Below are 51395 nucleotides of genomic sequence, written 5' to 3'. Positions count from 1 at the left end.
TGGACGGAATCCAGCAGGCCGACCACCGAAAAGGCAACCAGGATGACGGCCGAACACATGGCGGGCGTGTCGCGGGCCACCCGCGCCCAGGTGGCGCGCAGATTGGGACTGCGGCGCACGTGCCAGACGTAGGCCAGCGCGCCCGCCACCATCAGCCACAGCGCGATATCGGTCCAGAGAAAGACGAACTTGGGCATGGCGGCTACTCGAAACGCACGCGGGGATCGGCCAGCGTGTAGGAAATGTCGGCCAGGATCAGCCCCACGATGTAAAGCGCGGCGCCCAGGAACACCATGGCGCGCACGATGGAAAAGTCCTGGGCATTGATGGCGTCGATGGTGTAGCTGCCCAGCCCCGGAATGCCGAAGAACGATTCGGCGATCAGGCTGCCCATGAAGAGCAGCGGCAACGCGGCGACCGTGCTGGTCAGGATGGGCAGCATGGCGTTGCGCAGCACATGGCGGAACAGCACGACGCGTTCGGCCAGGCCCTTGGAGCGCGCGGTGCGCACGTAATCCTTGCCGATCTCTTCAAGAAACAGGGTGCGGTAGAAGCGCGCCTCGGGCCCCAGCCGCGACACGATCGCGACCAGCACCGGCAGCGCCAGGAACTTGATCACGTCCAGTCCGCCCGAATAGCCCGAGAACGGCACCAGCCGCAGCAGCTTCGCAAACAGCCACTGCCCAGCAATGATGTAGAACAGGCTGGATATCGACAGCAGCATCACGCACAGCACGACGCCCCAGAAGTCCAGCCGCGTGGCCCGGAAATACACCAGCGTCAGCGAGAACACGATGCTGGCGAACAACCCCAGAAAGAACGTGGGCACCGCCAGCGCCAGGCTGGGCCCCATGCGCGTCTTGATCTCGCGGCCAATGTCGCGGCCGCCATCCGACGCGCCAAAATCCATCACCAGCAGCGGCACCGAACGCCGGTAGAACACCGTGTCCGTGAGCTGCGCCGTGCCCTGGGCCGCGGCATTGAAAAACAGCGGCTTGTCGTAGCCGCGCTCGGCCTTCCATTTCTCGACCGCGTCCTGGCTGACGCGCTGGCCGCCGATGGCCAGCCGAGCCATGTCGTCGGGCGTGTTCACCGCGAAGAACAGGATGAAGGTAAAGAGATTGACGCCGATCAGAATCAGCACGCCATACAACAGCCGGCGGATGACATAGCCGATCATGATTGATGCTCCTTGCGTTCGGGCGGCACAAACGCCGTCTGGCGTTCACGCCGCTTGAGCGCCACGTACGAAGGCCAGATCGCCAGCGCCAGCAGCAGGATGAAGACGCCGACGGGCCACCAGATGGGCGAGTTCCATTCGTCGATCTTCTGCTGCCGCAGCGCCGGGTCGATCTTCATGTACTGCAGCGTGTTGCGCACCATCTGCGTGGGCTTGGCGTTGCCGACCCACTGCTGATAGGCCCCGCCCGACATCGGGAAGTAGCCGAACATCCACGGTGCGTCGCGCTGGACGACGGCGATCATGTCGGCGATCAGCGCGGCCTTCTCCGGGCCGTCGTCCAGGAATTTCATCTGTTCGAACAGCTTGTCGAACTCGGGGCTGGCATAGTTGGCCGCGTTCTCGCCGCCGCCCTTGGCCTTGGCGTTGGGGCCATACAAGAGGAAGAGGAAGTTCTCGGCGTCGGGGTAATCGGCATTCCAGCCCCACAGGAAGATCTGCGCGGCGCCGCGCAGCATCTTGTCCTGGAAGCGGTTGTAGTCGGTGGCCCGCACGTCCAGTTGCACGCCGATCTTGGCCAACTGACGCCGCATCCAGTCGGACTGCGGGTTGGAGCCGCCGCCGGACATGGAATCGAAGTACAGCACCAGCGGCGCGCCCGTCTGCGCGTTGCGCCCATCCGGGTAGCCGGCCTCGGCCAGCAGCCGCTTGGCCACATCGATGGATTTGCGCACGGGCTTGCCGTCCACCAGGTCATACACGACGGGATTGATGCCTTCGGGCGGATCGCGGTAGCCCAGCACGCCGGGCGGCACCGGGCCATAGGCCACCGACGCCTGGCTGTTCTCGAACACCGCCACGTATTCTTCCCAGTCGAAGGCGATGCTGATGGCCTGGCGCAGCTTACGGTTGCGTTCCTGCTGCTCGGGCGTATCGCCCTTGCCCACCACCGGATCCAGCCAGTTGAAGCCCATGTACCAGTTGGCGGTCTCGACCGTGGTCGGCAGCTTGATGCCGTGCTCTTGATATTTGCGCGCCTTGTCCTGGCTGTCGCCAGCCGCCACCAGCATGGCCACGCCGTACTCGCCGCGCTCGATCTGCGGCACATCGTAATAGCCCTGCATGAACTTGCCGGTCAGGGGAATGGCTTCCTTTTCGACGCTGAACTCGGCGCGGTCGATGAAGGGCGTGGGCTTGCCGCAGTCGGCCAGCAGGCCCGCCGCCTTGTCACCGGGTTCGCCTTCGCAGGGATAGGGCTCGCCGTGGTAATTGGGATTGCGGCCCAGCACGTGGCGGCGGTTCTGCAGCGACTCGACCAGCATGTACGGGCCGGTGCCCACCGGCCAGGTGTTCAGCGACAGGTCGTGCGCGGCCATGCCGGGCTGGTTGTAGAACCGATCCGCTTCCCAGGGGATGGGCGCGGTGAAGGTCATGGCCAGCCAGTACTTGAACTGCGGATACTTGCCGTCGACGCGGATCCGCAGCGTGTGGGCATCCAGCGCCTCGACACCCTTGAAGCCGTCGTCCTCGCGCAGGTCCAGCCAGGGCGACGCGCCCGCGCCGCCGGGCACATCGCGCCGCAGGTCCTGGTCGCGCTTGCGCAACCGGTCGCCGTAGTCTTTGAGCCCCTGCACGTGTTCGGCCATCAGCGAATAGATGGGCGACACCACGCGCGGGCTGGCCAGGCGCCGGAACGCATAGACGTAGTCGTCGGCGGTGAGCTCGCGGGTGCCCGTCAGCGGGAAATCGGGAATGTAGAACTTGTCGTCGAGTTCGCCGGGCGCCAGCGGAAAGTAGGCATAGCTGCCGTCCGGCTTGCGGGCGAAGGCCGGATGCGGCGCGAAGCGGATGCCCGGCCGGATCTTGATGTCGTAGATGCTCTGCGCGATCTGCTCGCCGGGCGCGTCCGCGGGCAGCGTGTTGCCATCCTTGTCCAGGTACACCGGCGGATCGATCGACGCTGCCGCGCGCGGGAACAGCTCGTAGGGCCGCTTCAGGTAGTGATACCCGTAGAGCGGCTCATAGATGTTGTAGGTATATGGCGTTTCGTCGCCGGAATAGGAACTGGCCGGGTCCAGGTACTTCGGGGAGCGTTTGACGAACGCGGAATACAGCGTGTTCTGGCTTTCGGCGCCGGATGGATAGGGGCTGTTGATGGGGCTTTCTTGCGAGCAGCCCGCCAACGCCAGCGACAGCAGCATGGCCGACGCCCAGAGCCGCTTCAGTACACCCATGGAAACCTTCCCTTCGTTTCGTAGCGACAGAGAATAGCAAATGGGGGGCCGGGGAAATACCCCGGCATGCCCTTAGAGGCGCCATGGGCGAATCGGGCGGGAGCAGGTCGGCGCTCGGACGGCAGCGAGGAGACCGGATGACCGCGAGGAATCCCGATGGCCGCGCTCAGCCGCACTGGCGTTGGCGCCAGCAGTCGTAGCGCCATTTCCAAGGCTGCACGGGGTCCGGCCGCGCCCACAGCCCGCGGCCGGCCGCCTTGGCCTGGCGCTGCAGGTCCGGCATCGCCTTGTCGTGCAGGTAATCGCCCTTGCGGGCCGTGTAGGCCCAGGCGTAGCCGGCCTCGACCTGCACGCGGTTGGCGGAGCGGCCATCGTCCAGGATCAGCGCGCAGACATCGCGGCCATATTGATCCTGCTCGTAGCACTGCGCGGTGAGCGTCTTGCCGGCCACCAGTCCGGCCAGGTGCTTGCGCGACGCCTCGGCGTCAGGCTGGCCGGGCTGATCCGTGCCATGGCCCTCTTCCGGCGCGTCGATGCTGTCCATCCGGATGCGCCGCTGCCCGTCTGGCGCCCGTAGCGTCACGGTATCGCCGTCCGCCACATTCACGATCGTGCCCGTCAGCGTGTAGCTTCCTTGCGGCACACCGCCGGCAGGCGCCGCGGCCGGCGGTTTACCGCCCGCCGGCGCTGTCCCCGAGGGTTTGCCGGTTGCCGTCGGCCCAGAGCGCTGCGGCGCGGGGTCCTGCGGCTGGAGCCAGTTCACGATGGCGCCCGCCGCGGCCAGAACCAGGGCGACGACAAGGGCGGTCAGCTTGCTGCCGCCGCGAAATGGGGATTTGCCACGCACCGGCGGAACTCCAGAGGGAAAACGACAGCGAGTTTGCCACAAGGAAGCTCGCCGCAGACGCCTGGTTGATGGTGTGTGACACCCCGGGATTACAACCAGCCCGACTTCCGGAACCGCCAATACAGCACCGAGCACACGGATGCGATGACGCCCAGCGTGACCGGATAGCCCCAAGGAGATTTCAGTTCCGGCATGAACTCGAAGTTCATGCCATAAATGCCGGCGATCGCGGTGGGCACGGCCAGGATGGCAGCCCACGACGCAAGTTTGCGGGTGGTGTCGTTCTGCGCCGCCTGCCCGATCATCAGGCTGGCTTCAAAGGCGAACGCCAGCGACTCGCGCAGCGAATTGAAAAGCTCATCCACGCGCAGCACGCGATCCGCCACTTCGCCAAAGTAAGGCCGTGCGTGCTCGTCCACCGCGGACATTTCGACGCGCGCCAGCCGGCGGCAGATCTCGGCCAGCGGCGACACCACGGTATGAATGCGTAAGAGGTCCCGGCGCTGCCGGTACAGCCTGCGGATGTCCGAATCCTTGGCGCCGCGGATCAGCAGCTTCTGTTCGGCGCCTTCGACGACGCTTTCGATCTTGACGGCCGCCGCCACGTAGCGATCCACCAGCCAGTCCAGCAGCTCGGACGCCACGTAGTCGCTGCCGCGTTTGAGCAGGTCGGGCGAGGCTTCCAGGCGCTCGCGCAGCGGGCTGTGGCCGGCGGTGGCGCCGCGCCGCACGGTGACCAGGAAACCATCGCCGATGAGGAACTGCGTCTCGCCGAAGATGGGACGCTCCGCTTCGACTTCGACCGTCACGGCGACGATGAGAATCATGTTGCCGTAGTCGATGATCTTGGGACGCCGGTGGGCTTCCAGCATCTCTTCCTGGTTCTTGTCGCACGCGCCAAGCTCGCGCGACACCTTGGCAAGCGTCTCCGGACTGGGGTTGCGCAACCCGATCCACAGCATGCTCTGGCCCTGACGCTGGGCAACGTACTGGCCGGCCTCTTCGATGGGGACCTCGCGGTCCCGCCGTCCGTTCACGTAGGCGATCGATGCCACGACCTCGCCCTTGGGCGCGTCGGCGGCGTGCTCTTCAGTAGACATAGACATCCTCGGACAAATCGATCCCTGCGGTGCAGCGTGTGATTATCGGCCGATGATAGCCCAGCCTCCGGGCGAGCCGCCGTCTCAGAACAGGTTGCGCACGCGCTTGGCCACGTCGATGCGCGGCGCCTGCGGCTCGCGCGGCTCCGCCCGTCCGGGCGGCAGATCGGGCAGCTTGGGCAGGTGGTCAAAGAGCGGCAGCATGGCGTTGGTGATGAACCGCGTGCGCGAGCCGTACACGTGGCGATCGCCCATCCCCGTCTGCTGATGCACGTAGAAGCGCTGCGGCACGACAAGCTGCAGCCGTTCCTTGGCCCGCGTCATGGCCACGTACAGCAGCCGGCGCTCCTCCTCGATCTCTTCGGCCGTGCCGGTGCTCATGTCGGACGGGATACAACCGTCCACCACATTCAGCACGTAGACCGCCTTCCACTCCTGGCCTTTCGCGGAATGGATCGTGGACAGGATCATGTAATCCTCGTCGCGCAGCGGCGCGCCGGATTCGTCGCTGGTGGCGTCGGGCGGATCCAGCGTCAGCTCCGTCAGGAAGCGCTCGCGTGTCGGATAGCCCGAGGCAATGCGCACGAGCTGATCGAGATCTGTCTTGCGCACGCGCGCATCGTCGTACAGACGCTCGAGCTGGCCGCTATACCAGCGCAGCGCCAGGTCCACGTCGGCCGGCCACTTCAGCGTGGGGTCGCACAGCGCGGCGTACGTGTCGGCAAAAGCGCCCCACTCTTCCTGGGCCGCCGCGCCCGGCTTGAACTCGCGCAGCGTGCGCAACGGCTCGGCGGACGCGGACATCGCGTCCATCAGCTTGCCCGCCGTGGCCGGACCGATGCCCGGCATCAGCTGGGCGACCCGGAATCCCGCCATGCGGCCACGCGGGTTCTCGGCCCAGCGCAGGATCGACAGCAGGTCCTTGACGTGCGCCGCTTCCAGAAAGCGCAACCCGCCGAACTTGACGAAGGGGATGTTGCGGCGGGTCAGCTCCAGTTCCAGCGCGGCGCTGTGGCTGGCGGTGCGAAACAGCGCCGCCTGCGACTTGAGCGTCGCGCCGCCCTCGCGCTGCGCCAGCACCTGGTCGGCGACCCAGCGCGCCTGGCCGGCTTCATCACTGACCGTGACCAGCTCGGGCAACTGCGACGACTTGCGGTCGGTCCACAAGTCCTTGGCATAACGTTCCGTCGCCTGCGCGATCACGGCATTGGAGGCGGTCAGGATGGGTTGCGACGACCGGTAGTTGCGGTCCAGCGTGATGACGCGCGCGGGCGCGGGAAACAGGTTGGGAAAGTCCAGGATGTTGCGGACCGTGGCGGCGCGGAACGAATAGATGGACTGCGCATCGTCGCCCACCACCGTCAGGCCGCGGCCGTCTGGCTTCATGGCCAGCAGGATGGCAGACTGCAGCCGGTTGGTGTCCTGGTATTCGTCCACCAGCACATGATCGAAGCGCGCGCCGACATCCGCTGCTATCTCCGCGTCCGACATCATTTCGGACCAGTAAAGCAGCAGGTCGTCGTAGTCCAGCACCTGCTGGTCCTGCTTGGCCGCGACGTAGGCGCGGAACAGGTTCTTGAGCTCGTCTTCCCACTGCGCGCACCAGGGAAACGACGTCTTGAGCACATCGCCCACCGGCGTCTGGCTGTTCACCACGCGCGAATAGATGGCCAGGCACGTGCCCTTGAGCGGAAAGCGGGATTTGGTGGAGGACAGGCCCAGTTCATGCCGCACCATGCCCATCAGGTCCTCGGCGTCGCCGCGATCATGGATGGTGAAGGCTTCGGACAGGCCGATACGCAGCGCGCAATCGCGCAACAGGCGCGCCCCGATCGCATGGAAAGTGCCCGCCCACGGCAGCGACGGCGCCTGCTGCGACGAACGCAGGTTCATCACCCGCTGCAGCACCGACCCCACGCGCCGCTCCATTTCCAATGCCGCGCGGCGCGAGAACGTCAGCAGCAGCATGCGCTGCGGATCCGCGCCGTTCAAAATCAGGTGCGCCACGCGGTGCGCGAGCGTATTGGTCTTGCCCGACCCCGCCCCCGCAATCACCAGCAGCGGGCCGTCGTTGCCGGGCGCGCCGGCCACGCCGAATTCGGCGGCCTCGCGCTGCGCGGGATTCAGCTCGGCCAGCGGATCGGGCCGCTCGGCCGGACGGGCGGCGGTCAGGGGGTTGTCGGGCGTGCTGGGAGTTTGATCTTGGTCTGGCATGTCGCGGAGCCGCAGCGCTGCGGCCGCAAAAAAAGGAAGGAGCCAAGGCTGGCTCCGGATGAACACTGTATATTTATACAGAATTTTTTGACTTCCGTCTGAACCGCCTTGGCGCCATGCCCGATTTTCCCCGCATCCTGACCGGCACCGCCTCCTGGACCGACCCCACCCTGCTGGCCTGCGGCCGCTTTTATCCGCCCGATGCGCGTAGCGCCGAATCGCGGCTGCGGTTCTACGCGTCGCGCTTTTCGCTGGCCGAGGTCGACGCCAGCTTCTACGCGATGCCCACGCCGGACAACGCCTACCTATGGTCCACCCGTACACCCGACAATTTCGTCTTCAACATCAAGGCCTTCCGGCTGTTCACCGGCCACCAGACCCCACTCACCGCCCTGCCCGGCGACATCCGGCGCGAACTGGCGGACTGGCCGGAGCCCATCATTTACCACGACCGCATGCCGGCCGACCTGCGCGACGAGCTCTGGCGGCGCTACCAGCTGGCCATCGAGCCGTTGCGGATGGCGGACAAGCTGGGCGCGGTGCATTTCCAGTTTCCGCCGTGGGTACGGCGCGACGCCCGCGGCATGGCGCGCGTGGCGGACTGCGCGCGACGGATGGAGGAGCATCTGGTGTCGGTGGAATTCCGCCACCGCAGCTGGTTTGAAACCCCGGCGGCCACTGCGGACACGCTGGCCTTCGAACGGGATCTGGGTGTCGTGCACACGGTTGTCGACGCGCCGCAAGGGTTCGAGAACACCGTGCCCGCGGTTTGGGAAAGCACCCATCCGGACCTGACGCTGCTGCGCCTGCACGGGCGCAATGCGGCCAAGTGGAACGCGTCGGGCCCGGCGTCTTCGGGGCGGTTTCAGTACGAGTACTCGGAAGCGGAACTGGCCGAACTGGTCGCGCGCTTCACGCGGCTGGCCTCGCAATCAGCGCAGGCGCACGCGGTGTTCAACACCAACTTCGAAGACCAGGGCATGCGCAACGCGGCGGCCTTCGCGTCGGCGCTGCAATTGCCCGGGGTGTGAATGGGTGTCTGACACCGGCCTACAGACGCCAACCTTCGCACGCCGAGATCAAACACCCGCCTTCGCAGCAGTCCGCGCCGCCGGCCGCGCCACCTCCGCCAGACTCTCCAGCAGCACTTCAAACTTGCGCGCGATGTCGTGCTCCGGCACACAGGCATATCCCAGCAGCAGCCCCGGCCGGCGCCCTTCCTCGTTGACGTAATACCGCGACAGCGCGCGGGTCAGCACGCCCTTGCTGCGCGCCACCTCGACGACGCGCAGGTCGTCCATGTCCGCCGGCAGGGTCAGCACCAGATGCAAACCCGCCATGCTGGCATCGCGATGCAGCCAGTCCGGGCCCAGCCGGCGCTCGATCAGGTTGACCAGCATGGCGCGGCGGCGGCCGTACAGCATGCGCATGCGGCGGATGTGCGCCGCGTAATGGCCTTCGGAAATGAACGTGGCCAGGGCCGCGTGCGTCATCAGGTGCCCCTCGCGGTACAGCTCGGCATGCGCCGCCTGAAATGCCGCCGTCAGCGTCTTGGGCAGCACCAGATACCCCACACGCAGGCCCGGATACAGCGTCTTGCTGAAGGTCCCCATGTAGATCACCGGCGCGTCAGACTCCAGGCCCAGCAGCGACGCGATCGGGCGGCCGGAGAAGCGGAACTCGCTGTCGTAGTCGTCTTCGATGATCCAGCTGCCGCACTGCCGCGCCACCGCCAGCAACTGCCGCCGGCGTGCCAGCGACATCACGGGTCCCAGCGGATATTGGTGCGACGGCGTGACGAAGATGAAGCGCGGCGGCGTGTCCACGGCGTCAGGCACACGCATGCCTTCTTCGTCCACCGGCAGATGCACGGTGCGCAGGCCGTTGGCCTGCAGGATGGTGCGCGCGCCCCAATAGCCCGGATCTTCGACCCACGCCGTTTCACCGGCCTCACCCAGGATGCGCGTGGTCAGGTCGATGGCCTGGTGCGAACCCTCGGTAATGATGATCTGCTCGGGATCGCAGTCGATGGACCGCGTCAGCGCCAGATGCTGCGCCAGCGCCTCGCGCAGCGCCGGCAGGCCGCCGCCATACGAATACGTCAGCAGATCCGGCGCGGGATTGCGCCACAGCGCGCTGAAGATGCGGCCAAATTTCTTGTGCGGGAACTCGGTCAGGTCGGGCACGCCCGGCATGAACGCGCCCCATTGGTAAGGCGATGCCGACACGCCATCCACGATGGCCGCGCCGCGTGGCGACAGCGCCGGACGCGACGGCGCCTGCTGCGCCTGCCGCGCGCGGCGGCCGCTGGCCAGATACGAATCCGGCACCGAGGCATTCACGAAGGTCCCGTTGCCCTGCCGGCTGCGGGTATAGCCTTCGGCCAGCAGCTGGCTGTAAACGTGAACGACGGTGTTGCGGGCAATGCCCAGTTCGGCCGCCAGGTCCCGGGTGGCGGGCAGGCGCGAGTCCGCGGCAATGGATCCATCCAGGATGGCTTCACGGATGCCGCGATAGAGCCGCTTGTTCATGGGCTCGCTGGCGCCGTCGGCCAGGCGCAGCAGCAGCAAGTCACCGACGATGGACCGCAATTGGTTCTACCTGATTTATCAAAGTGGTTCCCACAAGTGGGGCCATCGTAGCATTAAATAAGTGCTTTACCGCCCATCACTCTCATCGAGACCGAGATGAAGAATCAGGATCTGAATACCCGCCGTTCCCTGGCCACGCCGCGCGGCGTCGGCGTCATGTGCGACTTCTACGCCGTGCGCGCGGAAAACGCCACGCTGTGGGATGCCGAAGGCAAGGAATACATCGACTTCGCAGGCGGCATCGCCGTCCTGAACACGGGCCACCTGCACCCGAAGGTCAAGGCCGCGGTCGCCGCGCAACTGGACAACTTCACGCACACGGCTTATCAGATCGTGCCGTACGAAGGCTACATCTCGCTGGCCGAGCGCATCAACCGTCTCGCCCCCATCGACGGCCTGAAGAAGACCGCCTTCTTCACGACCGGCGTTGAAGCCGTCGAGAACGCCGTGAAGATCGCGCGTTCGTCCACCGGCCGCTCGGGCGTCATCGCCTTCTCCGGTTCTTTCCATGGCCGCACGATGCTGGGCATGGCGCTGACCGGCAAGGTCGCTCCCTACAAGCTGTCGTTCGGCCCCATGCCGGGCGATATCTATCACGTGCCGTTCCCCAACGCCACGCAGTCCATCAGCGTGGCCGATTCGCTCAAGGCGCTGGACCTGCTGTTCAAGGTCGACATCGATCCGAAGCGCGTCGCGGCCATCATCATCGAGCCGGTGCAAGGTGAAGGCGGCTTCAACATCACGCCGCCCGAACTGATGACCGCGCTGCGCAAGGTTTGCGACGAGCACGGCATCCTGCTGATCGCCGACGANNCATCGTCGGCCGCGCCGACGTCATGGACGGCCCTGCCGCGGGCGGCCTGGGCGGCACGTACGCCGGCAATCCGCTGGCGGTGGCCGCAGCGCATGCGGTGCTGGACGTCATCGCTGAAGAAAAGCTGTGCGAACGCGCCGCCCAACTGGGCGAGAAGCTGCGCGCGCATCTGGAAGGCCTGCGCGCCAAGGTGCCGGGGATCGCCGACGTACGCGGCCTGGGCTCGATGGTCGCGCTGGAACTGAACGACGCGGCCGGCAAGCCCGACGCCGAAGCGGTCAAGCGCGTGCAGCAGCGCGCGCTCGACGCCGGCCTGATTTTGCTAAGCTGCGGTGTATACGGAAACGTCCTGCGCTTCCTGTATCCCTTGACCATTCCCGACGCCCAGTTCGCACGCGCGCTGGACATCCTGTCCGAGGCGCTTGCCGCTTGAGGCAAAGGCCCTGAATAACCGGTTATTCGGCTGGGAACAACGATTGCGGGCGTAGCAGGCAGGGGGCTTGNNGGGGGGGGGGGAACCCCCCCCCCCCCCCCCCCCCACCCATTTCACTTGGGCGGGGGGCGGCGCGGCCCCCCCGCTAGGCCCGCCGTGCCGGTGGTGGGGGGGGGGGGGGTTTAAAAAAAACCCCCCCCCCCCCGCCACGCCCGCAATCGCTTGGCCCGCCGCACCCATCAAGGAGACTTCCAACATGACAGCACTGTCCCATCCCCTCGCCCGTCCCGACCTGCTGCGCGACGCCTGCTACATCGACGGCAAGTGGGTCGGCGCCGGCGAAGGCGCATCGATCCCCGTCGACAATCCGTCCACCGGCAAGACCATCGTGTCGGTGCCCAAGCTGGGCCGCAAGGAAACCGAACAGGCCATCGCCAGCGCCCAGGCCGCGCTGCCCGCGTGGGCCGCCAAGACGGGCAAGGAACGCGCCGCGATCCTGCTGAAGTGGGCGCAGTTGATGATGCAGCACCAGAAAGACCTGGCCGCCATCATGACGTCCGAACAGGGCAAGCCGGTCACCGAAGCCGCGGGCGAAATCGCCTACGCCGCGTCGTTCCTGGAATGGTTCGCCGAAGAAGCCAAGCGCATCGACGGCGACATCCTGCAAAGCCCCAAGGCCGGCCAACGCCTGCTGGCGCTCAAGCAGCCCATCGGCGTCACCGCTGCGATCACGCCGTGGAACTTCCCCGCCGCCATGATCACCCGCAAGGTCGGCCCCGCGCTGGCCGCCGGCTGCACCATGGTCGTCAAGCCCGCCCAGCAGACGCCGCTGACCGCGCTGGCGCTGGCCGTGCTGGCCGAAGAAGCCGGCGTGCCGGCAGGCGTGTTCCACGTCATCACGGGCAGCTCGCGCGACATCGGCGCGGCCCTGTGCGAAAGCGACGTGGTGCGCAAGCTGAGCTTCACCGGTTCCACCGAAGTCGGCCGCACGCTGATGGAGCAATGCGCGCCCACCATCAAGAAGCTGTCGCTCGAACTGGGCGGCAACGCGCCCTTCATCGTGTTCGACGACGCCGACCTGGACCGCGCGGTCGACGGCATCCTGGCTTCGAAGTACCGCAACGCCGGCCAGACCTGCGTGTGCGCCAACCGCATCTACGTGCAGGCCGGCGTGTACGAGGAAGTGGCCAAGCGCCTGGTCGACAAGGTCAACGCCATGAAGGTCGGCGACGGCTTTGAAGACGGCGTGACGCAAGGTCCGCTGATCGACAAGAACGCCATTGAAAAGGTGCAGGAGCACATCGCCGACGCGACGGCCAACGGCGCCAAGGTCATTGCCGGGGGCAAGCCCCACGCGAAGGGCGGCACGTTCTTCGAACCGACCGTCGTGCGCGACGTGACGCAATCGATGCGCTTTGCCAGCGAGGAAACCTTCGGCCCCGTCGCGCCGCTGTTCCGCTTTGAATCCGAAGACGAAGTCATCGGCATGGCCAACGACACCATCTTCGGCCTGGCCGCCTACTTCTTCACGCGCGACTACGCCCGCATCTGGCGCGTGTCCGAAGCGCTGGAATACGGCATCGTCGGCATCAACACCGGCCTCATCTCCAACGAAGTCGGCCCGTTCGGCGGCGTCAAGCAATCCGGCCTGGGCCGCGAAGGCTCCAAGTACGGCATCGAAGAGTACCTGGAGATCAAGTACCTCTGCGTCGACCTCGGCGCATGAAGTCCGGCGCGCGCGGCGTCCTGCCGCGCGCGCCTGTCGTCCGCGTGGCCGATGTATGCGCCACGTTCACTCGGATACCATCCAGGCATGTTAGATTTGCGCGTTCCCTGGACGAGTCCGTATGAGCAGAACTTTCACCCTTGAGGACACCCGCAAGCTGGCGGCCATCCTGGCGGAAACCGCGCAGACCGAGGTCATGCCCCGGTTTCGCAACCTGCCGGAAGGGGCCGTTCGCGGCAAGACCTCGCCGCGCGATCTGGTCACCGACGCCGACGAAGCCGCCGAACGCCTCATCGCCGCGCGCCTGTCCAAGCTGCATCCGGGCGCCGTGCTGATCGGCGAGGAAGCCTCTGCGCGCAATCCCGCCCTCTTGAACATGCTGGTCGACGCCGACCTCGCCTTTCTGATCGATCCCATCGACGGCACGCGCAATTACGTCGCGGGTCTGCCGCTGTTCGGCATGATGATCGCGGCCTGCCATCGCGGCGACGTGATTGCCGGCGTGATCTACGACCCGGTCAGCCGCGACAGCGCGCTGGCCGTGCGCGGCGAAGGCGCCTGGCTCGAATTCGAAAACGGCAAGCGGCTGCCGCTATCCGTCGCCAGCCCCGCGCCCCCCGAGGACATGGACGGCCTGATTTCCACCGGCGCCCTGCCCGAGCCGCTGCGCACGACCGTCAACAGCAACCTGTCGCGCCTGGGCAGCACGGCCTCGCTGCGCTGCGCCGCGCATGAATACCGCATGATCGCCGCCGGCCATTGCCATGTGGCGCTGTACAACCAGTTGACGGCGTGGGATCACGCTGCCGGCTGGTTGCTGCATCGGGAAGCCGGCGGGTATGCGGCGCATTTCGACGGCTCACCCTACAAGCCCACGCATCGCACGGGTGGCTTGCTCTACGCGCCCGACGCGGGAAGCTGGCACGCGGCGCGCAAGGCGCTGCTGGGGGACGCATCGGAAGGCATTGAGACTTGACAACAGCGGCCGGGACCACCCCAAAAAACTGGGGTTATCCCTAGGAGTTATCCCCAGTTCCTGTGGACAACCCTATGGAAAGGTCTGTAACCGGCCGAAAAAATCGTTGCCGGGCAAGCACTTGCTTAGACCGGTCAAAAACCGGCCGACCCCGCTTCTTTCTAAAGCGCTTCCAGCGCCAGCCCGATGGGTTGTTCCACTTTCAGGGTCAACAGGCTGTCTGCGCGGGTGCGTCCCAGGTTGATGGCGGCGATGGGTAGGCCGGCTCGCGAGGCTGCCGTCACGAAGCGATAGCCGGAATACACCATCAGGGACGAGCCCACCACCAGCACGGCGTCGGCGCTCTCAAGGCCGGCATTGGCCCGCTCCACGCGCTCGCGCGGCACGGTCTCGCCGAAGAAGACCACGTCGGGCTTGACGATGCCGCCGCAGCGCGGACACGGCGGTACCGTGAACCGCGAAAAATCGTAGCCATCCAGATCCGCGTCGCCGTCAGGCGCGTCGGTGGCTTCAAGCTGCACCCAATCCGGATTCAGCGTGTGAAGTTTTTCCTGCCAGTCGTGGCGCCCGCCGCGCCAGTCGCAGTTCATGCACCGCACCGCATCCAGCCGTCCGTGCAAGTCCACGACGTCGCGGCTGCCCGCGGCCTCGTGCAGGCCGTCCACGTTCTGCGTCACCAGAATGGCGACGTGACCGCGATCCTGCAGGCGCGCCAGCGCAAGATGGGACGCGTTCGGCTTGACGTGCCCAAAGCGGCGCCAGCCCACCATGCTGCGCGCCCAGTATCGCGCCCGCGAAAGCTCGGCGCCCATGAACGTTTGCAGCGTCATGGGCGGCTGGCGTTTCCATTCGCCTTCGGTGTCGCGGTAGTCGGGGATGCCGGAATCGGTGCTGACCCCGGCCCCGGTCAGGACGAAGAGCCGCGGATGGCGGTCGACAAAGCCGCGCAGCGCGGCCAGCTCCGGAAGTGCAGTATCCAATCCTCGCTCCTTTCGTCCCGCCACTGTGCGGCGATCACGCCCCGTAGCCCGCAGCGTTCAACCGCCCAGCCCGCAATCGGGCATGTCGCTCACCAGGCTGGCCTGCGTCACGTTGCTGCCGGGCGGCACGCTGCGCGTGAGCCAGACGTTGCCGCCGATGGTCGAGCCCCTGCCGATGGTGACGCGACCCAGGATCGTGGCGCCGGCGTAGATCACGACATCGTCCTCGATCAGGGGATGGCGCGCCAAGCCCTTCTTGAGTTCACCGTTTTCGCCGGGCGGGAAGCGCTTGGCGCCCAGCGTGACCATCTGGTAGAGCCGCACGCGGTCGCCGATGATGGCCGTTTCGCCGATCACGACGCCCGTGCCGTGGTCAATGAAAAAGCTGCGGCCGATGGTCGCGCCCGGGTGAATGTCGATGCCGGTGTCGGCATGGGCGATCTCGGCCACGATGCGCGCCAGCATCGGCACGCCCAGCCGGTACAGCACGTTGGCGAGGCGGTGATGGATCATGGCCGCGACACCCGGATAGCACAGCAGAACCTCGTCCACGTTGTGCGCCGCCGGGTCGCCCTGGTAGGCCGCCATCACGTCCAGATCGAGCGCGGCGCGCACGGCCGGCAGCTCGGCGCCGAAACGGCGCACGATCTCGGTGGCGCGCTGCTGCGTATCCGCCTGCTGGGCCGGATCATGCCGGCCTTCGTATTGCAGTTCCAGACAGACCTGATGCAAGAGCGCATCGAGCGCGGCGCCGATGGTGTGGCCGACATAGAAGTCTTCGACCTCTTCGCGCAAATCGATGGGCCCCAGGCGCATGGGGAACAAGGCGCCGCAGAGATCCTTGATGATTTGGCGCAGGCTTTCCTGCGAAGGGAACTCGCGCAGGCCGGCGTCGTCGCGCAGGCGACCGCGCGGACCGCGCCACGCAACGCGCGCCTCGCGCAGTCCGGACACGATGCCGTCCAGGTTCCAGTGCGCCGTGGGGAAATAGCTGGGGCCGCTCATTGCCGGACTCCGGACAGGGAGCCGGCGCGTGCGGCAGAAGGATGGATAACGAACATGGGTTTGCCTCGCTGACGATGCGAAGCCCCCCGCGCAATGCGCCGGGGAATGCTGCTTCGCAATAATTCCGTCAACTGTAACCGCTCCGGCGCATGCGCCGGAAGTCCTCCGACACGGCGTTGGGGTTATGCCGCGGCCGATTCCGAGACCGGGACCAACCCCGGCTCCATCTCATACCCTTGCGGGTTGCCCTGCTGCCAGCGCCAGCCGTCCGCGCACATGGCTTCCACATCGTGCGTGCTGCGCCAGCCCAGCAGCGTTGCCGCCAGATCGGGGTTGGCCCACATGCGCTCGACGTCGCCCGCGCGCCGCGGCAGGATGCGCAGCGGGATCTTGCAGCCGTTGACCCGTTCGAACGCGCGCACCAGTTCCATGACGCTGGTGCCCTGCCCCGTGCCCAGGTTGACCGCCACGAAGCCGGGATGGCTGTCCGCATAGGTCAGCGCCTGCACGTGGCCGCGCGCCAGATCCATGACGTGCAGATAGTCGCGCACGCCGGTGCCGTCCGGCGTGTCGTAGTCGTCGCCGAAGACCCGCAGAAACGGTTGGCGCCCCACCGCCACCTGCGTGATGAACGGAAAAAGGTTGTTGGGCAGGTCGCGCGGACTCTCTCCGATCAGTCCGCTGGGATGCGCACCGATCGGATTGAAGTAGCGCAGCGTGACGGCGCTGAATGCGGGATCCGCCACGCACACGTCCCGCAGCATCTCCTCGACCATCAGCTTGGTGCGGCCGTACGGATTGGCCGGCGCCAGCGGATGGGCCTCGGTAAACGGCAGATACTGCGGCTCGCCATACACCGTTGCCGACGAACTGAAGACCAGCCGCGACACGCCCGTCTCGCGCATGGCGCGCAACAGGACAAGCGACCCCTGCACGTTGTTGTCGTAGTACTTGAGCGGGTCAGCCACCGATTCACCCACGGCCTTGCAGCCGGCCAGATGCAGCACGGACTGCACGGGCGAGCCCCGCGCCGCCGCATCCGCCAGCACGGCCGCGACCAGGCCGCGGGAGCGGATATCGCCTTCGATCAGCGGTATCGGCGCACCGCAAAGCTGTTCAACCCGGCGAACAGCCTCTCGGCTGCCGTTGCTGAGGTTGTCCAGCACGATCGGCCGCAGGCCGGCGGCGATCATCGCCACCAGCGTATGCGTACCGATGTAGCCGGCGCCGCCCGTCACCAACACTTGCGTGTCCGGCATGTCCATGCTCCGTCAGAGGTGGGCCGTCATGCCCGGCACCCACGCATGGCGGGGACGCGGGGCCTGCGCATGGCTGCGGTAGCGGTCGATCCAGTACGACGTGGAAGCGTCATGCCCCCAGTCGACCACGCCCGCCGACACCGGCACCGCCAGTTCGCGCTCGATGCCGCTGGCCAGCCGCTTGCCCAGTTCCACGCCGTATTGGTCGAAGGGGTTGATGCCCCAGACCACGCTCTGCACGAACACCTTGTGCTCGTACAGGGCCAGAAGCGCGCCCAGACCGCGCGGATCGAGCTGACGCAGCACGATCAGCGTCGACGGCCGTCCGCCCGGATGCACCATGTGCTGCGCCAACGACAGCGCACGCTCCTGGTTGTCGATGTGAGCGACGTCCAGCAGCGCCTGCTCCAGGCTCTTGCCGCGCATCAGCGCCTGGCGCTGCGCCAGGCAGTTGGCCAGCAGCATGCGATGCGCATCGGGGCTGTCCGCGTGCCCTTGCAGGCTGGCGATGAAGTCCACCGGCGCGCCTTCCTCGCTTTGATGCAGCCACTGGAAGAAGGTGTGCTGGCCGTCCGTGCCCGGCATGCCCCAGATGATGGGCGCCGTCGGCACGCCGACCGCGGCGCCGTCGCCAGCGACCCGCTTACCCAGCGATTCCATTTCGAGCTGCTGCAGATAGGTCACCAGGTGCAGCAGGCGCCCGCTATAGGCCGCCACATTCAGCGAGTTGAATCCCAGCACGCTGCAATTGACCAGGCCGGCCAGCGCCAGTTGCACCGGCGCGTTGGACGCAAACGGCGTCTGCAGGAAATGCTGGTCCATGGCTTCCGCACCCGCGCGCATCCCGATCAGCACGTCCAAGCCCACCGTCAGCGCGATCGACAGGCCGGCCACCGACCAGACGGAATAGCGTCCGCCCACCCAGTCGCACATCTTGAAGACCTGGCTGGACGGCACGCCCAGTGCGCGCGCGGCCGGCGCATTGGCGGTCACGGCCGCCAGATGGTCGGACACGTCGGCCACGCCGCCCTGCTTGAGCCAGGCGATGGCGGCGCGAGCGTTGTGCAGCGTTTCCGACGTGGTGAAGGATTTGGAAGAAATGACGACCAGCGTGCGGCGCGGGTCCAGCCCGGCCACGGCGTCATGGAAGGCGTGGCCGCAAATGTTGGACACGAAGCGGATCTGCCGGCGCTGCTGCGGTCCGCCGAATGCCTGCACAGCCAGGCGCGGACCCCAGTCGCTGCCGCCGATGCCGATGTGCAGGACGGTGGAGAAGTCCGCCGTCTGGTCCACGCGCCGCACGAAGTCGGTCATGCGCGAATACTCGCAGACGGAATCCGCGTCCTGCCCTTCCGGCTGCTCGCGGGTGCGCCCGGCGCGCAGCGCGGTATGCCATGCCGCCCGGTTTTCAGTCCAGTTGACCGGTTCCCCGGAAAACAGCGCGCGGCGCGCCTCTTCCAGTCCGCGCGCCTGCAGCAGCGCCTGTCCCGCGCCGTCCAGCGACGCCGACTGGCGTTGCATGGTCAAGTCCACGCACAATCCTGCCGCTTCGATCACCTTGAGCGCACTGGCGTCCAGTTCAGCGTTTTGCGCAGCCTGCGCGAAAGCCACCCACTCCGGGCTGTTTGCCAGTCCGGAGTCTGCCCTTAACGCCTCAATCGCCTGTTGAGCCTTTCCCATCGCGTGATGCTCCTTAGAACGGTAAACGAATGTGAGGTGCAATGCGCCTGAACGCCTTGCGAAAGTCCTCCTCGATACGAGCCAGCGCGGCCACGTTGTCTCCTTCGAACCGGAGTACCACCGTCGGTGTGGTGTTGGACGGTCGCGCAAGGCCGAAGCCATCCGCGTAGTCCACACGGATCCCGTCGAGCTCGTTGATGGACACTGCGCCGGGGAATTCCCCTTGATCGCGCAGCGCCTGCACCAGCTCGACGCCTTCCGTGGTCTCCAGTTTCAATTCGGGGGTGGCGCAGGACTGGGGCAAGCTTTCCAGCAAAGCCGAGGGGTCCGGCGCCGACGAGAGGATCTCCAGCAGGCGGGCGGCGGCGTAGATGCCGTCGTCAAAGCCGTACCAGCGCTCCTTGAAGAAAATGTGGCCGCTCATCTCCCCAGCAAGTAGCGCTCCCGACTCGCGCATCTTGGCTTTGATAAGGGAATGCCCTGTCTTCCACATGGTCGCCTTGCCGCCCGCCTCGGTGATGGCGCGGGCCACATGGCGGCTGCATTTGACGTCGTAGATGATCTCGGCGCCCGGGTTGCGCGCCAGCACGTCGCGGGCGAACAGGATCAGCTGACGGTCCGGCCAGATGATCTGTCCCGATTTTGTGACGACGCCCAGCCGGTCGCCGTCGCCGTCGAACGCCAGTCCGACCTCGCAGTCCGAATAGCGCAGGCAGTAGATAAGGTCCTGCAGATTGTGGGGATCGGCCGGATCGGGGTGATGCCCCGGGAAGGAACCATCCACCTCGCAGAACAGTTCCGTCACCTCGCAGCCCAGCGCCCGGAAGAGCGCCGGCGCCACCGCACCCGCAACCCCGCTGCCGCAGTCGATGGCGATCTTCATGGGCCGCGCCATGCGGATGTCGCCCACGAGACGCGCCGCGTAGCAGGGCGTAATCTGCATCTGGGTGCGGCCGCCGGGCGTGGGCGCAGAGTCGATCGGCTGGCGCATCGCGTCGCGCAGCGCGGTCAGGCCGTCGCCGTACAGCGAGCCGCCCTCCATCACGATCTTGAAGCCGTTGTGCGTGGGCGGGTTGTGGCTGCCCGTCACCGCGATGCCGGTCCCGGTGTCCATCAACCGGGCCGTGAAGTACACCATGGGCGTGGTTGCCATGCCGATGTCGATCACGTGCATGCCGGCCGAGCGCAGCCCGGCTTGCAGCGCCGCGGACAGCTCGACGCTGCTCAGCCTGCCGTCGCGTCCCACCACGATCGATCGCACCCCCTGTGCGTGCGCTTTGGCGCCCACCGCCATCCCGAGGCTGTGGGCAAACCTGGCATCCAACTCGTCCGGGACCGTTCCCCGTATGTCATAGGCCTTGAAAACCGCATCCAGAATTTGCGGCGTGTCCCAGCCAAAAGTTCCGTGCATGCCAGTTTCTCCGTGTGGCGTTCACTTGGGACCGTTTTGTTTGAAATCACCGTAGTACGCCGCACGGGAGTAGCGATAACCACCGTACTTGGACCGGAATCCGAAACGTTCCGGCAGCAGCTTGAGACCGTTGAAGACCACGCCATCGACCGGCGCGCCCGCCTGGATCAGGCGCTTGGCCGTTTCGCGGATCTCGCCGACCGTATTCATGCCCGACCGCACCACCACCATGACTGCCGCGGCATGCGTACCGACCACGGCGGCATCCGGCGACGACAGCACGGGCGCCGTGTCCAGAATCACCATGTCGTACTGCGTGGCCAGCTCCCGCAGGGTCTCGCCGAACACCGGCGAGGCCAGCAGCTCCGACGGATCGAACGTGACGGCGCCCGTGGCGATGAAGTCCACGCCTTCGGACACGCTGTGCTTGCGGACGCGGCTGAGCGGGATCGTGCCGGTCAGCACTTCGAACAGACCATCTTCCTTCGGCACGCCGAAATAGCGGTTGAGCTGGCCCTTGCGGAAGTCAGCATCGATCAGCAGCACGCGCTTGCCGACGCCGCCCTGGATGAAGGCAAAGTTTGCAGACAGGAAGGATTTGCCCACACCCGCCACCGGACCGGTGAACATGACCATGTTGTTCGCGGACTGGCGCAGCGAAGCCTGCAGCACGTTGCGGAAGGATCGCAAACTCTCGATCGGTGGCGAGTTGCCCTGGCTCTGCGCCAGAAGCGCAGGCACGGTGGCGTTCTTGCGCCGGCTGCGGCGCCACAGCTTGTCCTGCACGTCGCTGTACGGAATGGCGGCCAGCACCGGCAGGCCGGTATGGCGCTCGACGTCTTCCGGCTCCGACAGGCCGCCGAACAAGGCGTTGCGCACGAACGCGCACAGCATGGCGAAGATCAGGCCGGCTGCCGTAGCCACGCCGATGATGATCGCGCCCTTCGGACGCACGGGCTTGTCAGGCTGCACGGCGGCATCCAGGATGCGCACGTTGCCCACCTTGCCGGCGCGGATCAGCTTGAGCTGCTGCGTGTTGTTCAGGAGCGCCGTGTAGAGCTCGGTGTTGACGCGCACGTCGCGCACCAGGCGCACCACGTCCTGTTCGAGATCCGGCAGTTGCTTGATGTTGTTGCCCAGCCGGTTGACGTCGCCCGTCAGCGATGCGATCTGACGGTCGATGCCCACGATGCTCGGGTGCGTCGGCGCAAAGCGCGTGATCAGTTCCTGGCGCTTCTGGCGCAGTTCCATCACGCGGGTCTGAGCATCGACCGATTGCCCGAGGATCAGCTTCGCTTCTTCGCTCAGGTCGATGGTGCCGCGCTTGTTGCGCAGCTGGTTGTACTTGGTTTCCGCCGCGTCAAGCTCGGCCTTCAATTGCGGCAGCTGCTGCTCCAGGAACACCAGCGACTTCTCGGCCTGCGCGGACTTGCGGTTCACGTTCTGCTGCACGTATTCCTGGCCGATCTGGTTCAGCACCGCGGTGGTCAGCGCCGGATCGTTGCCCTCCAGCGTGACGCCGATCACACCCGACGTGCGGCCGCGCTCAAAGATGCCCATGCGCGATTGCACATTCTCGATGGCCGCCAGGCGCGAGCTGCGCGACACCGTGAACTCGGTGCCGGGACGGCCCGACAGTGCGTCGACATGCACGTCCATGGCGCCGCCACCCGGCAGCAGGAAACGCTCGGGCTTGCCCACCGTGCCGGTGAACGTGGCGCCGGTCAGCTTGTCGCTGAGCGTGTAGCGGCCCTCGCCCAGCGTGGTCAGCCGGAACGGCTTGCCCAGCCACTCGTTGGGCACGTCCAGTTGCGAGATCGCAATGGACTCGCCGCCCCACGCATACCCCCCGCGCGGCAGGCTGGACGGATACGGCAGGCTTTCGTAGCGCTGCGCCAGCCACTCGCCCACCACGGGGAAGTAGCGCGGCTTCGCATGGATGTAGAGCAGGAACTTGTCGACGGCGGGACCGACGACCATGCGCGAGCGCAGCACTTCCATTTCGCCCGACGTTTCCGCCTTGGTGTCGAACATCGACGAGACATCGCCCAGCAGGCTGCGCGCCTGGCCGTTCGGCAGCTCCTCCTCCACCTGCACGATGATGTCAGCCGAATAGACCGACGGCGTCACCATCACATAGGCGAGCGCGCCGAGAAACGCGAACATGGTGATCGCAAGGATCATCCAGCGGTTGGAAAAAATGGCGTCCACGTGGGACGACAACGGGGTTTCCTGCTGACGGGCCGGTACTGACGGCTCGAACGATTCGATGGGCAACGACATGCAGCTCTCCAGGAGAGGGCGCCGCCGCGGTTGCGGCGCCCCCAAAGGCGGGGTTTTGAGGCGGACTAATCGATGGACCTGACGGTCTGTACGGTCTGCGCGCTCGGGAAGAGGTTGCTGATGAAGCGGTTCCACCGCACCAGGCCCGCCGAATCCACGAACACGACATCCTTGGGTTGCAATTCAAACTTGGCGCCCACCGCCAGCGCCTGCGGCGATGCGGCGTTCAGGTGATACACCAAAGGCTTTGCCTCCTCCGTGGCGCGCACGACGAAAATCTGCGAGGTGTCGGCCGTGATCTGGTTGGGCCCGCCAGCAAGACCCAATGCCTCGGTCAGCGACAAGCGTCCATCACGCATGACGGAAGCCCCGGGGATGAACACCTCACCCATCACGAACACCTTGCTATCCTCGCGCGGCGTGACTCTCACGATGTCCCCTGCCTTGAGCATGACTTGGTTCAGGTCCTGGCCGCGCTCGATCAGCGCGGGAAGGTTCACGCGAGTACGCTTGCCATCGCGGATCACATAAACCGCACTGCGGTCTCCGGTTGGCAGGATGCCTCCGGCCCTGTTGAGCGCTTCCAACAGGGTCATGGGCACATCATTGATCGCAACCGTACCCGGCGTGGTGACCTCGCCATCGACGAAGATGCGCTTGCTGCGGAATCCCAGAACGCGAACGGTGATCTGCGGGTCCTGTATGTACTTGCCCGAACTATTGACTATGAGATTGCGCGCCTGAAGTTCAGTCAACCCCGCCACTTTCAGCAGTCCCGTATACGGAAACTGGATATATCCAGCGGATGAGACCGTATAGCCCGGAATGCCCGAGGCGGTATCCCCGATGGCTAGTTCAGTTGCCCCTGATCCGATGGCATAGGTTTGCGTCGGAAGCACGAGCTCGGGGTGATCCCACACGACGATCGAGAGGATGTCTCCCGGCCCGATGAGGTAGGGAGCCGGCTTGCCGATGAGGTGGCCGATGCCTTCGTTATCGATCAGTGCTTCACGTGCGCGCTGTTCTTCAAGAACGAGGGACGGCGTGATCTGTTTGATGACGGCCTTGGAGTTCGGGTCCAGCGGATCCGCGAGCTGATTGGCGTTGAACGTCATACCGGGTGATAGGGCGCAAGCGCCTAGCGAGGACACGAGCGCGATAGCGGCTATGGCTCGGCTCATCGTTCCGAAAAATGTAGTCATGGCGAATCCACTGTGAATGACTTCGTTGCCTGGAAAGGAGCCCGATGCGTAACGGGTTGCGACATTCCACACGCTTTTCCTAAGCCCGCACATTCGACGGATGCCCTAAGCCTTCTCCTACACCGTTTGGAGGTTTCGGGTGAGTTGCGCACTCAATAAGATTTTGTCGGTAGCCACATGCTTTGCGGCACCGCACAGTTTTTGCGTTGCGCAAGGCGTTTCCCCGAACAGGAGTGCGCGATGGACCCGTCCCAAACGGACACGTCGGCAAGGTTCAGCGGGGCAAGCTATCTGTATCGCTTGCTCGACGCCGCGATCGTCATCACCTGCGGCCTGACTGCCACCGGCTTGAAGTTCTCGGAAGATGCTTTCACGGATCCTCCGCAGATTCATTTGTTCCTGATCTATCTGTGCGGCCTGGGCGTGATCGCGCTCTTCCCGGCCTTCCGCCTGTATGTGTCGTGGCGGGGACGCCTGCTCACCGATCTGGTGGTGCGCAGCCTTGCCGCGTGGGCCACCGTGTTTGCGTTGGGCATCTTCGTCAGTTTTCTCATGCACCAGACCGGCGCGATATCCCGCTTATGGGCTGCAACCTGGTTCGGCATGACGGCGCTGGCGCTGGCCGGCGTGCGCATCGCCGTCTATGCGGCGCTGGGCGCGGCGCGCGATCGCGGCATGGACAAGAAGCGGGTGCTGCTCGTGGGCTTTGGCGCGCTGGGCCACGACATGTGGCGCCGCGTGGAAAAGTACCGCGAGGCCGGCTATCAGATATCGGGCATCTACGCCGAACCGCATGAGATCCTGCCGCCGCAGGTCCGCCGTCTGCACGACCTGGACAACCTGACCGACTTCGTTCGTGAGAACAAGGTGCGCGAGATCTGGATCGTGCTGCCGATGGAAGCCGGCCAGGAGCTGCGCGAAGTGCTCTATCACCTGCGCAACGACCTGGTGGATATCCGCTGGATTCCCGATGTGATGTCCATCCAGCTGCTGGGCCATCGCATCGGCGAGTTCCTGGGACTGCCCGCGATTCAGCTGAACAGCCTGCCCGCCGCCGGCGTGCGCGGCTGGGCCAAGGAAGCCTTCGACCGCAGCTTCGCGCTGTGCGCGCTGATCGGCCTGGCGCCCGTCATGCTGACCGTGGCCATGCTGATCAAGCTGACGTCACGCGGCCCGGTGTTCTTCACGCAGCCTCGTCTAGGCGTGGACGGCAAGGTGTTCCACGTCTACAAGTTCCGCACCATGACCGTGCACCAGGAACACGGCGTGGTCACCCAGGCCACGCGCAACGACAACCGCGTCACACGCATCGGCGGCTTCCTGCGCCGCACCAGCCTGGACGAGCTGCCGCAATTCCTGAACGTGCTGATGGGCGACATGTCGGTGGTGGGCCCGCGCCCGCACGCGCTGGAGCACAACGAAATGTACAAGGACCTGGTGCAGCGCTACATGATGCGCCACCGCGTCAAACCCGGCATCACCGGCTGGGCGCAGGTCAACGGCTTTCGCGGCCAGACCGACACGCTGCGCAAGATGAGCGACCGCGTCGAACACGACATCTATTACATCCAGCATTGGACGTTCAGGATGGACCTGCTGATCATCGCGCGCACCGCGATATCGGGATGGACGGGCCGCAATGTCTACTGAACCGTTGGGCTGGCCCGTGCGTGAAGCGCCGGCGCCGCGTGGCGGCATGCTTGGCCGCTCGGACTTCCGCCAGGCCGTGGAAATGCTGCCCCTGGTGTCGATCGATCTCCTGCTGCGCGATGGCGCCGGCAACTATCTGACCGGGCTGCGGGCCAATCCGCCCGCCCAGGGCGCGTGGTTCGTGCCGGGTGGCCGGATCCGCAAGAACGAGTCGCTGCGCCACGCGCTGCGCCGCATCGTCCACGACGAGCTGGGCCTGTCGTTGCCCGATCTCGTGTGGACGCCGCGCGGCGTGTACGAACACTTCTACGGCACCAATTTCGCGGGTGAGGCGGGACGCTCCACCCACTACGTCGTCCTCGCGTATGAGGCCGAGCTTTCGCTGGATACCGCAAGCCTTCCCCTGTCCCAGCACAGCGGCTATCGCTGGCTGCCGCGGGAAGTGATCGCCGCCGATCCCGGCGTGCATCCGTACACCCAGGCCTACTTCAAGGAGTGAGAGCCATGACCAACCCCCGTCCTCCGTACCGGGCAGTGATTCTTTGCGGCGGTTCAGGCTCGCGCCTGTGGCCGCTGTCGCGCGAACTGTTGCCGAAGCAGTTCATCCGTTTGACCGATGACCGCAGCCTTCTGCAGAACACCCTGCGGCGGCTGGACGCGGCGGGCGCGCAGGAGCGGCCCATCCTGGTCTGCAATGAGGCGCATCGCTACATCGCGGCGGAGCAGGCTGAGGAGCTGGGCATCAAGGACGTCGAGGTCATTCTGGAGCCGTTTGCGCGCAACACGGCGCCGGCCATCGCTGCCGCCACGCTGCGGGCCATGCAGGATGGGGAGGATCCCATCATGCTCATCATGCCGTCGGACCACGTGCTGGAAGACGGCGAGGTGCTCAGCGCGGCGTTTGCCCAGGCGTACGACGCGGCCCGCCAAGGCGCACTGGTGACGTTCGGCATCAAGCCGACCGCGCCGCTCAGCGGCTACGGCTACATCCAGGCGGACGAGCCCGGCGCCATGGCCCCGGCGCGCCGTGTGCGCCGGTTCGTGGAAAAGCCGTCGCCCGAGGTCGCCCAGCGCTTCATCGACGACGGCGGTTACTACTGGAACAGCGGCATGTTCGCCTTCCAGGCGTCGGTCTTCCTGGCCGAGCTGGGCCGCCTGGCGCCCAAGATCCTCGCGCAGGCGCAGTCGGCCGTGGCGACGGGGCATGGCGACAACGGTCTCTTCCATCTGGACGGCCCGGCGTTCGAGGCATGCCCCAGCGATTCGATGGACTACGCCATCATGGAGCGCACCGACAGCGCGGTGGTCATCCCGCTGGCCGCCTCTTGGAGCGACGTGGGTGCGTGGGATGCCGTATGGGGCATCGCCCAGAAGTCGGTGGAAGGCAACTCCACCACGGGCGACGTCATGGTGGAGGATTCGCGCAACTGCCTCATCCATTCGACCAGCCGGCTGGTGGCCTCGGTGGGCCTGGACGACATCGTGGTCATCGAGACGGCCGACGCGGTCCTGGTGGCGCACAAGTCGCGCTCGCAGGACGTCAAGCGCCTGGTCGAGGTCTTCAAGTCGCAGCACCGCAGCGAACTGAACCACCACCGCGAGGTCCAGCGGCCGTGGGGGTCGTACGACTCGGTCGGCCAGGGGCCGCGATACCAGGTCAAGCGCATCACCGTGAAGCCGGGCGCGCGGTTGTCGTCGCAGATGCACCACCATCGCGCCGAGCACTGGATCGTGGTGTCGGGTACGGCGCGCATCTACAACGGCGACAAGCAGTACCTGCTGACCGAGAACCAGTCGACCTACATCCCGCTGGGCGAGATCCACAGCCTGGAGAACCCGGGGAAGATTCCGCTGGAAATCATCGAGGTGCAGTCGGGCGCCTACCTTGGCGAAGACGACATCGTGCGTTTCCAGGACATCTACGGCCGTGTTTAGGGAGCCCCCACGCCGCACACGCTCCGCGCGCTTGCTGCCCCCCGAGGGGGCCGTCTTCGCCTTGGGGCGGCCCGGCGGCGAAGATAAGCCCCCACGCGGCGCACGCTCCGCGAGCTTGCTGCCCCCCGAGGGGGCCGTCTTCGCCTTGGGGCGGCCCGGCGGCGAAGAGCCTCCTCCGGAGCGGGTTCCCTTTTGGCGCCCGGGCATGGCCAAGATCTGCCTGCCCGTGGCGGCCCTCTTTTTCATCGTGCTCATCACGGTGGGCAACCTTCCCGGGCTGGCGGCGGACATGTCCGATGCCTTTGGCGACAAGCGGCTGCACCTGGCCGCCTACGCCTTCCTGACCGGGCTGATCTACGTATCGGTCAACCGGCGCCCGGCGCTGGTGGCCATGCTGGCGGTTACCGCATTGGGAGTGGTGGACGAATCCATCCAGTCCCTTTTTCCCTACCGAGAGGCTGAACTCTTAGACCTTTTGGCCGATATCTCAGCGGCTGGTGCAACAGTAATCTCTTTGCACATTGGTAACGCAGCCATCGGCTCCTTTCGTGCAGTCACTAAGTCTTAAGGACACAACCATGCCAAAACGGGCACTGATTACCGGCGTAACTGGCCAAGACGGGGCCTATCTGGCGGAGCTTCTGCTGGCCAAGGGCTATGAGGTCCACGGCATCAAGCGGCGCGCTTCGCTGTTCAACACCGCGCGGATCGACCATCTGTACCAGGACCCGCACGACCAGCCCCGCAATTTCGTCCTGCACCACGGCGACATGACGGACTCGTGCAGCCTCATCCGCATCGTCCAGTCGGTGCAGCCCGACGAGATCTACAACCTGGCCGCGCAAAGCCATGTGGGCGTCTCGTTCGAGGAACCGGAATACACGGCCAACGCCGACGGCCTGGGCACCCTGCGCCTGCTGGAAGCCATCCGCATCCTGAAGCTGGAAAACAAGTCGCGCTTCTACCAGGCGTCGACGTCCGAGCTGTACGGCCTGGTGCAGGAAACGCCGCAGAAGGAAACCACCCCCTTCTACCCGCGCAGCCCCTACGCCGCCGCCAAGCTCTACGCCTACTGGATCAGCGTGAACTACCGCGAAGCCTATGGCATGTACGCCTGCAACGGCATCCTGTTCAACCACGAATCGCCCAAGCGCGGCGAAACGTTCGTGACGCGCAAGATCACCCGCGGCCTGGCGCGCATCGTGCTGGGGCTGCAGGAATGCCTGTACCTGGGCAACCTGTCCGCCCTGCGCGACTGGGGCCACGCTCGCGACTACGTCGAAATGCAGTGGCTGATGCTGCAGCAGGACACGCCCGAAGACTACGTCATCGCGACCGGCATGCAGTACAGCGTGCGCGAGTTCATCAATACAGCCGCGCGCGAGCTGGGCATCCTGCTGGCATGGGAAGGCGAAGGCCTGGAAGAGACGGCCACGGTGCTGTTCTCGCCGGTGCATGACGTCAAGGCCGGCCAGGTCATCGTTCGCGTCGACCCGCGCTACTTCCGTCCGACCGAAGTGGAGACCCTGCTGGGCGATCCCACCAAGGCCCGCGAAAAGCTTGGCTGGTCGCCCCGCACCACGTTCGCGCAGCTCGTCAAGGAGATGGTCGAGGCGGACCTGAAGGACGCGCGGCGCGATGCGCTGGTCGAACAGAACGGCTACGAAATCTACGCCTACAAGGAGTAGCCCGCAATGACGAACCTGGACCAACGCGTTTTCGTCGCCGGCCACCGCGGGATGGTGGGCGCGGCGATCACCCGCGAACTGCACCGGCGCGGCTACGAGAACGTGCTGACCCGCAGCCGCGCGGAACTGGACCTGGAAAACCAGAACCAGGTGCACCGCTTCTTTTCGACCACGCCGGTCGACGTGGTGTACCTGGCCGCCGCCAAGGTCGGCGGCATTCTGGCCAACCAGACGCATCCGGTGGACTTTCTGTACAAGAACCTGATGATCCAGTGCAACGTGATCCGCGCCGCGTATGCGGCCGGGGTGCGCAAACTGCTGTTTCTGGGTTCGTCATGCATCTACCCGCGCGAGGCGCCGCAGCCCATTCGCGAGGACGCGCTGCTGACCGGTCCGCTGGAGTCCACCAACGAACCGTACGCCATCGCCAAGATCGCCGGCCTGAAGCTGTGCGAGGCCTATCAGCGGGAGCACGGCGCGCGCTTCATCTGCGCCATGCCCACCAACCTGTACGGCCCGCACGACAACTACGACCTGCACAGCAGCCACGTGCTGCCTGCCCTGATCCGCAAGTTCCACGAGGGCCGCGAGGCCAACGCGGAAAGCGTGACGATCTGGGGCACCGGGTCGCCGCTGCGCGAGTTCCTGTACGTGGACGACCTGGCGCAGGCCAGCGTCATGCTGATGGAGCATCCGGACGCCGAGGGCATCTACAACATCGGCGCCGGCCAGGACATCTCCATCGCGGACCTGGCGCGGCTGGTGGCGCGCGTGATCGGCTACGAGGGCAAGATCGTCTACGACACCTCCAAGCCCGACGGCACGCCGCGCAAGCTGATGGATTCGTCGCGCGTGCAGGCGCTGGGCTGGCGGCCGGAGATCTCTCTGACGCATGGCATCACGCTGGCCTACGGCCATTTCCTGCGCGAGCGCACGCAACAGGCGCTGCCGGTGGCCTGACGGCCGCGCCAGCATGACAGACAGGGTTACCGATGCTTGGATTCGTGAAGAAACACATCGCCGGCAATGCCTCCTTCTGGGGGCTGGTGGAGTACGGCATCGGTCCCGTCGCGGCGCTGGTGGCGCTGCCGATCCTGTTCCGCCAGCTCGGCACGGTCGGCTTCGGCCAGTATTCGATGATCATCGCGCTGGCCGGCTTCGGCAACGCGGCCAACCTGGGCGCGGCGGTGACTGCGACCAAGCTGGTGTCCGAGAGCGCGCACGAACCCGGCGGCGCCTACCGCGCGGCCGGCGTCAGCATGTCGCTGATCGGCTGTGCGCTGGCCGTGGTGACCCTGGCTGCCGTGCTGCTGTGGGGCGTGGTGGGGTTGGGCTGGCCAGAAGCCACGTTCGGCGGCGTGGCGGTGACGATGCTGGCCATGCCGGCGCTCGCCATCTATCTCACGCAGCAGTATGACCAGCTCTTTTCCGGCTGCCTGAAGGGGCGCGAGGACTTTCGCGCCACCGCGCTGTGCGAGGTCTTCAGCCGCACAGGCACGATGGCGCTCGCGTGCGCGGCCGCCTGGTACACCGCCTCGCCCACGTGGACGGGACTGGCGCAGGCGCTGGGCCTCCTGATCGCGGGCAGCGTCAAGATGCGCGTGTTCTCGCGCGCCTACGACCGCTATATCGTGCGGCCCGTGCGCGATCGCGGCGCGATGATGGCCGCCTTCCGGTTCTCGCGCTGGTCGTGGCTGAACAGCCTGAGCGCGCTGGCCTTCGGCTCGGTCGACCGCGTGCTGGTCGGCAGCCTGATGGGACCGGCGGCGCTGGCGATCTACACCGTGGGCGTGCAAGTGGGCCAGATCATCCACACGGCGTCCGTCGCCATCTTCCAGAAGGCCATGCCGCGCGTGACCCGCCTGTCGGTCTCGCCGCCCTACCCGGGCGCGGCCGAACGCGAGATCCGCCGCATGATGCTGTGGAATCTGGCGCTGTCGGCCGGCGCCACGCTGGCCGTGCTGGCGGTCAGCCGGCCGCTCTTGAACGTGCTGCTGGGCGACAACGTCGCCAGCGGCCATCTGGGCACATTCCAATTGCTGATCGTGGCGTCGGGCCTCTTGTCCCTGAACGCTGCGGCGCATTTCTCCCTGCTGGGGCTCGGCAATTCCCGCGCCGTCGCGATCCTGAACGGATTGGGCGGCCTGGCAATGCTGTGCGTCATGGCGGGACTGGTTCACGTGGCGGGGGAACACGCCGCAGCCTGGGGCCGCATGGCCTACGCGGCGATCACGCTGGCCGGCGTGGCCCTCGCCATCCGTCAATCCCGCCCCGAGTTTCCGGGCGCCATGCCTGCGGCCACCCGATAACCAACATGCTGAGGTCTTACATGCGCAAGCGCCACAACGAGTATTCACGCCAGCTCATCGACTTCGTCCGCGAGCTCCGTCCGCCAGCGCCCATCGCCAGCGGCCTGCTGCCCAAGGTGACGATCGTGACGCCCTCGTTCAACCAGGCCAAGTTCCTGGAGCGCACCATCCTGTCCGTGCTGAACCAGGGGTATCCGCGGCTGGAATACATCATCATCGACGGCGGCTCCACGGATGGCAGCGTGGACATCATCAAGAAGTACGAGCGCTACCTGTCCTACTGGGAAAGCACGCCGGACCGCGGCCAGTCGCACGCGATCAACAAGGGCTTCGAACGCGCCACGGGCGATTACGTCGGTTGGCAGAATTCGGATGACCTGTATTTCCCGGGCGCGCTGCGCAAGCTGGGCACGGCCGCCGCCAAGGGCCGCGCGCCGATCGTCAGCGGCAACCTGTTCGTGGCGGATGCCAACAACCACATCTTCCGCAAGATCCACTACACACCCGTCAACCGCGGCACGCTGACGGTGGTGAAGGCCTCGATCCCGAACCAGTCGGCCATCTTCCGCCGCGACCTGCTGCGCAAGTACGGCCTGCTGCAGGAAAGCATGCGCTATTGCATGGATCTGGAGCTGTGGAGCCGGCTGCTGCGCGAAGGCAAGAACCTGATCGTGCCGGACGCGCTGGGCGTGTACACCGCCCACGACGAGACCAAGACGGCGCTGATGCAGGACGTGCTGCTGGAAGAGCGCGAACAGATCGTCAGCCGCATCCGGCGTACCGAACCGGGTCTGGGCAAGCTGTTCGAACTGTCCTGCCGCGCCTCGAAAGTCGCTGCGCACGCACGCCAGGGCGATCTGACGTATCTGCTCGAGAAGCTGACCACCAAGATCTTCGGACGCGACGATTGGGCCGCGCACTAAGCCGGACCGACACTGATACGGAACTGCAATGACCACGCGCCGCCTTTCCACCCTGCATCTCCTGGGCCTGTTCGTCTTCACCGCGCTGGCGTTGAACGACGACAGGTTCATCGTGGGCGTGGGCAGCTTCAAGCTGTCGCCCTTCGATCTGCTGTTCGTGGCCATGCTGGGCGTCAAGGCGCTGCGGCTGGCCGACCCGGGCGCGTACGCGCTGCCGCGCGGCGCGCTGGGGGTGCTGCTGGGCATCCAGGCGATCTCGGTGATCTATCTGCTATTGGTGTCGAGCCATCACCCCGGCATCGAGACCGGTGACGTGGCGCGCGACCTGCGCATCGTCTTCTACTTCCTGTGCACGCCGTTCCTTTGCTACAAGGACATCGACAGTCCGCACGCCTACGCGATCCTGCAGAAGTACATCGTCGCGGCGAGCCTGGCGGTTGCCACGTTGATGCTGGTGGAACAGGCGGCCGGCTTCAGCGTGGCCAATCCGTTGCGCAACGTGCGGCTGGGCGTGTGGGCGATCCCGATGGGCGTGGTGTCGCTGCTGTACTTCCGCCGCACGCTGAACGTATCGGGTCCCAAGGCCTACATGTTGACGCTGTACATGGTGATGGCGCTGGTGTTCTCGCTGAACCGCAGCCAGTACCTGCAGCTGGCGATCTCCGTCATCATCGCCGTGCTGCTGGCCGGCAGCGCCGACATCCGCCGCCGCGCCGTGATGATCTTCGCGCCCGCGGCCGTGGCCGGGGTCCTGATCTTCGCCGCCATCGGCTACCTGGACGTGCTGACCGATCGGATCTTCAGCGTGGAGCGCCTGGACGAAGACTCCAGCTACGGCGCGCGCGTCCAGGAGATGGAAGGCCAGATGCAGTTCTTCGCGGAAAGCCCCGTGTTCGGCAAGGGCGCGGGCTTTCGCAGCTGGGTGATGGGCGAAAACGGCTTCGAGCTGAGCACGTTCGCGCACAACTCATGGGCCTTCTACCTGATGAAGTTCGGCGTGGTCGGCACGATCATGATCATGCTGCCGCCGCTGTTGATCCTGCTGTTCTCGCTCTTTCGGCGCTATGCCCATCCCGGGCTGGAGATGCACCGGCGATATCTGCTCGCCACCGCGCCCATTTACATCTTCATCGACTCGATGTCCGGCGGTCTGGCCTATGCGCCCAAGACCGCGTTTACCGGCTTCCTGCTGTGCTATTGCCTGTCGTTGATGCGCAATGCACAGATCATGCCCGTGCCTCGCCAAGAATCTCCCGCTCCCAGCCCTCGCCCGGATATCGTGCGCCGGGCGCCACCCACGCGAGTAATACCCCATGTCTGATGTCTTGTTTGTCGCACCGGACTTGCATGGCGGCGTCGGAAGATGCGTCGCCTTCATTGTGGATGCGCTGCCGGAACAGGGGGTGGACTCCGCCCTGTTCCTGCTGCGTTCGCGCAATCGCGAGTATCCCATCGCCAATCCCAAGGTCACCCGCGCATTTCCGATCATCGAGTCCCCAACCAAACTGCGGCTGGCGCTGCCCGTGGCGTTCTTCAAGCTGCTGCAGCACATCCGCCGCGAAAAGCCCGCCATCGTCTGCTCGCACGGTCTGCTGTGCAACATGCTGGTCGTGCTGGCCAAGAAGGTCCTGCGCGGCAATTTCCGTACCGTGGCGTTCGAGCACAGCAGCCCGGCCATTCACTACGGCGCATCGAAAATGCGCCGTCTGAAGTGCTGGCTGGTCAGCCAGACTTACCGGCGCCATGACGCCGTGGTGGGCGTGTCGCGCGGCGTGAAGGAAGACCTGGTCAGCATGTTTCCGCCGCTGCGCGGCAAAGTCCACACCATCTACAACGGCGTACCGCTGGACAACGTTCGCCGGCAAGGCGCGCAACCAAAGCTGGACGACGGTGGCGAGTCGCCCTACCACGTGGTGGCCGTGGGCCGGCTGGAGGCGGTGAAGGACTATGCCACCTTGATCGACGCAGCCGCGCTGCTGGACGACCCGCGTATCGCATTCACGATCCTGGGCGAAGGCTCCGAGCACGCGGCCCTGCAAAAGCGCATCGACGACAGGCCATCGCGCACGCAGGTCACGTTGGCGGGCCATATCGACAACCCCTTTCCGGTCATCGCCGGCGCCGGCGCCTTTGCGCTCACCTCCGTGCGCGAGAGCTTCGGCAACGTGCTGGTGGAGGCTCTGTGCCTGGGCGTGCCCGTGATCTCCACGGACTGCCCGCACGGTCCCGCCGAGATCCTGGACGCCGGCCGCTACGGGCTGCTGGTGCCGGTCGGCGACGCCGAGGCGCTGGCCGAGGCGGTGCGGCGCCTGGCCTACGACGGCGAGATGCGCGAGAAGCTGGCGGCCCAGGGCCCCGAGCGCGCGGACGCCTTTTCCCTTGAGCGGCATTGCCGCAACGTCATCGATCTCTTCCGCCCGCTCATGCAGCGCGGAACGCCCTGAACAGGACAGCATCATGCAGAAGATACCGGTATCCGTCGTGGTGATGACGAAGAACGAGGAACGCAACATCGCGAAGTGTCTGAAGGGGCTGGTGGAGTTCGACGAGGTCTTCGTCGTCGACTCCAACAGCACGGACGCGACCTGCTCGATCGCCACGGCGATGGGCGCGCGCGTGTCGAACTTCAATTGGGACGGCAAGTATCCGAAGAAAAAGCAGTGGTGCCTGGAACAGCTTCCGTTTTCGCACCCCGTCGTCCTGTATGTCGACGCCGACGAAGAAATGACGCCGGGCCTCGCCGCCGAGATCCGCGAGGTGCTGCCGCGCTTTGCGGCCGGCGCGGGCGGCGCCTTTGTGCCATTCGACTACGTGTTCTGCGGCAAGAAGCTCGAACACGGCCACCGCGTCTACAAGCTGGCGCTGCTGGCGCGCGACCGCTCCCGCTTCCTGGACTACGACGACCTGGACGTCGCCAACATGTGGGAGGTCGAGGGCCACTACCAGCCGCAGGTCCAGGGCGAAACGTTCGCGCTGCGCCAGCGCATGGTGCACAACGACCACGATTCGCTCTATCACTACTTCGACAAGCACAACCGCTATTCGGACTGGGAAGCGAATCTGCGCACCAAGGGCCTGATGAACGACCCGCGCGAAGCCAATGTGGGCGGACGCGCGGTGCTCAAGAAAATCTTCCAGGCCATGCCGTTCAAGGCGCCCATCTCGTTCCTGCATTCCTACGTCTTCAAGCTGGGCTTCCTGGACGGCAAGGCGGGCTATGACTACGCCGTCGCGCGCGCCATGTACTACTGGCAGATCCGCATCAAGACCGAAGAAATCCTGAAGGCGCGCCGGGCCAGCGAGGCGGCGTCGCAGCGCGATGCCGTTGCGGGAGCGGCCAAATGAGCACCTTGCAACGCCTGGACCAGTTCGCGCTGGCGCCGGGTCAGCGCGGGCGTTCGGCGCTGACCGTGCAGTTGTGGTGGATGGTGCAAGGCACGCTCTTTCGCTGGTCGCCGCAGGTGGCCTACGGCTTTCGGCGCTGGCTGCTGCGCTGCTTCGGAGCGCGCGTGGGCCACAAGGTGCTGATCCGGCCCACGGCCACGGTCACCTACCCCTGGAAGGTCGAGATCGGCGATTACGCCTGGATCGGCGACGACGCCGTGATCTACAGCCTGGGTCCCATTCACATCGGCGCGCACGCCGTCGTGTCCCAGCGCAGCTATCTGTGTGCAGCGGACCATGACGCCGGCCGGCCAGACTTTCCGCTGCGCGAACGCGCCGTGCGCGTCGAAGACGGCGCGTGGGTGGCCACCGACGTGTTCGTCGGGCCGGGCGTGACGATCGCGCGCGAGGCGGTCATCGGCGCACGCAGTTCGGTGTTCCGCAACATGCCAGCCGCAATGGTCTGCCACGGCAACCCGTGCCGCCCCATCCGGCCCCGCACCGCCACGCCAACATGAAGATACTCATCTATGGCATCAACTACGCGCCCGAACTGACCGGCACCGGCAAGTACACCGCCGAACTGGCCGAATGGCTGGCCGCGCGCGGGCACGAAGTCAGCGTGGTCACCGCGCCGCCCTACTACCCGCAATGGAAGGTGCACGAGGGCTACCGCGGCTCGCGCTATGCCAAGGAAACGCGCCGCGGCGTGACCGTGCGGCGCGCGCCCTTGTGGGTGCCCGAAAGACCCGGCGGCGCCAAGCGCCTGGTGCACCTGGCCAGTTTCGCGCTGTCCAGCCTGCCGTCCCTGCTGCGCGCCGCAATGCGCCGTCCGGACATCATCCTGGTCGTCGAACCCGCTCTCTTCTGCGCCCCGGCCGCGTGGCTGACCGCGCGCCTGACCGGCGCGCGCGCATGGCTGCACATCCAGGACTTCGAGGTTGACGCGGCGTTTGAACTGGGGCTGCTGAAGGGCGGCGCCTTGCGATCGATGGTCAAGCGCGCCGAGCGCTGGTTGATGCGCCGGTTTGACCGCGTGTCGACGATTTCAAACCGGATGCTGGACCTAGCGCTTTCCAAAGGCATTGATCCCGGCCGTGCGGTGCTGCTGCCCAACTGGATCGACGTCAACGCCATCACGCCGCTGGCCGAAGGAGGGGATTACCGTGCGCAGCTCGGCATTCCGGATAACGCCATCGTCGCGTTGTATTCGGGGAATATGGGCGGCAAGCAGGGTCTGCAGATTCTGGCGGACGTGGCGCGGCGTCTTAACCGCGAGGACCGCCTGTGGTTCCTGTTTTGCGGGCAGGGGCCAGAACGCGCGGCGCTGGAAGAGAAATGCCAAGGCCTGACGCGCGTCATCTTTCTGGATCTGCAGCCGGCGGAACGCTTGGGCGCGCTACTGGGCACCGCGGACATCCACCTCCTGCCCCAACGCGCCGGCGCCGCCGACCTGGTGATGCCCTCAAAACTGACCGGCATGCTGGCCAGCGGCCGCCCGGTGGTCTGCGGCGCGGCGCGCGGCACGGAGCTGGCCAGCGTGGTTTCGCGCTGCGGGCTGCTAACGCCGCCCGAGGATGCCGTAGCGATGGCCGAGGCCGTGCGCAAGCTCAGCTATAACGCGCAGATTCGCGAAACGTTGGGTGCGGCAGCGCGACAGTATGCGATGGCGCATTTGCATGTGGATGCGGTGCTGGGTGCGGCGGAACGGGAGTTTATGGCGATTGCGAAGAACAAGGGCCGCGGAGCGCCGGCGGGGACGCGGGCGAGTGAGGGGGATGTTTGAAGGGGCGGTGCGTGCCGAACTTGGCGCGGGCACTGGCGGGCGCGGCACAGCATGGACAGCGTCGCCTTGCGCAGCCGTTCCTGATTAGCCGGTAGAAAAGCCACAATGTCGATCGTTCTCTTCCGGAAATTGAATCTCCGGATACTTGAGGACGATCAGTTGCGGCACGGCCCGGGATGGCATGTATAGCAGCAGAATCGCCAGATCAACCCAGATCATCAGAGGCAAATATCGCCGCCCCTTTCTTGTGGTGAGCGACCACATGACCAAGTGCCCCCCATAACGCGCCAGCACATCGCTCGGCTTTTGAGGAAGCCTGATGATTGTGGGTAGGGGCAAGTCTCCATCATGGCCGTCCATGAAACGCTGAAGCCAAGCCCAAATATGGCCTGCGAAGAATTTTTGATTAGCCATTATGGGTATCTTGACGAGCTGTGGCTCAGGCAGGTTGCAGGTGTAGCCCACAAGGTACAGATACGATTGCGCTTGCCCCGTCATCCACCTGACGCCCTGAAGCGTATCCCAATCAAGTTCCCACATCGCGTCCGAACTTTCCTCGGGATACGGGACGTAATAGACACGACGGCTACGGCGATCAAGGCGTACTTTCGAACATCGGTATCGATAGCGCGGCCCCAAGACGCGAGAAAGGAAAAACAATAGAACACCCAAAACAAGCAAGCCGAGTGAAAAAAACACTACGCCTACCGACCAGCCGCCATAGCCCCCAAACACCGCAAAAAGCAGTGAAAAAAGCCCGAAGAAAGTAAACCCCTGCTGGATCACTCCCTCATGGTCATTTTGCAAGGTATCGGAAACCACTTCGATGCAATTTTCATTGAAGCAAGTTGCTTCGATCGCTGAGTCTTCGTGCGTGTTCGGAACCAGAGGCAGTAACGTACTCGCGAAGCGAAACAGCCGCCACTTGCTCTGGATCTCATCGAACGATGGACGGGACTGCTTGATATGTTTGGTCGGGGGCATTACTGAGGCTCCCGGACGGGAGCGACCAATTTTTCGTCAATGGGATCTGTGAGCCACGTACCGCGCGTAAAGACAAGCGGTTCCTGCCGCGGGAACAATGCGAGGCTAGGCTGATTCACGATATCTGGTCTGTAACAATAGTCCAGCATCACCTCAGTGTCCTCACGCATCGTAATTCGCCAAGTCAATTGGCGGGTGCCATCGCGAATGAAGTCCTTGCCAATGACCATGCATTCTGTGTCATAGGGAAAGCGGTAACCCGGAGCTGCAGCGATTGGGCCCTGCACCATACTCAGGCTTTCGCCGCTCCGCTTGGCTTTCAGCGTGTATTGGAAAACATCCGCGTGCCTTATGGGCGGCGTATTTTCACCCGAGGTGGGATAGCCAGGCAGGACCACAGAGAGCGACAGTGTTCCTACGCCCTCCTTGGCGGCAGCGCGCCGTAGATCGACACTGTCTTGCCAGAGACCGTATATAGGTATGCTGCGAATTACGATGTCGCCTGCTGAAATCGAGGGCGTCTCCCAATTCGCTACAGCGCGAACGCCGTAAACGGCGCCGTGAAATGCAGTGAGCTCCTGGTCCAGGGATTTATATCGATATGCTCGATCACCCCCACTCCAAAAGCTGTGTGCCAACCAAACTTCGTCGGGCTGATACTTGGCAAGAGCAGCCTGGATGCTGAAATAAACCACTCCGGCAGTGGCAATAAATGCCAGCACGAGCCAACCGACTGGCCCGATGACACCCAGGACAACGCTCGAGGCGCTTAGAAGCAGTCCAGCAGTAGCAAGTACTCCACATGCTGCAGACGCCAGATACATTCGCCCCGCTTGGGAGTTCTGTTGCGTGGTGAAGGCGCTAGCTGCGCGCAACCCATCAGCGAGAGCCCCAATAGCGGCAGCTAATGCACCTAACTTTGTTGCTAGCTTTCGCACTTCGCGGGCGGCTTCCCTCGCAGTGCTCAAAGATTTCCCTTTCACCAATGCGTGTAGTTGAATTACGTCACCCTTCAGCAACAAGCCAGAGCTAAACACAGCGATCACTGCCGCAAAGGCGCTAGCGCCGTTAGCGAAACCAGAGAATGATTGATCAATCTTCCCCTTCGCGAGGTCTTTGAGCGAGGATCGCAATGCCATGATGGCGGAAACGGCCGCAAGTCCTGTAAATGCATATCCCCCGCGCACAATCGCAGTCTGCGCGGCGCTGTAGGCCCGACTTCGTCGACCCTGCTCCAACATACGCTTGAACACGTTGCCCTCAAGTTGGAACGGCTGTCGATTGGTCTCCGTCGGTGGAGCGGAAGAAATGCGTTTCACCTGGTCCCCCACGCGCACCTCTTCGTAAAGGAGCACCGATGCCGCCTGGTTGCGCAATGGCCGCTTGACCGTAATGCCCCACTTCCTAAGCCGTTCGGTGTTCATGTGTTGCTCACCATGAAACTGGGCGTATTGAAAGTTCGCCTCGGCGCTAGACACGCGGTACGTGACGATCGTGCTGCCAACACGGACTTCAGCAAATAGGCGTAATCGTCGAACTATCCTGTCGGCTGTAGCATCGGGCAAACTCATATCACCCAGCTGTGACAGCATCTGGTTGACGAGTACATCTGAGGACTTAGTCGCCGGATAAGAAACATTGAATTGAAAGATCGGCGCAAAGGCGGCAACCCCAATGTCCAGCACATTTTTCAGCAGCGGAGGGTTGGCGAAGCTACCGTGCAGCTCTCGGATGCCGTGGCCCAGCGCCAACCAGACAGGACTTTTTTCTGGTTGGGCCAACAACATCTTTCGGTAGGTGGATCGACCTCTTTCGCTGTGAGTCAGGTTACCAATGCAGTGGGCAACAACTCGCTCGTAGTCTTGCGCATTCTCTTTTGCGCCCAGGTCGAAACAGGACAGCACCTTGCTGAACCACCCATCCTGCCAATCGTCGGCTATCGCGCTGCCTCCGGTCTTGATCCAACTCTCCAGGTCGTTCACTAGCGTGTCGATGGCGGACTGTTTCCGCTTGACGGCTTCTTCGTACGCCAGCATGTATGGAACCGCATTGCCGAACAAGACATCCGCATTGCTGTTTTGATCGAAGCGAACCAGATCTCGCCTTTTGGCGTAGGCTTGCGGGGTCGCCCGCTCCTGAACGCTCTGCAAGTACTGTTTGATGACAGTCGCGCTCGTGTATGCGTGATTGTTATCGATTTCATAAACTTGCCGATCTGCCGCGGCAACAGCGACGAGATGCGCCAATTCACTCACGACGCCGATCGGGTCGTGCAATACGACCCCCAGCGGAACGATATCCTTTATCGGAACAAGCTCGACGTGAGCGCCTGGAATGACGGTGTCGTAGGTCGTGAACGACTCCGGGAGAGATATCTCGCTCCAGGTGTAGCCCGGCCTTTCATTCGAGCCTGGTCGTCGCAGTTCCGGTGTTGCGTGAGCAAGCAGCGCAATGTTGAACGCGTGGGGCTGTTCAACGCCACCGGACGGCCTGATCGTTGTCGCCAACCTGGTGCGGATGCCATCTACATCATTCTCAATGTTCCATAGCCGAGCATGGGTGAGCATCGTCTCACTGGTCAGCAGGTAGACAACGTCCGCTGTCTTGCTCTCTGGGGCAGATAGATAGGGTCTGGCGCTGGCGATCTCGGGGCGAGCGAGCCGCCCCGGGATGTCATCCTGATCGTCTTCGCGGGTCCACCATATGCGTGCAAAGCGCAGGTCATCGGTGACTTGATAGTGCTGCGTCCACATACGGCCGTGCTGGAAATAGCACAGGTAGACGTAGGCGCCGGGACGCAGCACGCGCAGGCCGTATGCCTTGCCAGCGGCCAGCTCGGGATAGCCATCGGTGCTAAGCGTTGGAAACACGCCTTCTTCCCAGGAGCGCTCTGCAACGCCATAGCGCAAAGGATAGATGGGCACGCATCGCTGACACGCTGGCGGTGAGATGGCCTTGCCCAGTTGTTTTTCATTGGGACGGTCGGGACCCAGAGCTTTCTTGTAGGGCTGCGTCATGTCGGCTTCCTCAAGATGGTGTGACACCGGATCGTGAGCGCCGCTGCTTGGTCAAGAACATTGCGCATTTCGGCGGCCGCATTGGCGATAGCCAGGGCCACATGCATCACGAAGTTCCTGGACGGACCTCTCTGCAACGTGAAATCGACGACGACGAAGGACTTGTCGTAGACGGCAAATGTGAACCGCAAATCGGACTGGATAGAAATGGCGTGCTCCCGGGAACGACAGGCCTTTCTCATCCCCGATGAGTGCTCAGCCCGCGCCCGGCCATTACGGCATGCCAACACAGGCTTGGATATCAGACACGTATGATTTTGAAGTGCACCAGCTGAGAACTTGATCGGGTTCTCAGAACGTTCGCTTGGTGGTGGCGAGGACCAGTCGCGCGTGTTGCAATGCTCAGTGGCACAGCATCCGATGACGCAACGCTCAACGAACGACTTTTATTGCGATAACTTTCACGCGCCCAAAAAAAGCAGGGCCCGTGCAGGCAGCATCACCACCCGCACAGGCCCTGACTCACGTCATCGCATCAACCCGTTTCGCCCTTCCCGGGGGCAGGCTGCCCATTCGAGCTGCGCACCAACCCCATCTGCACCGCGATGTACGCGGCCTCGGCCTGGTTGCGCGCGTTGAGCTTCCAGTACAACGTGCGCGCGTGGCTCTTGACGGTAGCGACCGAGATGCCGACCTGCTGGCCGATCTCGCGCATCGTCTTACCCTGCACAAGGAGCTGCAGGATTTCCTCCTGCCGCTGCGTAAGTTCACGCAGCTCCTGCACGGACGCGTGTGTCGTGCTGGGCGGCCTGCCTGCGGGTTGGGGATAGCATTCGCCGCCCGCGATCACCAGGCTGACCGCCGCGGCCAGCGCGTCGGGGCTGGACGCCTTGGGCAGATAACCCGCGACGCCGGCGCGCGCACACGCGGCCATGACGCTCTGGTCCATCGCCGAATACAGCACCAGCACCAGCCGGGGCATGAAGAATGCCATCGCCTGGGAAAGAAGCCCGATGTCCTGCTCCGCAGTGCCGCTGCAACCGACCACCAGCAACTCCACTGGCTTGTTGATTGAGCTGGACATGTTGAGAAGGTGGGCTGGCGAGATGGCCAGGATATCGTCGGCGTTGCGCACACGTTCCAGCACATGCTGAATTGCGACACGAAGCAGAGCGTAGTCTTCGATCAGTACGGTTGTCATCCCGGGAAGAACCTTGTGACGCATGGCCCATTACGGTTCCCATGACGCTGGCGCAACGCCGCGCAAGGCGCGGGTTCACGCGCTTTGCCAGGTTCACGGGAATACTGTCCGCAGCCTGGGGATTGCAGTGGCGAGACTAAGTGATTCGCCCTATCAATCCATGCTTGCGGACACAACTCATGCTATCAGCGGCTACGTTCGCTGAATCTCGTTCAGGAGGATGATTGGTGGCGGAAAGCGAGGTGACAGCAACCCGAACACCTGCTTTCTATGCCTTAGCCGTATTGGCTATGCGCAACCCCGGCAGCGTTGGAACTGGGCGTTCCTGCTGCCGGGCAGGCAGCGCAAACCTGACTCAACCGAGCTTGCGCCCATAGATCTGCCCGGCATCCACTTCGCGCCCGTTCGGTTCATGCCATTCCAAGGTCGCACCGCGTTGCAGCGCCGCGTAAACGGCTTCGCCCTTGTTCTTGACATGCAGGCGTTGATACAGCGTGCACGCATGCGTCTTGGCCGTCGCCACCGAGATGTTCAACATCCGGCTGACGGTCTTGATGGGATAACCCCGTGCAAGCAGCACCAGCACTTCGTACTGGCGCGGCGTGATCTGCAGGAGCTGTGCCCCCGCGCTCACGGGCATGGTGCCCTTCGAGCCGGCTTCTTCCGCGTCCCGCGACGGCAAGGCGCATACGGTGGAGGCCGGAGCCTGCAGCGCCTGTTCGCTCGGGAAGCATTGCCCGCCCGCCATCACCAGGCGGATGGCGGCCTCGAGGATCTCGACCGAGGCCGTTTTCATCAGGCAACCGTACACGCTGGCGCCAGGCAGGCCTTGCACCGGCATGGGCAAGGGCATGACGTCCGTCAACAGCAGAATCCGCTTGGGCGTCAGAACGCGCTGAATCTCGTGCAACGCGCTCCATGCTTCATCGGTATCCACTGGCAAACCATAGATCAGAAGATCGGCGCCCGCGTGCACGCCGTCGGCCTTGGACACGTCCGCAAGGCCCATCCCCTCGATCTCCCACACATCATCCAACTTGCTAAGAATCTGCCACAAACCCAACCGCAGTAGCGGATGAGCTTCAATCAGGACCATCTTGGCCATGGTGTCCTCCCGGTTTTTCGACGGGCCTAGAAGGGATCTTCGCTGTGCTGAAGACTATTTTTTTTCCAGCCCTGCGGGGGTGGTCCGCATATCCCGGAATATCTAATGAAGCTGAACCGGGACGTTTGGGCTGGGCGACTTTGGTAGCCAACATAACGGATGGCATGGAACCCATCTTATGGTTCGGATTTGTCAAAATCAAGACGTTTCAGGGCGATATAATCCGACAAAATCAGAAATCAATCGTTAGCCTTAATCACGTTCCTAAATATGGATGAGAATTTCATCTCGTCCTTTTCGCCGCTAGGGTTTTCACCAGCGGCGTTGGGCTTCGGGGACGTGTCTCCCCTATGAAGCGGCCCATCAGGGCTGCCCGCACAGGCGCTCTGGCCCTTGTTACAGACGAAAAAAAGCCACGTCGGGACATCAGCCGGACGCGGCGTCGAATAGCCGGGAGAAGAGGGAAACCTGTCAACTTGTATCCGCAGACACATCAAGCCCGTGAACAGTCCCTGTATTCGAAATAACGGTAACATTTTTTATTTACACGCCCGCAGGCGGATTTACTCCATATAGGCGAAGTCAAATACCGTGTGCCCCCCCTGATGATGCCAATGGTGCATTGAAGCATGGCGTTTTCTCAGGAAGTTTGCGTAGTGGATTTCGCCGTCGGTTTCGACATAGGTGGAAGGCGTCAATTCTTCGATCTGGTTGAGCGAGACGCCCTTGCCGTAGTGACAGAAGCCCTGGTACTGCGCGCACCGGATCACGTCTCCCCCAGGCGAGACAACGATTCCGGCGTTGCGGGCCCGCATCGGGTTGCGCACGATCGGGTTGCAGGCGTGCGGCGTCCAGGTCGTGGAACGCGGCGAATCGGAGAAGAACGCGAACAGCTCGTCGCAATGGCTCTGCCCGTCGGTCCGGTCGATATTTGTTAATAGCCACCAGTATTCTCCGTGTTTAAAAATAATGGTGTCCACGGCCGAAATATTGGTCATCAGATTAACGTCAAGCTCCCATTTCAGCGGAAATTCAGTGCATTTCCACAGTTCAATACTGCGGTTTCCGCACGTTTCCGGAACCATGTACGTCACGCCTTCGTGTTCAAAAATATACGGAAACGAAAGGTGATACGGCAGGTTCAGCGCAGTGCCCAGCAGCCGGAAAGCCCCGTCGGAGTAGGTCGCGACCGAGATCGTGCCCTTGCGGGACGTAAAATCGTAATCCTCGAAAAATATATATGGCTTTTTGTCGTGCGTATAAACGAAAGGGTCGGCAAAAAACCGGCCCTTTGGCGGTTGCAATACCATGGCTTCGGATACCACGGCCTGCTGGCGTGCTGACGGAAACATACCGATCCGCCAGCGGATATTGCGTTTCATGATGCGGCGCACAACGAGATCGGACATTAACCATGCCTGGCGCGCAATATATGCGGCGCTATCCCACTCCGCCGGATCGGCCCGGCGCGGGCCGCTCATGATCTGCATGGCGGGCGGGGCGACGCCCGGACGGTCATGGGCCAGCGCCTGCAAGGCGTCGTAGACCATGAAGTTTCCCAAACTGAATGCGCGCGCCTGATTCTTCAGCCAGAACACTTCCGTATTGAAGCTGCGCTGGTCCAGAAGCTCGTCGTCTTCCTGCCTGGCGCCCACGCGCCAGAGTTTCACGGTGGTGTGATCCTCTCGCTGAAAGACCTCCCAGAAACCCGCATATCGGCTCGTCGCCACCGCTATATCGGAATAGCTCAACTGCCAGACGCCCAGCCGCGACCAACTGGCGAGCTGCGCCCGCGTGGCCGGCGACGCCCCCAGCGTGATGACCAGGTCCAGCCCCAGCGCCTGAACCTCGGCGCGCGCGTGCGGATCCTCGTCGCCCGGCGCCAGCGGGATCACCGACGTGCCCGCCTCCTGCAGGCCATCGCGCATGTCACGGCAGGCCAGCATGTCCCGCTGCTTCTGCGGCAGCAGCTTGCCTTCCAGACGCGACAGCGAGCCAAACAGTGCCTTCACGCTCAGCCTGGGCGCGGTATCGGCGGCCTCGCCGTTCATCACCAGCAGTGCCGTCAGGTCGAAATCCTGGCTGTGGAGTAACCACTCAACCATCTCGTGCATCCAGCCGGGTTGCTCATACCCGTCAACCAGCAGTCCCACCTTGTACGTCTTCATTTCTCGTGCTCCTGTATCAGGGCGATTGGCCTGCCGCGCCGTGACTGCGCGGGTGCCTCGCCCGGCACACACCCGGGGCAATGCGTTCATGTTCTCGCGCTGATACTGCGGGGTTTTGGGCGTGCGTTCCAGAGCACATTCATCCTAGGGCCGGTGTCCGAGGCCAATCGGCCAAATCTCAACCTCGCGGGCATGTCGCGCCTCATTCTTCTTCCCGGCGGATCTCGTCCTTACGCCCGATGCAAAGCGAACGTGCCGCAAAACCGACACATCGCGTGCGCACGATTAGGGGTAAACCCTATTGGGGATAGCAGAGGCTCGCCTCTCATCCGTGCCTCCCGCATAATGCTTTGAAACAAACGTTTGAATTCAACCTTATGCAAGAAATCCGCTCGACCTCCACGAGGGAAACCATCCTCGACACCGCCGAATCCCTGTTTGCGCAACAGGGACACGAGTCGACGTCGATGCGCCAGATCACGGGCGCGGCCGGTGTGAACCTCGCTTCGGTGAACTATCACTTCGGCTCGAAGGAGTCACTCGTGCAGGCGGTGCTCAAACGCCGCCTGGAAGTACTGAATCGCGAGCGCATGCGCCTTCTGGACGAACTCGAGGCGCAATCCGGCGGCAAGCCCCTGAAGCCTTCCCAGATCGTGGACGCGTTCTTCGGCACCCTGCTGCGTCTGGCCGCCGATCCGGCGCAGGCCGGGAGCACCTTTCTGCCGCTGCTGGAACGCACGATGACCGACCCCACGGATTTCATCCGCGCGCTGTTTGCCGAGGAATATGCCGACGTGCTCGCGCGCTACCGCAACGCGCTGTTCGCCGCGCTGCCCGACGTGCCGCGCGCCGAGATCATCTGGCGCTTCCAGTTCATGCTGGGCGCGACGTCGTACGCCATCATGGGCACCGACCTGCTGCGCTCGGTCACCGGTCTGGCCGGCGACGAGGCTGAACAGCCCAACGACCGCGAACTGCTCTTGCCGCGCCTGATGAGTTTCCTGCTGGGCGGGCTGCGCTCGCCTCTGCCGCACTTGAACGCAAGCCCCGGAGGCGCCTGACCGCCTTCCACCGCAACAGGCCGGCGAGCCGCCTTCGGTCACCCGCCAGGCAACTGAAGAACAACGAGGAGACAAGAAAATGTACGCAGTCATCGTCGCGCTGGTTGTCATTGCGCTCCTGGCCGCCGTGTTGCTGGGCGTGCGCCCCATCCGGCGGGCGCTGCTGTCCGCGCCAATCTTCAACCTGTACCGCAAGGTGCTGCCGCAGATGTCCGATACCGAGCGCGATGCGCTCGAGGCCGGCACGGTCTGGTGGGAAGGCGAGCTCTTTCGCGGCCGTCCCGACTGGAGCCGCCTGCTGGCGTATCCGCGCCCCCGCCTGACCGACGAAGAGCAGCGCTTCCTGGACAACCAGGCCGAAGCCGCCTGCCGCATGGTCAATGACTGGAACGTCACGCAAGAGCGCTTCGACCTGCCCGCCGACGTCTGGAACTACCTGAAGTCCGAGGGGTTCCTCGGCATGATCATTCCCAAGCAATACGGCGGCCTCGCGTTTTCCGCTTACGCCCACTCCGAAATCGTGACCAAGCTATCCACGCGGTCCTCCGCGCTGGCCGTGTCGGTCATGGTGCCGAATTCGCTTGGTCCCGCCGAATTGCTGCTGCATTACGGCACCGAGGAGCAGAAGAACCATTACCTGCCGCGTCTTGCGCGCGGCGAAGAGGTGCCGGCCTTCGCGCTGACCAGCCCGTGGGCAGGCTCGGACGCCGCAGCCATTCCCGACAGCGGCATCGTCTGCAAGGGCGAATGGCAGGGCCGCGAAGTCATCGGCATGCGCGTCACCTGGGACAAGCGCTACATCACGCTGGCGCCGGTCTGCACGCTGCTGGGCCTGGCGTTCCGCCTGTATGACCCCGACGGGCTGCTGGGCGGCAAGAAGGACCTGGGCATCACCTGCGCGCTCGTACCGCATGATCACCCCGGCGTGGACACCGGCCGTCGCCACTTCCCGCTGAACGCCATGTTCATGAACGGCCCGACGCGCGGCAACGACGTCTTCATGCCGCTGGACTTCATCATCGGCGGTCCCGCCATGGCCGGCCAGGGCTGGCGCATGCTGATGGAATGCCTGGCCGCGGGGCGCTCGATCTCGCTGCCCTCTTCCAACACCGGCATGTCCAAGCTGACGGCGCGCGCGGTGGGCGGCTATGCCCGCGTGCGCAGCCAGTTCCGCATGCCGGTCGGCAAGTTCGAAGGCGTCGAAGAGGCGCTGGCCCGCATCGGCGGGAACACCTACATGATGGACGCGGCGCGCACCATGACGGCGGGCGCAGTGGACCTGGGCGAAAAGCCCTCGGTCGTATCGGCCATCGTGAAGTACCACGTCACCGAACGCGCGCGGCAGGTCGTCAACGACGGCATGGACGTGATCGGCGGCAAGGGCATCTGCCTGGGACCGTCCAATTTCCTTGGCCGCGCCTACCAGCAGATCCCCATCGGGATCACCGTGGAAGGCGCCAATATCCTGACGCGCAGCCTGATCATCTTCGGCCAGGGCGCAATCCGCTGCCATCCCTACGTGCTGGCGGAAATGCAGGCCGCGCAATCGCCGGACCGCAAGCAGGGACTGGACGATTTCGATGCCGCGTTCTGGGGCCATGCGGGCTTCGTGGTGCGCAACACGCTGCGGGCGCTGGGCACCTCGCTCACCGGCGCGCGTTTCGTGGCCGTCAACGCCGACGTCGCACCGGACATGAAGCGCTACTACCAGCTCCTGGGCCGCTACTCGGCCGCCTTTGCACTGCTGGCCGACACGTCGATGCTGGTGCTGGGCGGCAGCCTGAAGCGCCGCGAGCGTCTGTCGGCGCGGCTGGGCGACGTGCTGTCGCAGATGTACCTGATCAGCGCGACGCTCAAGCGCTTCGAGGACGAAGGCCGCCAGAAGGCCGACGCGCCGCTGGCGCACTGGTCGATCCAGGACGCGCTGTGCAAGTTGCAGGAGGCCTTTGACGGCGTGCTGGACAACTTCCCGAATCGCGCTGTCGCGTGGATCATCCGCCGCATCGTGTTTCCGTGGGGCCACAGCCAGATCCCGCCGTCCGACCAGCTTGGCCAGGACGTGGCCCGGCTGCTGATCAGCCCCAGCGCAACGCGCGACCGCCTGACGGCCGGCTGCCACCTGCCCGATACCGCGGACGAACCCGTGGGCGCGATCGAGCAGGCGTTGGCCGCCACGCTGGAAGCCGAGCCCATCGAGGCCAAGATCCGCGAGATCGAAAAACGCGGCGTGCTGGACGGCAATCCGCAAGCCAACGTGCGCGACATCGCCGACGCGGCGGTCACCATCGGTGCGATCACCGCCGAAGAGTATGCGGTCGTCAAACGCCGCAACCGCTTGCGCGACACCGTGGTCAAAGTAGATGATTTCCCCTTTGACCTCGGCGCCGCCGACGCAGACCGGCCCACCGCCGAACGCAAGGTCGCCTGAGGGAGGAAGCGGATGACATTCAAACCGGTTTACGTCGTCGATGGTTCTCGCACGCCCTTCCTGAAGGCCCGCACGGGCCCGGGCCCCTTCTCCGCCGGGGATCTGGCGGTACAAGCCGGCCGCGCCCTGCTGCTGCGCCAACCCTATGCGCCAACGGACCTGGACGAGGTCATCGTCGGCTGCGCCGCCCCTTCGCCCGAAGAAGTCAACATCGGCCGCGTGATTTCGCTGCGGCTGGGCTGCGGCGATCGGGTGCCGGGATGGACCGTCATGCGCAACTGCGCGTCGGGCATGCAGGCGCTGGACTCCGCCATCGCCAACATCCAGAACGGCCGTTCGCACCTGGTGCTGGCCGGCGGCACCGATGCGCTGTCGCGCGCGCCGGTGTTGTTTTCGGACGGCATGGTGCGCTGGCTGTCGCGCTGGTACGCCGCGCGCGGCCTGGGCGCAAAGCTCAAGGCGCTGGGCGGCTTCAGGCCGAAACACCTGGCGCCCGTTATCGGCCTGCTCAAGGGTCTGACGGACCCGGTCGTCGGCCTGTCGATGGGACAGACTGCCGAGAACGTCGCCACGCTCTTTCACATCGATCGCGCCGCGATGGACGTCTATGCGGCGCGCAGCCACCAGCGCGCGCTCGCAGCACGCGCGGCCGGCATGCCCGAGATCACGCCGCTCATCGACACGCAAGGCAAGCTGCATCCTCACGATGACGGCGTGCGCGACGACTCCACGCCGGACAAGCTGGCCAAGCTCAAGCCCGTGTTCGACAAGCCCTGGGGCAACATCACCGCAGGCAACAGCTCGCAGGTCACCGACGGCGCCGCGATGCTGGTGCTGGCCTCGGAAGAGGCCGTTCAGAAATGGAACCTGCGCCCGCTGGGCCGCATCATCGACACGCAATGGGCCGGTCTGGATCCGGCGATCATGGGCCTGGGTCCGGTGCATGCCGCCACGCCGATCCTGCAGCGCCATGGCCTGGGCTTGAATGATCTGGACTTGTGGGAGATCAACGAGGCTTTCGCCGCACAGGTGCTAGGCTGCCTGGCCGCGTGGCGGGACGAGGCCTACTGCCAGCAGAATTTCGGCACACCAGCCTGGGGCGAATTGGACGCCGAACGGCTCAACGTCGACGGCGGCGCCATTGCCATCGGCCACCCGGTGGGCGCATCCGGCGCCCGCATCGTGCTGCATCTGCTGCACGCGCTCAAGCGCCGCGGCGCCCGGCGCGGCATGGCGGCCATCTGCATCGGTGGCGGCCAAGGCGGCGCGATGCTGGTCGAAACCCTGGACGAGGACCGCCCATGACGACACTGGATACGCTTTCCCACTGGCGCCTGGACCGCGACCCCGACGGGATCGCCTGGCTGACCTTCGACCGCGCGGGCAGCGCGGTCAACGCGCTGTCGGCCGACACGATGGCCGAACTCTCCGTGGTGCTGGACGCGCTGGATGCCGATCCGCCCAAAGGCCTCATCATCCAATCCGGCAAGGCCACCGGCTTCATCGTGGGCGCCGACGTCAACGAATTCGCGACGCTGGACACGCCCGAGCAGGCGCGCGGGCTGGTGTCGCGCGGCTGGAACCTCATGAATCGCCTGGCCGGCGTGCGCTATCCCACGCTGGCGCTGATCCAGGGCCATTGCCTGGGCGGCGGCCTTGAATTGGCGCTGGCCTGCCGCTACCGGCTGGTGGCGGATCAGCCCGGCGCCTCGCTGGCATTGCCTGAAGTCATGCTGGGCATCTTCCCCGGCTGGGGCGGCATGCTGCGCCTGCCGCAGGTGATCGGCGCGCCCGCCGCGCTGGACATGATGCTGACCGGCC

General features: G+C 64.8%; 38 protein-coding genes and 2 pseudogenes. 21 read left to right on the top strand and 19 right to left on the bottom strand.

Annotated features, from left to right (window positions below; translation table 11 throughout):
• The 6 genes and pseudogenes from B3446_RS16605 to B3446_RS16580 all read right to left on the bottom strand — a co-directional run.
• Positions 1 to 197 (bottom strand): annotated as a pseudogene (locus tag B3446_RS16605) (ABC transporter permease); the annotation flags it as partial.
• Positions 198 to 202: 5 nt separating this feature from the next.
• Positions 203 to 1180 carry an ABC transporter permease gene (locus B3446_RS16600; protein ID WP_191575801.1) on the bottom strand — a complete coding sequence of 326 codons (978 nt, stop codon included), beginning with the start codon at positions 1178 to 1180 and terminating at the stop codon, positions 203 to 205.
• The gene (locus B3446_RS16595; protein WP_291383463.1) at positions 1177 to 3414 is read right to left on the bottom strand and encodes an ABC transporter substrate-binding protein; all 2238 of its coding nucleotides are present in this window, start codon (positions 3412 to 3414) and stop codon (positions 1177 to 1179) included. Before B3446_RS16595 ends, B3446_RS16600 begins: the two co-directional genes overlap by 4 nt.
• A 166-nt stretch (positions 3415 to 3580) precedes the next feature.
• On the bottom strand, positions 3581 to 4261 hold the full coding sequence (locus tag B3446_RS16590) for a thermonuclease family protein (protein ID WP_291383461.1): 681 nt from the start codon (positions 4259 to 4261) through the stop codon (positions 3581 to 3583).
• Between the two features lie 89 nt (positions 4262 to 4350).
• The gene (locus tag B3446_RS16585) at positions 4351 to 5361 is read right to left on the bottom strand and encodes a magnesium and cobalt transport protein CorA (RefSeq protein WP_191575803.1); all 1011 of its coding nucleotides are present in this window, start codon (positions 5359 to 5361) and stop codon (positions 4351 to 4353) included.
• A gap of 84 nt (positions 5362 to 5445) precedes the next feature.
• On the bottom strand, positions 5446 to 7575 hold the full coding sequence (locus B3446_RS16580) for an ATP-dependent helicase (RefSeq protein WP_291383459.1): 2130 nt from the start codon (positions 7573 to 7575) through the stop codon (positions 5446 to 5448).
• 116 nt (positions 7576 to 7691) lie between these two features.
• Here B3446_RS16580 and B3446_RS16575 point away from each other — a divergent pair, with 116 nt between their 5' ends.
• The gene (locus tag B3446_RS16575; protein WP_291383457.1) at positions 7692 to 8606 is read left to right on the top strand and encodes a DUF72 domain-containing protein; all 915 of its coding nucleotides are present in this window, start codon (positions 7692 to 7694) and stop codon (positions 8604 to 8606) included.
• Positions 8607 to 8654: 48 nt separating this feature from the next.
• Here B3446_RS16575 and B3446_RS16570 read toward each other — a convergent pair whose 3' ends face one another.
• The gene (locus B3446_RS16570) at positions 8655 to 10166 is read right to left on the bottom strand and encodes a PLP-dependent aminotransferase family protein (RefSeq protein ID WP_409558277.1); all 1512 of its coding nucleotides are present in this window, start codon (positions 10164 to 10166) and stop codon (positions 8655 to 8657) included.
• A gap of 96 nt (positions 10167 to 10262) precedes the next feature.
• Between B3446_RS16570 and B3446_RS16565 the strand changes: the two are divergent.
• The 3 genes and pseudogenes from B3446_RS16565 to B3446_RS16555 all read left to right on the top strand — a co-directional run bounded on the left by B3446_RS16565 (position 10263) and on the right by B3446_RS16555 (position 14115).
• Positions 10263 to 11413 (top strand): annotated as a pseudogene (locus tag B3446_RS16565) (aminotransferase class III-fold pyridoxal phosphate-dependent enzyme).
• 256 nt (positions 11414 to 11669) lie between these two features.
• Entirely contained in the window at positions 11670 to 13139 is a 1470-nt protein-coding gene (locus tag B3446_RS16560; protein ID WP_191575806.1) for an NAD-dependent succinate-semialdehyde dehydrogenase, read from the top strand.
• A gap of 121 nt (positions 13140 to 13260) precedes the next feature.
• Complete coding sequence (locus B3446_RS16555; RefSeq protein ID WP_191575807.1) at positions 13261 to 14115, top strand: inositol monophosphatase family protein; 855 nt, start codon at positions 13261 to 13263, stop codon at positions 14113 to 14115.
• 161 nt (positions 14116 to 14276) lie between these two features.
• Here the strand turns inward: B3446_RS16555 and B3446_RS16550 are convergent, their stop codons facing one another.
• The 7 genes from B3446_RS16550 to B3446_RS16520 all read right to left on the bottom strand — a co-directional run bounded on the left by B3446_RS16550 (position 14277) and on the right by B3446_RS16520 (position 23935).
• A complete protein-coding gene (locus tag B3446_RS16550; RefSeq protein WP_291383453.1) occupies positions 14277 to 15095 on the bottom strand; it encodes an NAD-dependent protein deacetylase in 819 nt (272 codons plus the stop codon).
• A 57-nt stretch (positions 15096 to 15152) separates the two neighbouring features.
• Positions 15153 to 16100, bottom strand: coding sequence for a serine O-acetyltransferase EpsC (epsC, locus tag B3446_RS16545; protein WP_291383451.1), 948 nt, complete (start codon positions 16098 to 16100; stop codon positions 15153 to 15155).
• 182 nt (positions 16101 to 16282) lie between these two features.
• The gene (gene galE, locus B3446_RS16540; RefSeq protein ID WP_191575810.1) at positions 16283 to 17359 is read right to left on the bottom strand and encodes a UDP-glucose 4-epimerase GalE; all 1077 of its coding nucleotides are present in this window, start codon (positions 17357 to 17359) and stop codon (positions 16283 to 16285) included.
• A 12-nt stretch (positions 17360 to 17371) separates the two neighbouring features.
• Entirely contained in the window at positions 17372 to 19039 is a 1668-nt protein-coding gene (gene pgi / locus B3446_RS16535; RefSeq protein ID WP_313492430.1) for a glucose-6-phosphate isomerase, read from the bottom strand.
• Positions 19040 to 19052: 13 nt separating this feature from the next.
• Positions 19053 to 20450: a phosphomannomutase/phosphoglucomutase gene (locus tag B3446_RS16530; protein ID WP_175126157.1), complete on the bottom strand. Its 1398-nt coding sequence runs from the start codon at positions 20448 to 20450 to the stop codon at positions 19053 to 19055.
• 21 nt (positions 20451 to 20471) lie between these two features.
• Positions 20472 to 22733 (bottom strand): GNVR domain-containing protein, encoded by a 2262-nt coding sequence (locus B3446_RS16525; RefSeq protein WP_291383446.1) that lies wholly within the window; start codon positions 22731 to 22733, stop codon positions 20472 to 20474.
• Positions 22734 to 22798: 65 nt separating this feature from the next.
• Complete coding sequence (locus B3446_RS16520) at positions 22799 to 23935, bottom strand: polysaccharide biosynthesis/export family protein (RefSeq protein ID WP_175126159.1); 1137 nt, start codon at positions 23933 to 23935, stop codon at positions 22799 to 22801.
• A gap of 240 nt (positions 23936 to 24175) precedes the next feature.
• On the opposite strand from B3446_RS16520, the gene B3446_RS16515 reads away from it, so the two are divergent.
• The 13 genes from B3446_RS16515 (at position 24176) to B3446_RS16455 (ending at position 37610) form a co-directional block, all read left to right on the top strand.
• On the top strand, positions 24176 to 25585 hold the full coding sequence (locus tag B3446_RS16515) for an undecaprenyl-phosphate glucose phosphotransferase (protein ID WP_175183995.1): 1410 nt from the start codon (positions 24176 to 24178) through the stop codon (positions 25583 to 25585).
• Positions 25586 to 25631: 46 nt separating this feature from the next.
• Complete coding sequence (locus B3446_RS16510) at positions 25632 to 26084, top strand: GDP-mannose mannosyl hydrolase (protein WP_191575894.1); 453 nt, start codon at positions 25632 to 25634, stop codon at positions 26082 to 26084.
• A gap of 5 nt (positions 26085 to 26089) precedes the next feature.
• The gene (locus tag B3446_RS16505; RefSeq protein WP_191575814.1) at positions 26090 to 27520 is read left to right on the top strand and encodes a mannose-1-phosphate guanylyltransferase/mannose-6-phosphate isomerase; all 1431 of its coding nucleotides are present in this window, start codon (positions 26090 to 26092) and stop codon (positions 27518 to 27520) included.
• Positions 27521 to 27725: 205 nt separating this feature from the next.
• Positions 27726 to 28088: a VanZ family protein gene (locus B3446_RS16500; RefSeq protein WP_175138037.1), complete on the top strand. Its 363-nt coding sequence runs from the start codon at positions 27726 to 27728 to the stop codon at positions 28086 to 28088.
• Between the two features lie 10 nt (positions 28089 to 28098).
• Complete coding sequence (gmd, locus tag B3446_RS16495) at positions 28099 to 29208, top strand: GDP-mannose 4,6-dehydratase (protein ID WP_175126163.1); 1110 nt, start codon at positions 28099 to 28101, stop codon at positions 29206 to 29208.
• A 6-nt stretch (positions 29209 to 29214) separates the two neighbouring features.
• The gene (locus B3446_RS16490) at positions 29215 to 30168 is read left to right on the top strand and encodes a GDP-L-fucose synthase family protein (RefSeq protein WP_105239707.1); all 954 of its coding nucleotides are present in this window, start codon (positions 29215 to 29217) and stop codon (positions 30166 to 30168) included.
• A gap of 44 nt (positions 30169 to 30212) precedes the next feature.
• The gene (locus B3446_RS16485) at positions 30213 to 31517 is read left to right on the top strand and encodes a lipopolysaccharide biosynthesis protein (RefSeq protein ID WP_224776688.1); all 1305 of its coding nucleotides are present in this window, start codon (positions 30213 to 30215) and stop codon (positions 31515 to 31517) included.
• Positions 31518 to 31522: 5 nt separating this feature from the next.
• Positions 31523 to 32440 carry a glycosyltransferase family 2 protein gene (locus B3446_RS16480; protein WP_224776689.1) on the top strand — a complete coding sequence of 306 codons (918 nt, stop codon included), beginning with the start codon at positions 31523 to 31525 and terminating at the stop codon, positions 32438 to 32440.
• Between the two features lie 28 nt (positions 32441 to 32468).
• The gene (locus B3446_RS16475; RefSeq protein WP_291383442.1) at positions 32469 to 33761 is read left to right on the top strand and encodes an O-antigen ligase family protein; all 1293 of its coding nucleotides are present in this window, start codon (positions 32469 to 32471) and stop codon (positions 33759 to 33761) included.
• On the top strand, positions 33754 to 34884 hold the full coding sequence (locus tag B3446_RS16470) for a glycosyltransferase (RefSeq protein ID WP_291383441.1): 1131 nt from the start codon (positions 33754 to 33756) through the stop codon (positions 34882 to 34884). Before B3446_RS16475 ends, B3446_RS16470 begins: the two co-directional genes overlap by 8 nt.
• 13 nt (positions 34885 to 34897) lie before the next feature.
• Positions 34898 to 35785, top strand: a complete 888-nt coding sequence (locus tag B3446_RS16465) for a glycosyltransferase family 2 protein (protein WP_291383440.1) — start codon at positions 34898 to 34900, stop codon at positions 35783 to 35785.
• On the top strand, positions 35782 to 36342 hold the full coding sequence (locus B3446_RS16460) for a putative colanic acid biosynthesis acetyltransferase (protein WP_056563330.1): 561 nt from the start codon (positions 35782 to 35784) through the stop codon (positions 36340 to 36342). Before B3446_RS16465 ends, B3446_RS16460 begins: the two co-directional genes overlap by 4 nt.
• Positions 36339 to 37610, top strand: coding sequence for a glycosyltransferase WbuB (locus tag B3446_RS16455; RefSeq protein ID WP_291383437.1), 1272 nt, complete (start codon positions 36339 to 36341; stop codon positions 37608 to 37610). The genes B3446_RS16460 and B3446_RS16455 overlap by 4 nt, the downstream gene beginning before the upstream one ends.
• An 84-nt stretch (positions 37611 to 37694) precedes the next feature.
• Here B3446_RS16455 and B3446_RS16450 read toward each other — a convergent pair whose 3' ends face one another.
• The 5 genes from B3446_RS16450 to B3446_RS16430 all read right to left on the bottom strand — a co-directional run bounded on the left by B3446_RS16450 (position 37695) and on the right by B3446_RS16430 (position 46085).
• The gene (locus B3446_RS16450) at positions 37695 to 38594 is read right to left on the bottom strand and encodes a hypothetical protein (RefSeq protein ID WP_291383435.1); all 900 of its coding nucleotides are present in this window, start codon (positions 38592 to 38594) and stop codon (positions 37695 to 37697) included.
• Positions 38594 to 41611 carry a toxin VasX gene (locus B3446_RS16445; protein ID WP_291383433.1) on the bottom strand — a complete coding sequence of 1006 codons (3018 nt, stop codon included), beginning with the start codon at positions 41609 to 41611 and terminating at the stop codon, positions 38594 to 38596. Before B3446_RS16445 ends, B3446_RS16450 begins: the two co-directional genes overlap by 1 nt.
• A 535-nt stretch (positions 41612 to 42146) precedes the next feature.
• Positions 42147 to 42812 (bottom strand): response regulator transcription factor, encoded by a 666-nt coding sequence (locus B3446_RS16440; protein ID WP_291383431.1) that lies wholly within the window; start codon positions 42810 to 42812, stop codon positions 42147 to 42149.
• A 355-nt stretch (positions 42813 to 43167) separates the two neighbouring features.
• Positions 43168 to 43917, bottom strand: a complete 750-nt coding sequence (locus B3446_RS16435) for a response regulator transcription factor (RefSeq protein ID WP_175138027.1) — start codon at positions 43915 to 43917, stop codon at positions 43168 to 43170.
• 563 nt (positions 43918 to 44480) lie between these two features.
• Entirely contained in the window at positions 44481 to 46085 is a 1605-nt protein-coding gene (locus B3446_RS16430; RefSeq protein WP_191575824.1) for a glucosamine inositolphosphorylceramide transferase family protein, read from the bottom strand.
• Between the two features lie 377 nt (positions 46086 to 46462).
• Here B3446_RS16430 and B3446_RS16425 point away from each other — a divergent pair, with 377 nt between their 5' ends.
• The 4 genes from B3446_RS16425 to B3446_RS16410 all read left to right on the top strand — a co-directional run.
• Positions 46463 to 47146: a TetR/AcrR family transcriptional regulator gene (locus B3446_RS16425; RefSeq protein ID WP_191575825.1), complete on the top strand. Its 684-nt coding sequence runs from the start codon at positions 46463 to 46465 to the stop codon at positions 47144 to 47146.
• A 79-nt stretch (positions 47147 to 47225) separates the two neighbouring features.
• Entirely contained in the window at positions 47226 to 49574 is a 2349-nt protein-coding gene (locus B3446_RS16420; protein ID WP_254595077.1) for an acyl-CoA dehydrogenase, read from the top strand.
• 12 nt (positions 49575 to 49586) lie between these two features.
• Complete coding sequence (locus B3446_RS16415; protein ID WP_291383425.1) at positions 49587 to 50879, top strand: acetyl-CoA C-acetyltransferase; 1293 nt, start codon at positions 49587 to 49589, stop codon at positions 50877 to 50879.
• Positions 50876 to 51395: enoyl-CoA hydratase-related protein (locus tag B3446_RS16410; RefSeq protein ID WP_291383423.1), on the top strand; the 520-nt coding region annotated here is incomplete at its 3' end. The genes B3446_RS16415 and B3446_RS16410, both read left to right, overlap by 4 nt.

It is taken from the genome of Achromobacter sp. UBA5777, assembly GCF_002418565.1.
GTDB lineage: Bacteria > Pseudomonadota > Gammaproteobacteria > Burkholderiales > Burkholderiaceae_B > Achromobacter > Achromobacter animicus.
Note: the sequence above shows the minus strand (reverse complement) of the source record. Positions and strands in the feature narration are given on the sequence as shown.

What these genes read in the sequence shown, in the direction of transcription:
- B3446_RS16600 (WP_191575801.1), bottom strand. Translation starts at nt 1,180, where the DNA reads ATGATCGGCTATGTCATCCGCCGGCTGTTGTATGGCGTGCTGATTCTG.
- B3446_RS16595 (WP_291383463.1), bottom strand. Translation starts at nt 3,414, where the DNA reads ATGGGTGTACTGAAGCGGCTCTGGGCGTCGGCCATGCTGCTGTCGCTG.
- B3446_RS16585 (WP_191575803.1), bottom strand. Translation starts at nt 5,361, where the DNA reads ATGTCTACTGAAGAGCACGCCGCCGACGCGCCCAAGGGCGAGGTCGTG.
- B3446_RS16580 (WP_291383459.1), bottom strand. Translation starts at nt 7,575, where the DNA reads ATGCCAGACCAAGATCAAACTCCCAGCACGCCCGACAACCCCCTGACC.
- B3446_RS16575 (WP_291383457.1), top strand. Translation starts at nt 7,692, where the DNA reads ATGCCCGATTTTCCCCGCATCCTGACCGGCACCGCCTCCTGGACCGAC.
- B3446_RS16560 (WP_191575806.1), top strand. Translation starts at nt 11,670, where the DNA reads ATGACAGCACTGTCCCATCCCCTCGCCCGTCCCGACCTGCTGCGCGAC.
- B3446_RS16555 (WP_191575807.1), top strand. Translation starts at nt 13,261, where the DNA reads ATGAGCAGAACTTTCACCCTTGAGGACACCCGCAAGCTGGCGGCCATC.
- epsC (WP_291383451.1), bottom strand. Translation starts at nt 16,100, where the DNA reads ATGAGCGGCCCCAGCTATTTCCCCACGGCGCACTGGAACCTGGACGGC.
- galE (WP_191575810.1), bottom strand. Translation starts at nt 17,359, where the DNA reads ATGCCGGACACGCAAGTGTTGGTGACGGGCGGCGCCGGCTACATCGGT.
- pgi (WP_313492430.1), bottom strand. Translation starts at nt 19,039, where the DNA reads ATGGGAAAGGCTCAACAGGCGATTGAGGCGTTAAGGGCAGACTCCGGA.
- B3446_RS16530 (WP_175126157.1), bottom strand. Translation starts at nt 20,450, where the DNA reads ATGCACGGAACTTTTGGCTGGGACACGCCGCAAATTCTGGATGCGGTT.
- B3446_RS16525 (WP_291383446.1), bottom strand. Translation starts at nt 22,733, where the DNA reads ATGTCGTTGCCCATCGAATCGTTCGAGCCGTCAGTACCGGCCCGTCAG.
- B3446_RS16520 (WP_175126159.1), bottom strand. Translation starts at nt 23,935, where the DNA reads ATGACTACATTTTTCGGAACGATGAGCCGAGCCATAGCCGCTATCGCG.
- B3446_RS16515 (WP_175183995.1), top strand. Translation starts at nt 24,176, where the DNA reads ATGGACCCGTCCCAAACGGACACGTCGGCAAGGTTCAGCGGGGCAAGC.
- B3446_RS16510 (WP_191575894.1), top strand. Translation starts at nt 25,632, where the DNA reads ATGCTTGGCCGCTCGGACTTCCGCCAGGCCGTGGAAATGCTGCCCCTG.
- B3446_RS16505 (WP_191575814.1), top strand. Translation starts at nt 26,090, where the DNA reads ATGACCAACCCCCGTCCTCCGTACCGGGCAGTGATTCTTTGCGGCGGT.
- B3446_RS16500 (WP_175138037.1), top strand. Translation starts at nt 27,726, where the DNA reads ATGGCCAAGATCTGCCTGCCCGTGGCGGCCCTCTTTTTCATCGTGCTC.
- gmd (WP_175126163.1), top strand. Translation starts at nt 28,099, where the DNA reads ATGCCAAAACGGGCACTGATTACCGGCGTAACTGGCCAAGACGGGGCC.
- B3446_RS16490 (WP_105239707.1), top strand. Translation starts at nt 29,215, where the DNA reads ATGACGAACCTGGACCAACGCGTTTTCGTCGCCGGCCACCGCGGGATG.
- B3446_RS16480 (WP_224776689.1), top strand. Translation starts at nt 31,523, where the DNA reads ATGCTGAGGTCTTACATGCGCAAGCGCCACAACGAGTATTCACGCCAG.
- B3446_RS16475 (WP_291383442.1), top strand. Translation starts at nt 32,469, where the DNA reads ATGACCACGCGCCGCCTTTCCACCCTGCATCTCCTGGGCCTGTTCGTC.
- B3446_RS16470 (WP_291383441.1), top strand. Translation starts at nt 33,754, where the DNA reads ATGTCTGATGTCTTGTTTGTCGCACCGGACTTGCATGGCGGCGTCGGA.
- B3446_RS16465 (WP_291383440.1), top strand. Translation starts at nt 34,898, where the DNA reads ATGCAGAAGATACCGGTATCCGTCGTGGTGATGACGAAGAACGAGGAA.
- B3446_RS16460 (WP_056563330.1), top strand. Translation starts at nt 35,782, where the DNA reads ATGAGCACCTTGCAACGCCTGGACCAGTTCGCGCTGGCGCCGGGTCAG.
- B3446_RS16455 (WP_291383437.1), top strand. Translation starts at nt 36,339, where the DNA reads ATGAAGATACTCATCTATGGCATCAACTACGCGCCCGAACTGACCGGC.
- B3446_RS16450 (WP_291383435.1), bottom strand. Translation starts at nt 38,594, where the DNA reads ATGCCCCCGACCAAACATATCAAGCAGTCCCGTCCATCGTTCGATGAG.
- B3446_RS16445 (WP_291383433.1), bottom strand. Translation starts at nt 41,611, where the DNA reads ATGACGCAGCCCTACAAGAAAGCTCTGGGTCCCGACCGTCCCAATGAA.
- B3446_RS16440 (WP_291383431.1), bottom strand. Translation starts at nt 42,812, where the DNA reads ATGACAACCGTACTGATCGAAGACTACGCTCTGCTTCGTGTCGCAATT.
- B3446_RS16435 (WP_175138027.1), bottom strand. Translation starts at nt 43,917, where the DNA reads ATGGCCAAGATGGTCCTGATTGAAGCTCATCCGCTACTGCGGTTGGGT.
- B3446_RS16430 (WP_191575824.1), bottom strand. Translation starts at nt 46,085, where the DNA reads ATGAAGACGTACAAGGTGGGACTGCTGGTTGACGGGTATGAGCAACCC.
- B3446_RS16425 (WP_191575825.1), top strand. Translation starts at nt 46,463, where the DNA reads ATGCAAGAAATCCGCTCGACCTCCACGAGGGAAACCATCCTCGACACC.
- B3446_RS16420 (WP_254595077.1), top strand. Translation starts at nt 47,226, where the DNA reads ATGTACGCAGTCATCGTCGCGCTGGTTGTCATTGCGCTCCTGGCCGCC.
- B3446_RS16415 (WP_291383425.1), top strand. Translation starts at nt 49,587, where the DNA reads ATGACATTCAAACCGGTTTACGTCGTCGATGGTTCTCGCACGCCCTTC.